The organism is Steroidobacter sp. (assembly GCF_036402275.1).
Taxonomy (GTDB): Bacteria; Pseudomonadota; Gammaproteobacteria; order Steroidobacterales; family Steroidobacteraceae; genus Steroidobacter.
In genome coordinates, this window is record NZ_DASWTF010000055.1 from 1 (window position 1) to 57,671 (window position 57,671).

Here is a 57,671-nt window from a genome sequence, read left to right on the forward strand (position 1 = left end):
GCAGCACGCCACTCGAGCGATCGGTGACTGGATCAACTTTTACAACAATCGACGACCTCACCAGTCGCTGGGGATGAAGACACCCGCTGAAGCTTACGCATTAGCGGCATAACCTGAGCAGGTTCGGCTGGGTCATTACAGAGATGCATTGGTGGAGTTGATCTTGAGTCCACGATTCGCAGGCGCATGCCTGACCTCGGCTCGCGCGAGCCAGGCGGTCCAGGTTGGAAAATCGCCGCCGGGCTGCAGAATGCCATCGTGAATCAATGTCGCTCGGGGAGCGATCGAGCGAGTGAACGTCGGGTCGGCGGCTATGGGGCGAAAGTTATTTCAGCCGCAAATACTTCCTCGCAAGCGCGCCAACAAAAGGAAATGACCTTGTTTTATCCAAACTCATTTCGAACGCCTGGCCATGAAATCGAGGATTAGGCGCGCAATCTCGTCGGTCTTCTCGTCGAGCGCAAAGTGGCCCGCGTCGAGCAAGTGAATTTCCGCGTCAGGCAAGTCTCTCTTAAACGCCGCGCCCCCCGCGGCGATGAAGGAAGGGTCATTGGCTCCCCATACAACCAGGGTCGGCGGCTGACGTTCGCGAAGCCAAGCCTGCCACCGCGGGTAGGCCGCGACATTGTTCCGATAGTCGTAGAGCAACGCCGACTGGATTGCGCGTTGGCCGGGTTTTGCAAGGTGCGCAAACTCGTTTATCCAAGTGTCCGGATTGTAGCGCTCCGGATGCGTTGTGCCCGCTGTATGACGCTGCATCGTGGCGTCGAAAGACAAGAAGGTGTCAAGAACCTCCGGATGTCCTTTCGGATCAGCCCAAAATTTAGCAATGCTGGGCCATTTCTTGCCCAAGCCTTCTCGATAAGCATTGCCGTTCTGCGTTATTAGCGCGTCCAATCGCTCTGGATGCGCCAGCATCATCCGGAAACCTACCGGAGCGCCGTAATCGTGAATGTACAGGCTGTAACGGTTGATCTTGAGGCGTACCAGCAGGTCATCCATCACCTGCGCGAGATGATCGAACGTATAGGCAAAAGCGGACGGTTCGGGTGCGTCGCTTTGACCGAAGCCCGGGTAATCCGGCGCGATGATGTGGTATCGAGTGGCCAGCAGCGGGATCAGCGCATCGTATTGGCGAGACGACGTCGGAAAACCATGCAGCAAGACGATTGTCGGCGCATCTCTCGGTCCGGCTTCGCGATAGAAAACCCCGACGCCGTCGATCTGCATCCTGTGATAGGTCGTAGTCGAATTGGAAGACGCCTGTGGAGCGGCCCACGCCGTGGCTGTGAAGCTGGCCAATAAGGTAGCAGCTGCCGCCACGCTAAATAACCAATTTTCTAGGCGAATGAGCAGGTGGCGAATCATGAAAAAATCCTCGCTCGAGCCAATGTCAGTTTTATCGCTGCGAGCGATCCAAAACAGCTTTTGGGGAACGCGGCACCCGGAAAAGGTCAGAAACGTGGTCATGGCTCTGTATTCGCCCGGGGAGCCTTGTCGGTTACATCACGGCGTCACTCCGATCTGCTTCGACCGATCGCCACGTGATCGATCTCGACGACTATCGGTGGCGGTCACACTGCCGCGGGTCTGACTAAGATTTTTGCGCATCACAAGTTTTTTTGCGGAAGACAGCGCTCGATTCGCCATGATGACGAATCTCACACCAACTGATTCAACGTCAGTTGGTGTGATCAGGAAAATCATCTAGTTGCGATGCGCGAGATCGGCAGTAAGCGCACTTAATTTTATAGAGAATTTTATAGAGACAGCGCTTGTTCCGCTGCGGCGAAAACGTAACTCGCGGAATTCAAAGCAGGAAAGTGGTGGGCCGTATAGGACTCGAACCTATAACCAACTGATTAAGAGTCAGCTGCTCTACCAATTGAGCTAACAGCCCACTGTTCCCGCATCGTGCGGCGCTTCGGCTGGATGCCTGCGCCGTCGTAGGAAGTGGGGTGGACGATGGGGCTCGAACCCACGACGACCGGAATCACAATCCGGGGCTCTACCAACTGAGCTACGTCCACCATTGTCCACACCACATCGACGTGGTTCCCGCCGTGCCGACCCTGCGAGGGGTCCCGGCCGTGGCGGGGCGCAGAGTATATACGAACTCTCCGCGAAGGCTAGACGTTTGAGCGACACCGAGCCACCAGAATGGCGCGCCCGGAGGGACTCGAACCCCCGACCACCGGCTTAGAAGGCCGATGCTCTATCCAGCTGAGCTACGGGCGCGTCGCGTCAGGCCGATTCCCACAGCCCGCCACCCAGGAAGGTGCGGATCCGGATGCCAGCGGGAAGTTGATGTGGTCGGGCAGCGCGATGAGCGCTGTCCCTGGACCAGCGGGCGCAGATGGTACGGATCCGGTTAGGGTAAGTCGAGAAGGTGGCAGTAAAAAGCGGACAACCTGGGAGGGCCGCGCCTGAAACTCTTTCGCTGACAAGGGTTTAACCCACCCGCTATTGTCGCAATCCCGTGAGCGCTGCTCTGCTCGTCGCCAGCGCCTGGCCCAGGACCATTCCGCGCCACACATCATTGTCGACGTGGAACGCGTTTGTGATCTGCTCGCGGATCGCCGCAGCTTCAGGTCCGTTTGGGTTGCCGTGCGCGTGCAGCCAATTGTCCGCGCGTAGTGCCTGGAGCACGAGCATCTCCGGCACCGTGCCGAACTCCAGCGCAATCGCAGTGACTCTCGCATGGGGCAGCAGGGTGGGCGTATAAGAAAGCCAGTCACCGCCAATCGCGGCGGAAGCGGATGCCGCCGCACCCACCGGGATGACTGAAATCCCGAACCACTCGCGAGCGCGAGCGAACTCCGCACTTCCTGCAGCGGCGGTCGTCATCAGTTCGCCGAAACCTGGCGGTCCGAGGCCCGTGTGAAAGTCGATGATGCCGATGTCCCGCGCGAGTTTCAGGCGCTCGGCAAGGATCTTCGTCAGCGTCAGGCGAGCCGCGGAGGGTGAAGTGCCGCCGTAGAAGAGTCCTTTGGGATGGTCATGCTGTCCCCCGCTCACTGCCGTGACGAAGCGGGACAGGTTGTGTTTCGCGATGAAGGCCTGCAGCACCTCGAGCGTCTGCTTCTGCACCTCCGCGGTCCATTGCGTCGGGCACAGTGCGTCGGCCAGTTCATCGTAGTCCGCGCGACGCTCGGGCTTGATTGCGAAATCCATCCAGTTGCGATTGAGATCGATGTTTTCGTGCGTGACACGCCGACGCCAGGCGAACCCATAAGGGTTGATCGCGTGCACGAGGATCGCCGAGGTGTCCGTGAACTTCCCTTCGAACTGCAGCTTCTTCCACTCGCCGCGTTGGAGCCAGTCGATCTGCGCCGCAGATCCTGCAAAACCCTCGATGCCGTGCGTCCCCGACACCGTCACGAATACCTTCTTCGCCTCGCGCGGCCCGATCCATGCGACGTCAGTTGTTAATTCCTCTCCACCTGGCCCCTTCGCCGGATAGGGATAGCTCGCGACCTCTGCGCCGGCGGACGTCGCAGCACTGCGAAACAACTCGCGCGCATCGGAATAATGTTTGCTGAAGGGCGATTCGCTCATATCAGCCTCCTTCAGCGCTCACTCTACCAATTCGGCGAACGGATGATTCATCCCATCGGCGCGTGCTCAGGGCAGATTTCTCACATAAGCCCTGAACACGTAGTTGTCTTGCGAAACAGTCCGAACGCTGAACAGGACTGCCGCGCTGTCGTCCGGCAGCAGTCTCAGAATGTTCGCCATCCCGATCGTCTCCGGGATCGCCGCCAGATCGCCGAGCCGCGGGAAGTTGGGGCCGCTGGTGAGATCGAACACGCCCAGTCGGTTATCGGAGTAATCGAACGCCACCGCGCGAGTGCCGTCGTAGGTTGGCATCGCATTGAGATGGTAGGGGCCCACACCCTGCAGCGAGCCGATGTACACCCCATCCTCGTAAACATCGGCGCCATGCATGAACCGCCGGCCATCGCCGCTGATGCCGAGGTAGTAAGGCAGGAAGTAGGTGTCAGGATCGCGGATCCCGACCTCCTGGAACGAGCGGGTGGCCACGTCGTAGATGTACAGCTCCTGCGGATCGGAGATCGTCGGGCTTTCCGCCCACAGCAACTTCTCTCGCGTGTCATTCAGCAGATGAATGGGATTGTGAACTGACGGGAACATCGGCGAGACGTTGGTGAATGCCGGGTAGTTCCACATCGTATGCCACTGATTGGTGTCCGCGACCACCATGCGGCCATCCGCAAAGCCGCTGATCATCTCGTATCGATCGTAGTAGCAGGACGGCCCGGTGTTGGTTTGCAAAACAGCCAACGTCACTGGATCCAGTTCGGTGACTGAGCAATCTTCCGCGGTGACATAGAGTCGCGTGCCGTCGACGTTCAGCGACGCGGCCAGCGGCGTGGGCACAGGAATCGGATCGCGTTGCCACTGCGTGCCGTCGTAGCGAATTCGATAGGCGTCGAAATGGTGTCCATAATTGAGATCCCAGGACACGATGTAGAACGCATCGCGTTCGGTGTCGTATTCGACCGATTCGATTCGTCCCAGCACATCGAATTCGCCGTCCGGATAGGTCGGCGCCTGGCGCACGACGAAACGTGCCGACGGGCGCTCGATGCCGAGATTGTTGCTAACGCGCAGCTCGTATTCTCCGACGGCCAATCCAGGCAACGTGATTTGGGCGCGATTCTCGACCGAGTTCGTGAAGCCCTGCACCTCGGTCCCATCGATCAGCAATGTGCCTCCGGCGGTCTGCTGAAGAGCACTGCCGTACAACGCCACGGACGCGGCGGTGCCTGAATACGCGACATAGGGAGTGACGTGCTCGACATGGGGGAGTTGCAGATTCAATGCAATCGTCACGGTGCGCGCCGTATAGCCCGTGGGTGTCACGGTGACTTGCGCTGAATGAGTGCCGTTGGCCAGGTGCGCCACTTGCGCTGGAACGATCCCGACGATCAGGCTGGCGCCAGAGCTCGTGTCGGCAGGGGCGGAGACGATGTTGAGCCAGGGAACATTCGTCGACGCGCTCAAGCCGATCGGCGCGCCGGAGAAATGAGTGCTGACATTGATCGGTGCGCTTCGTTGCGCGGCGGCCAACGTCGTGCTCGCATCGACGTTGATCGCGCTGTTGAAGCTGAATCCGATCAGATGTTCCGCCGTGATGCGCACGTTGTCGAACGTTTGGCCATAGGCGTCGGCGGCACGCAGTCGATATTCGTAAGTGCCGGGCCGATCAGGCACGAAATTCCAGCGCTGGCCAGCCATGGCCGTCGGCGCATTGCTGCCCGCCGGGGCGGAAATGAGCGCCCAGTTGAACGTGATCGGATCGTTCTCGGCATCGGTACTGGCGCCGCCGTCAAGCACGACGGTCGAACCTTCCGAAGTAAGCACGTCCGCGCCCGCACGCGCGACCGGGTCCGCATTCGGAGTCACTAACAGCGTCATTGTGTCGGTGCTGACGTAGGGCGGCAGATCGGTGACGCTCAACTGCATGAGATAGCTGCCGACCAGCGTGGGCGTGAAGCTCACTTGCGCAGTGCTGCCGATCACTTGCGTGGCCAGGGGACCGCCGACGATTCTCCATTCGTAAGTAAGCGGGTCGTTCTCCCAGTCGCTGCCGCTGCCTCTGATCGTTGCTGTCTGACCTTGGACGATGGTCATGTCCGGGCCGGCATTGGCGACCGCGCGATGATTGGTGAGGCCGAGTTGCGTTAGGCTGCCTACGTCCAGCGACCGCTCGGCCATGCCGTCGCCGTTCTCGTCGAGAGACAGCCGCAGCTGATTCGCGGGCATGAAAGTCACGGCGATCGATCCGGATTGCGCGCCTTGGAGGCGGAGCGTTCCGGACGTCGGCGTCAGCGAGTAACTGCTGAACGTGATGAACGGGTTGGTGCTTACTTCGACATAGCCGAACGTCGAGTGGTACATCCGGCCTTGCACCGACACCGACAGGCCTCCAGCCTGCGTCAGCGGAGTGCGCCTCTCGATCAGGTTCTCGAACCGATATTCCACGTTCTCAGGCCGATAGCGCGTCACGGTGTGGTACGTAATCGTGACGAGCTGTGACGTGCTGACGGAGTGAATGCTCCCGCCAATATCAATCGAGGCGCCGTCCTCCGTCGTCTCGGTATAGCCGTGGAAGCTGGCGATGAAATCGGTGGGCTCGTCGCGAGCCAGATCGTAGGCTGCGATGGTCATCAACATGACGCCATTGATCGTGACGCCAGATTCGATGCAGTCCGTGTATGTAAACCGAACCGTGCCGATGACGCTGTCGTTGGTTCGATCGTCGATCTCGATCGAGCCGCCGCCTTCGCACGATTCGGTGGTCACGGCTTGCATCATGCGCCGGCCGCCCTTGGATGCTTTGGCGACTGCGGTGGACAGTTTCGCTACGGCGCGTGGCTTCGTTACCTGCGCCGTCGATGACGGGCGATCGCCATACGCGAGCCCGAGTTCGTAGAGCAAGGCGCCCGCGATCACCGGCGAGTTTTGCGCATCGAGCGTCGCCGGGGTGGTTACGCCGCTGTATGTGATCTGATCAGGGAGCGGCGTATTGCCGCCGGTTCCACCTGGTGGATTGGTGGTGCCACCGCCGCCGCCCGGCGGATTGGTCGTCGGCGGTGGTGTGCCCCCACCGCCACCGGCCGGCGGGTTGGTGTTGTCACCACCGCTTCCGCCGCCGCCACCGCATGCGGCCAGCATCGTCGCCAGGAACACAGTCGCAACCAAACTCCGGCCGCTCACGCGACCCCGTCGATCCGTCATGACGATTCCCCAGGTTGTGTCCCGACGCCGTATTTATATTGTCGGCGGCGGGAGCTGCTGAGCCCCGCGTGTCAGCGAGCGGATCATACAGGGCACATCGAGAGATGTGCATGCGCTTCAACTTAAGCAGGTGTCGAGGTTGTTTACGGGCGCCTGCGACCGCCATCGGATACTTATGAGCAATCGCCGGTCGGTAAGCGTCGGGCGCGCGCCATTGTTCATGATCCTTCACCACCTCATGCGGATTGGAGACGATTATCTCGTCGACATCAGGCCTTAATCTCCCTGCGTCCTCAATCCAATCAGGAGATCATGAGATGAAGACCTGGCTCATCACGGGCGCCTCATCCGGCTTGGGGCGGATCATGACGGAGAAGCTGGTCGGTCGCGGGGATCGCGTCATCGCAACCGCGCGCCGCACCGACGCGCTGCCGTGTGGCTTATTCCGCCGATCGAAAGGAGGGCTGACATGATCAGGCCTGCCGTTGCAGCCGCTGCCCTCGCTCTCGCGAGCTCCGTCATGGCGCAGGCGCCGAACCATGTCGTCGGAACGTGGCGCCCGATATCCGCCACTCTGGAGGTCAGCGGCGTGAAGTCGCACCCTTATGGCCCAGAACCACAGGGCATGCTGGTCTTCACGAGCGACATGCATTTCGTGGAACTGCTCCGCGATCCTCGGCTGCCGCGCTTTGCGTCGAACGAGCGAGGTCAAGGAACAAACGATGAAAACAGGGCCGCGATGGCTGGAACTCTCGCGCTCTACGGCACCTACACGGTCGACGCGGCGGGTAACTTCAGCGGAAACACAGTTCAGGGCTCGAGCTTCCCGAACTGGATCGGCGATATCCGGACGACCAAGGAGTTGTCGATGGTCGTCGATGGCAACCGAATGACCGAACACTTCCAACGGCCAGGCGGCGCGAAAGTGGTGATCGTCTGGGAGCGAGTGATGTCCGCGCCGGCCCAACGTGACTAACGCTGGAAAACTACGTCATCAGGTAGCGGAGGGCCCCGCGGCCGACGCAAGGAGCTTTCGATTCGGCGCGCAATTGTCCTCCGGCGTCTCGTACACGGTGACCATCTCCACTCAGCCGTCCGATCCGACGCAGACTTGCGAGATATCGGCGGGGCAGGGTGTCATCGCCGGCAATGTTTCCAATGTCGCGATCACCTGCAACCGCGTTCCCTACACGGCGGCCGGCAGTAGATGTGCTCGAAGCTTTCGACGCACCACCGGACGTGACGAGTAAGCCCAGCACCGAAGTCGTGCGACTCACTGAGGCATGCGAGCGAGCAGGGCCTGTATATTCTCGCGGACGAAGGGCAGCAACGAAACACGAGGATCGGGTCCCTGTCGGGACAGGACGCCTTGTGCGTCTAATGAGGATCGCCGGCCGAATCCGACCGAGAAGTCGTACGCCTGTCCTGGCGGCGAGGTCGTGGCCGGTCATCTCTGTAGAGGTCACGCTGAATGTCACGGTCGCTTCCAATCGCTGTCGGCTCGATGCTTCTGATCGCTGAGCTCGCTTGCGCCGAGCAGCCCATCCAAGCGCAGCCCAAGTTGGCCGCGACCTCGGCGCCGCTGATCAAAGTGGACGGCCTGCTGTTCCGTGACTTGAATCGCAATGATCGGCTCGATGCATACGAGGATTGGCGCAAGATGCCGCGTGAGCGAGCCGCAGATCTGATCGCGCGGATGACGCTGGAAGAGAAGGCCGGCGCCATGATGCACGGAACGCCGCCTTCGACCGCCAAGGATCTGCGCGGCGATTGGGAATTCGAGCGTCTGGCCGGTCTCGTCCAGAAGAAGCACATCACCACCTATATCAGCCGCCTGTCGGCTGCACCCGCGCAGCTGGCCGGCGCAGCGAACAAGCTGCAAGCTCTCGCTGAAGATACGCGTCTGGGCATCCCCGCCGTCATCAGTTCCGATCCGCGCCACCATTTCGAATACACGGCAGGCGCCAGTGTCCAGGCGGCAGGGTTTTCCCAATGGCCGGAGACGACCGGCCTGGCTGCGATCGGCGATCCGACGCTGGTGCGCCGCTTCGGCGATATCGCGAGGCAGGAATATCTCGCGACCGGCTTGCGCATGGCGTTGTCGCCAATGGCGGATCTGGCGACCGAGCCGCGTTGGCCCCGTATCAACGGTACGTTCGGTGAAGATCCTCGGCTTGCGAAGCAACTCGTGCAAGCGTACATCGAAGGATTCCAGGACGGACCGGCTGGGCTCGGCCCGAACAGCGTCGCCGCAATCGTGAAGCATTGGGTCGGCTACGGCGCATCTGCCAACGGCTATGACGGCCACAATCCTTACGGTAAGGAGATTGTTTTATCTGGCGGACGGTTCGACGAGCACGTGCTGCCGTTCACAGGCGCTTTCGCAGCGAACGTTAGCGGGGTGATGCCGACATACAGCCTGCCCGCGGAAGGTGTGACGATCGGCGGCCGCCCGGCGGAGCGCGTCGGGGCGAGCTTCAGCAAGCAGATGCTGGCCGACCTGCTGCGCGGCGAGCACGGCTTTCAGGGCATGGTGCTCACGGATTGGTTGATCACGAACGACTGCTCGGCCGCGTGCATCGCCGGAACACAGAGCATCGCCCGCATGGGGATGCCATGGGGTGTCGAGTCACTCACCGTGAGCGAGCGTTTTGCCAAGGCCCTGGAAGCCGGCGTGGATCAGTTCGGCGGTGTGATGAATGTCGAAGTCATCGTTGATCTGGTGAAGCGTGGCAACGTGGCGGAGCAGCGGCTCGACGCATCGGTACGACGCATTCTGACGCCACGCTTCGAACAGGGCTTGTTCGAAAATCCATACAGCGATACCGAGCACGCGAGCAAGCTCGTCGGCAATGCTCACTTCCGTGCGGAAGCACTGGATGCGCAGCGACGCTCGCATGTGCTGCTCGAAAACAAGAACCGTATCCTGCCACTGAAGGACAGCGCGCGTAAGGTGTACTTGTTCGGCGTCTCGCCACGAGAGGCCGAGCGCCATGGGTTCACGGTGGTGGACCGGCCGGAACACGCGCAGATCGCGATCCTGCGCATGTCCGCGCCGTATGAAACACATCCGGCTTATTTTTTCGGCAGCCGTCATCACGAGGGCGACCTGTCGTTCTCCGAACGGCAGGAGGACTATCGGACGCTGCTGTCGATTCCCTCGAACGTGCCCGTCATTGCGTCCGTCTACCTCGATCGCCCGGCGATCCTGACGAATGTGCAAGGCCGCGTGGCCGCACTTCTGGGCAATTTCGGCGCATCGGACCAGGCGCTGTTCGAAGTGCTCACGGGCAAAGCTCGTCCCGAAGGCAGGTTGCCTTTCGAGCTACCCTCGTCGATGGCGGCGGTGCTGGCGCAAGCGCCGGACGCTGCGCACGATTCCAAGGCGCCGCTGTATCCCATCCGTTATGGATTGAGTTATTGAACTTGCGGCCCGCGCAGCGCGATCGCATCCTCATGACGCTCAGCCTCGATCTGAAATGCCACGTTCAGCGCGCTCAGCAGTGCATCGCTCTCGCCGATACGGAACACACCGGAGACGCGCACGGATGCAAGCGACGGATCGCCTAGCACGATGGGCGTGCCGCCGTAGCGATTGAATTCGCGCAGCGCCTCCGGCAGAGCGACATCCTGGAAGGCAACCCGACCCGAGCGCCAGGCATTGATGCGGGCCGCATCCGCGCGCTGAACCCGGGAGATGGCCGAGTCGTTGTAAGTGATCTCTTCGCCCTGGCCGAGCACGGCCGATCGGCCGTGCTCGCCGCGGATGGAATCCGGCGCGATCACTTCCACTTTTCCCGTGAGCACCGAGACGGTCACGTCGCTTCCCAAGGACAAGACGTTGAACTCAGTGCCTAGCGCTCGCGCTGTGCCCTTGGCCGCGCGAACTTCGAACGGACGGCTGGCGTCGTGCGTGACCGAGAAGGTTGCTTCTCCCTGCTCCAGCTCGATGGCCCGCACGTCCCGCTCGAACGTCACGTGCACACGCGTCGCAGTGTTGAGCGTCATTCGCGAATGATCCGGCAGGACGACCGTACGCTGCTCCCCGACGGCCGTCATGTAGACCTCGGCGCTGCTCGGCCACTGCCATACGGCGATGCAAACGGCAGCAACGAGCACGGCCGTCGCGGCCGACCAGCTGAAAACAACATTGGCCGCGGGTCGCGGCCGTGGCGTTGCCGCTCGCTGCGCCTCGGCGATCAGTCCCGAGATTTCCTCGTCGCTCGCCAGCTCGCCGGCGAGTTCCCACGCGAGCTCCTGCCGTTCGTAGTCCTCCTCGTGCGCCGGGTCGGACGCGAGCCAGCGCTGGAATCTCACATCGAGCCGAGGCGTCACAGGCTGCGCCCGCAACCGAACGAACCAATGCGCAGCGCTCTTACGCAACCAGGTGAATGGCCAATAGTCGCTCATGGTCGCTCTCTCAGTCGTGCAGCAAGAACTTGCATCGCTTCACTCATCTTACGTTCCACCGTGCGCGTGCTCACCCCCAGCAGCAGCGCGATCTGCGGATATGTCTTGCCGCGGAATCGGCTCAGCAAAAAAATCCTGCGCGTCATCGTCGGCAATTCCTTGATGCCCTCTTTGATCGATTCGATGGTGCTGTCCCACACCAGGTTGTGCTCGGGGCCGGCGCTCTCATCCGTGATCTCGATCGCATCGACGTCCAGGTGCGCACTGCTGTGCCTTGTCGTGCGACGGCGGTAGTGATCGCGGGCTAAGTTGGTCGCGATCTGAAACAAATACGTGCGGCTCACGGCCTCGAGCTGTGTCACATCCTCATGCTGGAGCAGGCGTGCATAGCTTTCCTGAACCAGCTCGGCCGCATCGTCCGGCGACGTGACCAGTCCTGTCAGATAACGAAACAACGAAGAGCGGTACTTCTGAAACAAGGCGGTGAAGTAAGCGCGCCCGTGATCGTCCATGCGGTCAGATTCGGCGGCCGCGCCAGTCTGCTCTACCGCAATCGGCCCGCCGTCCCGCGTATGAGTCTCTTCGGAAGACTGGATCATGACTTTGCGCCGGCCCAACGCTGGGCATCAGCATCCCCCTTAACACACTATAGACGCACCTCGGCTGCAGACCCGACAAAAAAACACCGATCGGCAACCGGCCCGGCGAGCCTGGCGAGCGCACGGTAGAGCGGTCAACGAGTCAGTCCTGTCGGGATGGCTGTGCTGGCGCGTCTTAGGACACTGCGGACAGTCAAGAAAGACGCAAAGCGCCTGGGAAAGGCGGAAAACGATTACTTTGGCAAGCTGCAGGGGAAAACGAATGCGATATCGGCAATCGGTCAGGTTGGCGAACAGGATCCGGCTGGCCTTGAATGGGGGAATAGTGGTACTCGGGGCGATGCTCGCCGCGCCGGCCGGCGCCGGCGATGTGAACTCCAGGGTGCCCGTCGAAATTCCGGAGCAGGATCTCGGCACGGCGTTGGCCAGCCTGGCGGCGCAAGCCGACCTGCAGATTCTGTTCCCGCCGGAGCTGGTGGGCAAGCTGCGTAACACGGCCCTGTCGGGCAGCTATTCGGGCACGGAGGCGTTACAGCAGCTGCTGGCCGGTTCGGACCTGGAATACGTGGTGAGCGGTCCGGATACCATCGTCATTCGTCAGCGAAGGGCAGCGGTACAACCAACGAGCTATGCCGCACCGGCCAATGCAGCCGAATCGCCCCGCAGCGCCGAGCCGTCCTCGGGGGGTTCCGGCCTCGAGGAGATCGTGGTCACGGCACAGAAGCGCGTCGAGCGGCTGCAAGATGTGCCGCTGGCTGTGACCGCGCTGTCCGGCGCAACGCTGAGCGAGGCCGGCGTGAACCAAACGACCGACCTGGTCGCTCTCACTCCGTCGCTGACCTTCGCTCAAGGCGCCACGCCAAACAACACCAATCTGCGCGTCCGTGGCATCGGCACGGCGCTGTTCGGGCAGGGCACCGAGCCCTCAGTATCCGTTGTGGTGGATGGCATCGTGCTGGCGCGATCATCCCAAGGCTTTTCCGATCTGGCCGATATCGAGCGCGTCGAAGTGCTGCGCGGCCCGCAAGGCACGCTGTTCGGCAAGAACTCGGTGGCCGGTCTGATCAACGTGGTCACGAAGCGGCCCACGGACGCTTTCGAAGCCAATGCCGATCTCACCGTGGCCGAGCAGGACGAGTATCGCGTCCGTGGCAGCGTGTCCGGCCCGATCAACGACACCATGGGCTATCGCCTCACCGGCTACTACAACGACGTGGGTGGCCACATTCGTAATGTGACGCTCGACAAGGACGTGAATGGCAGTGAAAGCTGGGGCGCGCGCGGCAAGTTCGAATGGGATCCGACGGATCGGCTGAATCTGCTGTTCATGGCAGACTATCGCGAGTCGCAGACGCTGTGCTGCTCCAGCCAGTATCTCAGCGTGGTGGACAATCCGTTGCTGGAGCAGGTGCTGCTGCCGGTGGTCGCCGGCTTCAACAACCGCGAGGAAGTCGAGAACGAGTTGACCTTCTTCGATACCGAGCAAAAGACATTCTCGGTGGAGGCCAATCTCGACCTCGACGCCGTGACCCTGACCTCGCTCACCGCGTATCAGGATTTCGCGTTGAGCAACAACCAGCCCATCGATCGCCTGAACACGCCCACGGCGCTGTGGTTGCCGGTGACCAACGGCGCGTTCGACATCAACGGCGGCGCCATCGACCTGCAACAGTTCTCCCAGGAGTTGCGCATCACCTCTCCTGGTCTGGAGCGGCTCAACTACGTTGCGGGCCTTTACTTCCTCGACATGGATCTGGAGCGCACCTTCCAGCGTCGCAGCGGCAACTGCGCGCCGGGCGGAACGCCGGCGCAGTTCGGGCTGCCCTGCGTGGTGCCGCAGTATCGCTCGCAAGCCGGCTTCAGATCCGAGACGGGAACGAAGAATGCCGCGGTGTTCGGCCAGGTGGATTTCGCGTTGCTCGGCAATCTCTCCGGATTGCTGGGGGCACGTTATCAATGGGAAGAGATTTCCTATGCCGGCACTCGCACCGACACACGCCTGGTGCCCGGAGATCTGCCGCTGGTGGGCTTCGCACCCTCATCCGGCAGCGGCAAGAGCGACGACACCGTGCTGACCGGCAAAGCCGGCTTGCAATACAAGTTCAGCGACGACGTGCAGACCTATCTCACCTGGTCCACCGGCTATAAGGGGCGCGGTTACGAAACAGAGTTTGCCGCCACCTTCGAGAACCAGACTCCGGTCGAGCCCGAGGAAGCCAAGGCATGGGAGCTGGGACTGAAGGCACAACTCTTCGAGGGGATGCTGGTGCTGAACACGGCCCTGTTCCACGCCAAGTACGACGATCTGCAGGTGCAGGCCAATCGGGGCGACCCGGATACCGGCCTGGTGAACTTCGTGACTACCAACGCGGGCAACTCGATCACGCAGGGGGCGGAAGTGGAGTTCACCTGGCGCCCGATCGGCGACTTCACCCTCAACGGCGGCGTGACTTATCTGGATACCAGCGTGGACGTTGACGGCCTGAACTGTTCGCTGTCGGATCGGGCCAGCGCGCCTGTCATCCCGGGCGATGCGCCGAACAACATTTGTTATCGGCCCACGCCGGGCGGCACTCCCATCCAGGACGTGAACGACGGCGTTCTGCCAAACGCACCCGAATGGCGGGGCACGCTGACGGCCCGTTATGACTTCCCACTGGGCGTCAGCGGTTGGGAGAGTTTCGTGCAGCTCACCGGTACGTCGCAATCGAAGTTCAACTTCGTGATTGAACAGGATCCGCTGCTGGAGCAGCCGAGCTACACGCTGGTGGATGCGTCCATCGGCTTCCGTGCGCCGGACAATCGCTACCGGATCACGCTGTTCGCCAAGAACATCTTCGATGAGCACTACGTCACGCTGATGGCGCGTGCGTCGACTTTGACCACGGCAACATTCAGTCCGAACAGCCTGACCGGTAACGTGCCCAAGGACGCGAACCGCTACTTTGGCGCCACCATCGGTGTGTCGTTCTGATCACCAGCAACTGAAGCTGGCGCACGACTGTCCCCTTGGGGCAGAGCGCACCCGCTCATGTCACACAGCCCCCGCGGTGCATGAGCGAGGTGCGCGGCTGAGCATACTGCCGCGAGGTGAACCATGTCCGCACGAGAGCTGCTCTCAAGACGAACATTTCTGAGCGCGAGCGCAACGGTCGCGGCATTCGCCGCGTTCGAGCGCAGCGGCGCAGCCAATGATCGAGCGCGCGCACGTCCGAACATCCTTTGGCTGGTCAGCGAGGACAACAATCCATTCATCGGCGCGTACGGCGATCGCCTCGCGCATACGCCCGCCATCGACGCGCTTGCGAAGCGAGGCGCGCTGTATGCAAACGCATTCAGCAGCTCGCCGGTATGCGCGCCGACGCGCTTCGGGATCATCACCGGGATGTACGCCGAGAGTTGCGGGCCGGCGCACCACATGCGCGCCAAGGGGCGAACGCCGGCGTTCCTGCAGGGCTTTCCCAAGTACCTGCGCGACGCCGGTTATTACTGCACGAACAACGTCAAGACCGACTACAACGCCGAGTTCGACATGCCAGCCATGTGGGATCAGTCGAGCCCGGATGCGCATTGGCGCAATCGTCCCAAGGACGCGCCGTTCTTCGCGGTGTTCAATTTCATGACCACGCACGAGTCGAGGATGTTCAAACAGACTCCGGGAAAAGTGCGGCCGAAGGATGTGCGCATTCCGGCGTACTTGCCGGATTCGCCCGAAGTGCGGCAAGACATCGCGAGCTATTACAACTTGATGGAACAAATGGATGGCGAGGTCGCCGCGCATCTCGCGGCACTAGAGTCGGCGGGGCTCGCCGAAGACACCATAGTGTTCTACTACTCCGACAATGGCGGAGTGTTGCCACGCTCCAAGCGCTATTGCTACGACGAGGGTCTGCGGGTCGGTCTCGTTGCGCGCTTCCCGCCGAAGTGGGCGCATCTGGCGCCGGCTGCCGCGGGCTCCACGATATCGACACCGGTCGGCCTCATCGATCTGGCGCCGACCGTGCTCACGATCGCGGGCCTCGATCCACCTGCTCACATGCAAGGTGTCTCGCTCGTGCGCGCCAAGCGTCAACGCTTGCCCTACGTATTCGGTCTGCGCAACCGCATGGACGAGCGCTACGACATGGTGCGAACGGTGCGGGATGAGCGCTATCGATATATTCGCAACTATGCACCGCACCGGCCGTATGGCCAGCACCAGGCTTTCGAGTGGCAGATGGGGGCGTATCGCGCGTGGCAGTCCGCGTATCTCGCTGGACGGCTGAATGAGGTTCAGGCGCGATTCTTCGGAGAGAAGCCGGCGGAGGAGTTTTACGATCTCAGCGAGGATCCGGATCAGGTCGAAAATCTGATCGACGTTCCGGCGCATCGCGAGCGGATCGCAGCGATGCGAGCTGCGCTGGATGCACACCTGCTGGATATCAACGACAACGGCTTCATTCCTGAAAGCTCGCCGCTCGAGGGTTACGACGCGAGCCGCGCGCCGGGTGCATATCCGCTGAAACGTGTCATGCAGGTCGCGGACTCGGCAATTCGGCGTGACCCAGCTCAGGCCGCGGAGTTCACCCAATTGCTCCGCGACTCCAACGAGGTCATCCGCTTTTGGGCGGCGCAGGGACTGCTGATGTTGACGGATCGAGCGGCGATCGCCAAACCCGCGCTCGAAGCGTGCTTGGAGAATGACAGCTCGCCGCAGGTGCGCATCATCGCCGCTGAGGCGTTGGCCAAGCTCGGCGCGCCTGAACGGTCGGTCCAATATCTAGGAGAGGTGCTGAGTGCGCATCCCGATGCGCGTGTGCGATTGCAGTCGCTGAATGCGTTGACCTTCATCGGAGAGCCCGCGCGCGCCGTCCTCCCCATCGTCGAGCGTGCAATCCAGTCGGCTGGCGATGAGTATATTCGCAGCGCCGCGCGCTATTTGAGCTTCATCCTGCGACGCACGTACACGCCGTCCTCGCCGGTGTACCAAGGTATGGGAGCTCGCACATGAAAGATGCTCCGGCGAAACACGGCACGCGCGCGCGAGGATCCATTGCCCTGTTGCGTTCATTGGCGCGGGAGCCGCTGCTTCATTTTGTGCTCGCCGGCTTCGCTCTATTCATCGGCGGCGAAGTGATCCGATCGCGCAACGAGGTCCACCACATTGTCGTTACGCAGCAGCGCGAAGCGCATCTTGCAAGTCGCTATCAGCTGCAGTTCGGCGCGAGGCCGGATGCGCCAACGCTGGCTCGCCTGGTCGAACGCGATGTCGAGGAGGAGATGCTGTTTCGCCAGGGGCTGGCGCTGGGGCTCGATCGAGACGACGAGATCGTGCGCCGTCGTATCGTGCAGAAAATGCGCTTTCTGCTGGAGGATCTCAGCGCGCCGCGCGAGCCCAGCGATGCCGAGCTCAACGCCTACTATCAGGCGCATGCAGAGAAATATGCAGCTCCGACGCGTATCACATTCAGTCATCTCTACTTCTCGCGCGATGCAGGCGACCACGACGCGCGCGAACGGGCTGCACAGGCTCTCGGTCTCTTGTCGAGCGGCAAGGCGCAGGTGAGCGATCTCGGCGATCCATTCCCCGACCGCTATCACTTCTCCGGATACGAGGCCGAGCAGGTCTATCGACTGTTCGGGCGCACGGAATTTTCCTCGGCGACACTGTCGGCGCCGCTCGATCGCTGGCTGGGGCCGTACCAATCCGTCTACGGCTGGCATTTGGTGCGGGTGGATGCCCGGACCGAAGCGCAGCACCTGGAGCTTGTGACCGTGCGGGATCGCGTGCGCACCGACTATCTACTCGATGCGCAGGCTCGCACCAACGCAGCCGCGCTCGAGACGCTGGCGGGCGAGTTCACAGTGGTTCGCGAACGGTCATGATGCTTCCGGGCAAACTGCTGCGCGCACTCGGTTCGTTGTTGCTCATCGGCGTGTTGACCATGCCCCATGCGTCGGCGCACGAGGTGCGCCCGGCGTTCCTGGAAATCATTCAGTCCGCAGGCGACAGTTACCGCGTCGTGTGGAAGCAGCCGACGCAGGGCGATCAGGCCTTGCGCCTGATCCCGCACATCTCCAACGGCTGGCTCGAACGCGCCCCTGAGGATCAGTATGCTGCTGCCGGCTTCCTGGTTCGCACTTGGAACATCCGCGCCGGCGCCGGCGAAACGCTCGACGGCAGCACGATTGCAGTCGAGGGATTGCGGCACACGATCACGGACGTGCTGGTGCGGATCCAGTTGCTCGATCATCGAAAGATGGAAGTCATGCTGCGGCCCGAGAATCCCGAAGTCCGCGTCATGTCGCAGGCACGAGCCGCGACGATGCCGGTGTTCTTCGTCCATGGAATCGAACACATTCTCGCGGGCGTGGATCACCTGGTGTTCGTTCTCGGCCTGCTCCTGATCGTGCGTGACCGATGGATGCTGCTGAAGGCGATCACAGCGTTCACGGTGGCCCACAGCATCACACTGGCGGCTTCCATGGTCGCCAATGTGAGTCTGCCGGGCGCACTGGTGGAAACGCTCATCGCGCTCTCCATCCTGTTTCTCGGACTCGAAGTTTTGCGCGCACATCGCGTCGATTCGACGCTGACCATCCGGCATCCGTGGGCAGTCGCGTTTTTCTTCGGCCTGTTCCATGGCATGGGATTCGCGGGCGGGCTGGCAGCGCTCGGCTTCGCGGCGAACGACCTGTTTGCCGCGCTGGTGTTCTTCAATCTTGGTGTGGAAGCGGGGCAGCTCGCGTTCATAACGGTGGTGCTCGTGATCGCGCGATCGTTGTCGGCGCTACGACTCACTGGGCCCATGCTGCGGACCACCGTGCCGGCCTATGTAGTGGGCATCGCCGGAGCGTATTGGAGCTTCCAGACCGCCACTGCACTTCTAGGTATTCGATGATGAACAGGAATCTTGCGCTCGGGAATCTCGGTGCCGCCGTCGTCTTGGCGTCGATCTTCACCGTCGCCACCGCTGCGGAAAACAACAGCCGGGTCGCGCCCGACCAACGGCGAGTGCTGTACGGTGAATTGCATTTGCATACATCGCTTTCGGTCGATGCGTGGGGATACAGCACCAAACTCCTGCCGGCGGACGCGTATAGATTCGGGCGTGGCGAGACGGTCATGGTGCCGGCCACGCAGGTGGCGAAAGCGCAGGGACTGGCAGCGGAGAAGGACGTGGCGGCCAAGCGTGCCTGGCCACTGGATTTCATGGCGGTGACCGATCATTCGGAGAGCGTCGGCACGCTGAGCCCGCTGGAGAATCCAAACAGTTCGTTCGCGACCAGCGATGTCGGCAAACAGATACTCGCCAATCCCGCGCTGGCGCAGCGCCTGAAAATACAGGCGCGCAAGGACCGCAACGCACTGCCACCGGAAATGAGAGATGCGACGGTGATGAGCCGCGCCTGGGATCTTACGGTGAAGGCGGCGAACGATCATTACGCGCCGGGCAAGTTCACCACGTTCATCGGCTATGAGTGGTCGGCGCTGCCCGATGGCAAGAATCTGCATCGCAATGTCATTTTCAACGCGGATCGCGCGCCGCTGCCGTTCACGGCCGACGAGTCGAGTCGTCCGGAGGATTTGTGGTCGTATCTGGAGAGCGTGCGTGCGCGAGGCACGGATGTGATCGCGATTCCCCACAATGCCAACGCGTCGGGCGGGCTCATGTTCGATTGGAACATGAGCGACGGCAAACCCATCGACGAGGCCTATGCGCTGCGTCGTGCCCTGAACGAGCCGCTGGCGGAGATCGTACAGATCAAGGGCTCCTCGGACACGTTGCCGGTGCTCTCGCCCAACGACGAGTTCGCGAGCTTCGAGATTTTCGACAAGCTACTGGGTCCCGCCGGCATACCGGGCACGCCGCCCGGCAGCTACATTCGCGATGCATTCGGCCGCGGCCTGGTAATACAGTCGCGCACCGGCGCCAATCCATTCAAATATGGTCTGGTCGGCTCGTCGGATATTCACAACGGCTTGAGCACCAGCGATGAGAGCGCATCCGCAGGTGGGCAGTCCGGTATCGATCCGGCAACGATGCTGCCGCGGGGAGAGCAGGCACGTAGATCGCTCGGCATGCGTGAGCCGGATGCGGCCAATGCTCAGGCGCCGACACACGCCTCCGAAGTCCAGCGAATGGCCATCGTCGAACGAAGCTCCGGCGGATTGACGGGCGTATGGGCGGAAGAGAATACGAGGGATTCGATCTTCGCCGCGCTCAAGCGCAAAGAAACATTTGCCACGTCGGGTCCGCGCATCCGCGTGCGCATGTTTGCGGGCTGGAAATTCGATCGTGACATGCTGAACCACAAGCAGTGGGTCAGACAGGCGTACGCGCATGGTGTGCCGATGGGCGCGGATTTGCCGGTCAAGCCGGCAAGCGCGTCGGCGCCCCGGTTCCTCGTTCAAGCGGCGAAGGACCCGGAGGGTGCCAATCTGGATCGCATTCAGATCATCAAGGTCTGGCTCGAGGGCTCGCAGCACCGGGAGAAGATTTTCGACGTGGCCCTATCGGGCGGCCGCAAGATCGATCCAGCGACTCGCCGTGCGCCGCCAGTGGGTTCCACCGTGGACCTGCAGACCGGTGAATACCAGAACCGGATTGGCGCGCCTGTGCTGGAATCCGTGTGGACCGACCCAGAGTTCGATGCCGGCAAGCCTGCTGTCTATTACGCGCGGGTGCTCGAGATTCCAACGCCTCGGTGGAGCACGCTGCTGGCGGTCAAGAACGACTTGCCGATTCCCTCAGACGTGCCGCCGTCGATACAGGAGCGGGCATGGTCATCGCCGATCTGGTTCAGTCCTTGACGCGATCGGCCGTTGCCGACCGATCTGGCATGCGGCGCTTGCCGGGAGGGGAGTTTGCGATGGGTTCGGATGTTTTCTATCCGGAAGAACGTCCGCGCCGGCGAGTGCGTGTGGATGCGTTCTGGGTCGACGAAACGCCGGTCACCAATCGCGCGTTTGCGCAATTCGTCGCGGCAACAGGATATCGAACGATCGCGGAGACGGCGCCGGATCCGGCCGACTATCCCGGCATCCCCACCGAGATGGCGCAGGCGGGTTCGCTCGTGTTCGAACAGCCACGCGAGCGCGTGCACCTCGACGATATCGGTCGATGGTGGAAGTTTCGATTCGGTGCGAACTGGTTCCAGCCGCTGGGCGAGGGCAGTTCCATCGCTGGGCTCGAAGATCATCCCGTCGTCCACATCGCGTACGCGGATGCGGAGGCGTACGCCGCGTGGGCGGGTAAGTCTCTGCCGACTGAAGCGCAATGGGAATATGCCGCGCGAGCAGGTCTAGACACCGAGTTCGCATGGGGCGAGGAACTCGAGCCCGGCGGCAGCGTGCTGGCGAACTACTGGCAAGGCGATTTTCCCCACGAGCGCCGTCCGGTCCGTGACTGGGAGCGAACGTCGCCCGTGCGAAGCTTTCCGGCCAATGGATTCGGTCTCTACGACATGATCGGCAACGTCTGGGAATGGACGAGCGATTGGTATGCGTTGCCGTCCTCGCACAAGAGCGCGGGCCACTGCTGCATCCCCGTGAACCCACGCGGCGGCGCCGAGCAGCACAGCTACGATCCGAGCACGCCGGCATTTCGAATTGGCCGCAAAGTGATCAAAGGCGGCTCTCACTTGTGCGCGCCCAATTATTGCCAACGTTATCGGCCGGCGGCGCGCTCCCCGCAAGCCATCGATACTTCGACGAGTCACGTCGGCTTTCGCTGCATCGTGCGCGAGGCCGCCCCTTAGGCTGGAGACAACCCGTGATAGACAGAGTTTTTCCCGCAGCCCTTTGTGCTTCGCCCGCGGCCGAGCATGGAGCACGGCACGCAATTCGTTTGGCGGCATGCGGGCTCCTGCTTGCTGTCGCGGCTGCGTTCACATCCGTTGCCGCGAAGTCCGAACCCGCGCCGAAACAACCCAACATCGTGTTCGTGCTGGTGGACGACTTGCGCTATGACGCCATGGGTTTCCTCACACCCGGACTGAAGACCCCCAACATCGACTTCCTGGCCAGGAACGGCGTGTACTTTCCCAACGCGGTGGTGACATCCGCGCTGTGCTCGCCGAGCCGCGCGACCATTCTCACCGGGCAGACGGCACGCAATCACGGGGTGATCGACAACAACAACTCCAGCGAGAAAGGCCTGGTGTTCTTTCCAACCTTCCTGCAATCGGCCGGCTATCAGACCGCATTCATCGGCAAGTGGCACATGGGCGACGCCACGGACGCGCCGCGACCCGGCTTCGACCATTGGGTGAGCTTTCGCGGTCAGGGCAGTTACTTTCCTACCGATGGCTTGCCGTCCGAGCAAATCGCCGCGGGACGCAAGCACATGCTCAACGTAAATGGCCGAGCGGTGGAACAGCATGGATACATTACCGATGAACTGACCGACTACGCGATGCAGTGGTTGGAGCGTGGCCGCGATTCGACCAAGCCGTTCTTTCTGTATCTGTCGCACAAGGCGGTTCACTCCGACGCCAAGCCGCCGTCGCGATACGCCGAGCAGTACGCCCATCTGCAGATCAAGCTGCCGGCCAGCATGGCGAATACCGAACAGAACAATCGCGGCAAGCCGATGTGGGTGCTCAATCAGCGCAACAGCTGGCACGGCGCGGATTTCCCGTATCACACGAATCAACCGCTCAGCGAATACGTGCGCGAGTACTACCGCACCTTGAGTCCAGTGGATGACGGCCTCGGGCGCATTCTCGGCTACCTGCGCAAGAACAAGCTGGAGAAGAACACGCTCGTGGTGTTCTACAGCGACAATGGCTTCTTGATCGGCGATCACGGGTTGATCGACAAGCGCAACGCGTACGAGCCCTCGGTACGCGTGCCGATGGTGGCCTATTCGCCGGGTCTGCTGCCAAAAGGTGTCGTGAATCCCGCGCGCGTGCGCAACCTGGACCTGGCGCCGACATTTCTCGATGTCGCTCGCGTTGCCCCACCAGCACATTTCGAGGGCAAGAGCATCCTGCCGATCGCGTCCGGAAAAGTCCCGGCCGAAACGTGGGCCGAGGAGTTCGTCTACGAGTACTACTGGGAGTGGACGTTCCCGCATACGCCAACCACGTTCGCGATCCAGCGCGGCAATCTCAAATACATTCAGTATCACGGCGTCTGGGATATCGAAGAGCTCTACGATCTCGCGGCGGATCCCGAAGAAATGAACAATCTCAGCGACGATCCGGCGATGCTGAGCGCCAAGATGGAGTTGCGACATCGACTTCACGCCGCGCTCGCCAACCGCGACGGCAAGCATGTAGTGCCATTTACCGAGCGGTTCAGCAGCGGCGTCGTGTCCCGCGACAAGGACGGACCGGGCGCGGCGCCGTTTCCGCCCCGATGGCTGAAGGCGCCGAACGATCCGAGCCGCATGAACGGTTTGTTCCCGGATTCGCCGAGGAAGCTCGAGGCCGAAGCGTCCGGGAAGCCGTATCGACCGACGATGACCACGGACCCCGAGGCGCGTTGACTGAGGGAAGCCTGACAACGAGGGGATGAGCCTATGATGCGGGAGTTGAAGCGCGATCAAGCCCAGCGCTTCCGCGAGCGGCGACTCCGGCGCCTTCTGCCTGCGCGTATGCACGCACGCCATAGGCACCGCCGACGCTGAGCTTCCCGGCGCTATCGAGATTCCTGTCGGCCCACGCTGTCAGCGCTCACTGTTGATCGACAGGGCTGACAGTGTCGCCGGCAATCAGCGTGGGCAAGCTTCGTAGCCCGGGATGACTTCTCAGTCGCAATAATGCCCGATAAGACCGTGGCGCCCCCGCAAAACCGCAGGTCAAGCACTCCACGCGCGGATCGAGATTCTCCTGGGGTGCAGGCAATATTTTGCGGCTAGGGGTGACCAATCGACCCCAAGTCACTCTTATTGGGGTAACCATCGAAGGAGACTGTCTTGGCGGATTCCAACGCTCAATCCCTGGTCGCGGGGCTTGTGGCGAGTCACGGGCTGCAACTGCGCCGATTTTTGCTCGCGCGCGTGCGGAACGTGGCGGATGTGCCGGATTTCATCCAGGAGGTGTACCTGCGGATGCTTCGCGTGCCCAATGCGGAGTCCATCCGCTCGCCGGAGGCGTATCTGTTCACGGTCGCTCAGCACGTGGTCCAGCAGCAGGCATTGCAGTCGGGTCCTTCGGGCAGTCCCGCGCAGCTCATGCGCATGCTCGATCCATCGCCCTCGACTCACGATGCCAATCCGGAGCTGGATGCCAGCGCTCAGCAATGCCTGGAACGACTGCAAAAGGCATTGGACGGTTTGCATCCCAGGGCAAGGGCCGCCTTCATCCTGAGTCGTCGCGACGGCCTCAACTTCGACCAGATCGCTGAGCGCCTGGGCGTGTCGCGGCCCATGGCCAAGAAGTATCTGACCAAAGCATTGATGCGCTTTCGCCAAAGTCTGGCGGAGCAGGATTAGGTCGCCGCCATGGAGAGCCGTGCCCGAGGCAAGTTCAACGCGCAGATTTACGAGCAGGCGTGCGACTGGTTCGGCGAATGCCGTTCCGGCGGGTTGGACGCCGCCGCCCGGCGTGATTTCGACCGATGGCTGCGCCAATCACCGGATCACATTGCCGCCTATCTGGAAGTCGCCGCTCTCTATCAAGAGGCTCGTGCCGCCATTCCGGAGACTGAGAATGTCGAGGCGCTGATCGCGGCAGCGGCTCGACATCACGATAACGTGGTAGAGCTTGCGCCTGACACACCCACGCGACAGGTTCCAACCTCGCTGCCGTCGCCGCGCAAGCGCACGTTCGCCGTCACCGCTTCGCTTGCGATCGCTGCGGCAGTGCTGGTGATCGTATCGCAGATGTCCTGGCCGCAGACCTATGCGACGGGCATCGGCGAGCAGCGGTCGATCGTGCTCGCGGACGGATCGACGGTGGATTTGAACTCGCGTTCCAAGATCAGGATTCGATTCTCGTCTCAACAACGCGGCATCGAGCTGATCGACGGCCAGGCGTTGTTCAAGGTCGCCAGGGATCATGCTCGGCCATTCGTGGTTGAGAGCGGAGGCACTCGCGTTCGCGCCGTCGGCACGCAGTTCGACGTCTATCGCAAACGACAGGGCACCATCGTCACCGTCGTCGAAGGTCGCGTCGCCGTGCTCACCGAGCGTGGCGACGGCGATGCGACCGTTGTCGAACCGCAAACTGGCGCGCTCGGGCCGGGCTTGCTGGTGTCGGCTGGCGAGCAGGTGAAGGTCAACGAGAGCACCGCGCAGCGCTTGCCCCATCCAAATATCGACGGCGCCACCGCCTGGCGGCAGCGTGAGCTGGTGTTCGATACCGCTTCGTTGTTCGAAGTGGCGGAGGAGTTCAACCGTTACAACACTCGCCGATTGGTCATCGACAAGGACGAGCAGTACGACTTCCATATCAGCGGCGTGTTCTCCTCGACCGACCCCTCGTCGCTGATTCGTTTCCTGCAAGCACGGCGCGATCTGCGGGTCATCGAGACGGAAACGGAGATCCGCGTCGGAAAAAATAACTGACGGGCCGGGGTATCCGATGTTCGCTCCCGCACTCTTCTAACGCATGAGCCCACGTCAACTGACGCTGGGTACTACAAGCCTCTTCAGGGGCAGGGGAGTTCTCATGCGTTTGAGCGTGCTGGCGGCGGCGATATCACTTTCGGTCGGCCTGTCGACGGCGGCGGACGTGCAGGCCGCGATCAAGAAACGAACCTTCATTCCTGCGCAGGGACTCGGTCCGGCGCTGCGGGCCTTCGCCAAAGATCACAAGTTGCAGATCATCTATGTTTCCGAGGAAGTGGCGAAGCTGCACACGCGGGGTGTGGTCGGCGATGTGACCAGTGACGAAGCACTGCGAGCGCTGCTGCAGGGAACGGAGCTCGAATATCGGTACCTCGATGAGCGAACGGTCACCGTTTTCTTGGCAACTGAGGCGGAGTCGACGCAATCGACGAGCGCGCTGGAAGCCTCTGAAGGCCTGCGTCTGTCGCAGGCAAGCAATGTTTCATCGTCGACCGAATCGACGCTGGCGCTGGAGGAAGTGATTGTCACCGCGACCAAGCGTCCCGAGGCGGTACGAAGAATCTCGGGCTCCGTCAGCGCTCTGACGGGCAATGAGTTGGAGAAAGTGGGCGCACAGAGCATGGCGGACTACATCTCCCGCACGCCCGGTGTCATCTTCAATGGCAGCGCGCCCGGAAATTCCACCGTCACCATCCGTGGTATCTCCACGACCACGCGCATCGACCAGGGACAGGGAACGACCGGCTACTTCCTCGACGACGTCCCGCTCACCGATCCGTTCTTCTCCATCGCCATTCCCGACATCGACGCCTTCGATGTCAACAACGTTTCGGTACTGCGGGGGCCGCAGGGCACGTTGTTCGGATCCGCATCGCTGGGTGGCGCGATCAACTACCAGACGGCCAAGCCGGATGCCTCTAAATGGGACGCGCGCGTGCAAGGCAGCTATGCAGGTGTCACTGACGGCGGCGACAGTCAGTCCGGCAAAGTCATGATCAATGCGCCGATTGTGACCGACAAGCTGGCGGTGCGCGGCGTCTATGTCTATCGCGACGATGCCGGCTTCCTCGACAATGTCGGCACGGCACGCGACGATGTGGATCGCGTGCTGGTTCGCGGCGGGCGGGTGCAAGCGCTTTGGGCGCCGACTGATCGAACCAAGGTCAACTATTTATTTCTGAATCAGACCTTGGAGAACGACGATGTGGGCTATCAAGAGCCCGAGACCGTGGGGAATCTGCAAAAGAGCACGGTGGTGCCGGAACGCAGCGAGTATGAAACCACCATCCATAACTTGCGTGTCGATCAGGAATTCGACTTCGGTACGTTGACGGTTTCCGCGGCTCACCATGAGAAGCGGGCGGAGAGCACAGAGGACGCCACGGCGGATCTCGAGTCGCTGCTGCCGGGCGTGTCGCCGATAACCATCAGCGCGCCCTCGACCAGTCGCGGTAAGACGTTTGAAATCCGGCTGGCGTCGCCGACCGGGAGATCCTTCGAGTATCTCATCGGCGCAATGCGCGACGATACGCACATGGACATCCGCAACCTGGCGGGTGGCCCGGGAACCGCGGCGGTCATCGAAGAGCTATTCGCTCCGTTGCTCGGCCCGGGCATCGGTGAGATCTCGGCGCCCGGCGATATCTTTCTGAACGCCCGCATCCCGGTGCATGGCGAGGAGAATGCACTGTTCGGTGAGGCGACCTATCACTTCAACGATGCGTGGAAGGTGACGCTTGGCGGTCGCGGGTTCGATACGAAGGTCGAGAATGCGACAGAGTCCAGCGGGTTCTTCACGCTGCTGACCACCGGCGAACTGCAGACTTCGCAATCCGGTACGCAGAAGGAACGCGGGTTCACGCCGAAGGCTTCAATCACGTGGACGCCGAGCGATGACTTCATGGCGTACGTCCTCGCGAGCAAAGGTTTTCGCTACGGCGGACCGAACATCATCGTATCCGAGCCGGGGTTTACGGTCCCGCCGGAGTTCGATTCAGATTCACTGTTCAATTACGAGTTGGGCGTGCGCTCGGATCTGTTCGGGCAGCGCGTGCGCCTGGATGGCACCGTGTTCTTCATCGATTGGCGGGATATCCAGCTGCGCCAGCAGACCCCACTGCGGCTGAACTATGCGAGCAATGCCGGCAAGGCGGAGAGCTACGGCTTGGAGGGCACGGCGACGATCATGATTGCGCGGGATTTGGTGTTCACGACCAATCTCACCTATCTGAATGCCGAGCTGGTGGAAGATTTCAATCCCGGCGGCGGTCAGCAGATCGTGCCCGCGGGTTCCACGCTGCCCGGCGCCTCGGAATGGCAGGTGTCTAGCACGCTCAGTTATGAGATGTCGGAACTGCCGCTGGCGCCGTCCTTCGTGCTTTCCCATCGCTATCTCTCGGAAGCCCCCGGCATATTCGGTGCCGGCGCGGAGCAGGGCGATTTCAGCGTGGTTGATGCGCGCGTCGCGTTGAGGTTCAACCAGTTCAGCATCACTGCTTTCGTCAACAACTTGACCAACAGTGACGGCGTCACGACTGCTCTGGACGATCCGCTTCAACAATACTTGATCCGGCCTCGCACGATCGGTGTGACGCTCGATTACCGGCTCTAGTCCGATCTCCCATCCGCGCAATTCAACCGACCGGTGCAAACGCGCCGGTCGGGATTCGTTCGAGGAAAATCAATGCGCCATTTCAGAAGACTCTTGCTTGCTGTCCTGCTCGGTGCCGTCGCGACGGGGGTAACTGCCGCGGCGTGGGCCCAGAACACACCGGCGACTACTGTCATTCACGCGGGCCATCTGATTGCCGAGCCGGGCAAGCCGCCGCTGACGAATCGCTCGGTGATCGTCGAGGACGGTAGAGTCGTTGCGGTCAAGGAAGGCTTCGTTGGCGGCGACAATATCATCGACTTGAAGGACAAGTGGGTCATGCCGGGCCTCATCGATATGCACACTCATCTGACCGGCGTGCTCGACCTGGCGGCACCGACAGAGCCGCAAATTGCAATGGCCTACCTGCGTCCGCCGGCGGAGACGCTGCTGAGCATGTTGCCCAGAGTGAGGACGCTGTTGATGAGCGGGTTCACGACGATCCGCTCGCTCGCCGATCAGTCGAGCACAACGTATGCGCTTCGAGATGCCATCAACAAGGGCATCGTCGTGGGCCCGCGCATGTTCGTTTCGGAGCCGCAGATCTCTGTCGATGGCGGCGACCTGGATGCATCGCGCTGGGGCGTTCGCAAGGATCTCGAGCAATACGTGTCCAATCGCGGTAACTGCACGGGCGTCACCGAGTGCATCAAAGTCGTCCGTCAAGAAGTGCGTCGGGGTGCCGATGTGATCAAGCTGCGGCAGTCTGGTTTGCCTGTCGAAGATCCGCAGGTTCAGATGGTCGAGTCCCAGGCTGAAGTGCAGGCCATCATAGATACCGCGCATCAGTTGGATCGCAAAGTGGCGGCGCATGTCAGCGGGACGCCGGCTTATCTGCATACGGTCATCGCGGCTGGCGCGGACACGATCGAACACGGTCCGGTCGACGATGCGGCGATTGCCTTGATGAAGAAGCACGGCACTTCGTACACGCCGACGTTGCTCGCGGCAAAGATGATCGACTATCGCTTCCAGGAAGGATTGGAGGGGGTCGGCAAGGCGTATCGCGCGGGCGTGCCCATCATCTTCGGCACGGACATCGGCATCTTTGGCGTCGAGCAGAGCCATCTGGAGTTTGGCTTGCTCGCACAGGCCGGTATGCCGCCGGAGCAGGTGCTGCGCGCGGCGACAGTGAACGCAGCCAGTGCATTAGGTCGCGGCGACAGCCTGGGCGTGATCGCGCCCGGCAAGTTCGCGGACATCATCGCGATGAAGCGCGATCCCTTTACGAAGATCGACGCGCTCGGCGACGCCGGCGAGATCTCGTTCGTGATGAAGGAAGGGCAAGTATTCAAGGATGCTTGGTAATGTGGCCGCATCGTCCGCTGCGATTTCCGTTTTCCGCAAGAGCCCTTCGAAGGCAGCGTTCCGGTCACGGCCATAGCCATCTCTCGGCACGTCGCTGCTGTATGCTCGTTGCCGCGGCCAGCATTGCGTCGCTGCTTCCGGCGGCTTCGCCCGGCGCGTCGCTACCTATCAGCCCGGCCTCGATTGATCGAACAGTCGCGCGCACGATGGAGGCATTCGAGGTGCCGGGCGTGGCGGTTGGCATCGTCAAGGACGGCAAGTTGGTGTTCGCCAAAGGTTACGGGGTGCGTGAGTTGGGCAAGCCCGAGTCGGTGGGCCCGCGCACACTGTTTCAGATCGGCTCGAACACGAAGGCATTCACAGTAGCGGCGCTGGCAATGCTGGTCGATGCGGGCAAGTTTCGGTGGGACGATCGTGTCATCGACTACTTGCCGCAGTTTCGTCTGTACGACGCCTACGTCACCCGAGAGTTCACTATTCGAGATCTGCTCAGCCACCGCAGTGGTCTCGGTACGGGTGCGGGCGATCTGATGTTCTTCCCGGAGACGGACTTCACACGCGAGGAGCTGATTGAAGGGTTGCGTCACCTGAAGCCAGCGACATCGTTCCGGACCGAATACGACTACGACAATGTTCTGTACGTGGTTGCCGGCGAAGTGGTTGCGGCCATCAGCGGCGAGTCTTGGGAGGACTTCATCGCAAATCGGCTCCTGGCGCCCTTGGGTATGTCGCCATGCGCGCCGACCTACGAGCGTGTCATCGACAGAAGCGATATGGCATCGCCACACGCCCACGTCGACGGCCATCTCAAAACCATCCCCGTCGAGAAACTGCAGTTGAGCGCAGCGGCCGGCGCTATCAATTGCAGCATCGATGGCATGGCGAGGTGGCTGCAGGCGCAGCTCGCGCAAGGCAAGGCAACCAACGGTCGAAGCATATTCAGCGCCGAACGCGGCGCCGAGATGTGGTCTATGAACACTATCAAGCCGATTCAACCGGAGCTGGCGGCACTTACGCGAACCCATTTTGCCGGCTATGCGTTGGGCTGGGAGGTGCGCGACTCGTTCGGTCGAAAGATTGTCTCGCACACCGGCGGCGTGCCGGGCTCCGTAACCTGGATCACTCTGGTGCCGGAGCTGCAGCTAGGCGTGATGGTATTCACCAATCAGCAAAGCGACATCGCCATGGAAGTCGTGGGCAATCAGATCCTCGACGCCTATCTGCAAGCGCCAACACGCGATTGGGTAGCAATCGGCGTTGCATTCGATGCACGCCGGGCCGCGCACGCGAAAGCTATCGAGGACGAAGCACGCAAAGTGAGCGCAAGCGCGAGTCCGCCGGCGCTATCTCTTGAAGCATATGCCGGTTGTTACATCGATGCCTGGCGTGGCGCGGCTACAGTCAGGCGTGAAGGCGACAACCTCATTCTGAAATTCGGCCGAACGGATCGACTGGAAGGAGTGCTGCATCCGTTCCGGGGCAATGTTTTCATCGTTCGATGGAACGACCGCAGCCTCGATGCGGACGCGTACGTGCGCTTCGGTCAGGGCTTTGGCCGCGACATCGAGCGCATGAGCATGCAGGCGGTCTCGCCAGCGACGGACTTTAGTTTCGATTTCCAGGACCTGGACTTTCGCAAGGTCGAGTCGTGCTCGGGGCTGAAACAATGAATGGCGCCGAGGCCACGCTCAAAGCACTGGCCGACGCGGGCGTCGACGCCTGCTTCACCAATCCCGGCACCAGCGAAATGCAGATGGTCGCGGCGTTCGACCGCGAACCGCGCATTCGACCGGTGCTTTGCTTGTTTGAAGGCGTTGCCACGGGCGCGGCCGATGGCTACGGGCGCATCGCCGGAAAGCCGGCGACGACACTGCTGCATCTGGGCCCGGGATTGGCCAACGGAGGCGCCAATCTTCACAACGCTCGCCGTGCGCACACGCCGATGGTGAATATTGTCGGCGATCACGCGATTTCGCATCAAAAGCTCGATGCGCCGTTGCAGTCGGACATCGTGAGTCTGGCTCGGCCGTATTCGTCATGGATCAGATCGGCGGCGACGCCCGACGCTGCCTCTCGCCTGGCGCGCGAAGCTGTGGCAGCGAGTCTCGCGCCGCCGGGTGCGATATCGACATTGGTCCTGCCTGCCGATTGCTGCTGGAACGAAACGACCAAGCAGCATATGAGCGATGAAGTGGTGGCACGCGCGCCGACCTTGCACACGTCTCAGGAACACATCGAGGCGGCGGCCCGAGCGTTGCGCTCGGCGCGCAAACCTGTGGTGTTACTGGGCGGCTCGGGATGCACGGAACGAGGCTTGATGGCGGCCGCTCGTCTGCATGCGTCGGGCGTTCGCATCATGATGGACACGTTTGTGAGTCGACTGCCGCGTGGAGCAGGGCGATTCGCGGCCGAGCGGCTGCCGTACTTCGCCGAGATGGCGCTGGTGAAGCTGCATGACACCGATTTGATGCTGTTGGCGGGGGCGCGAAGTCCGGTAGCGTTCTTCGCTTATCCCGACAAGCCAAGCACGCTGGTGCCTGCGTACTGTGAGGTGCAGACCCTCGCGGCACTACATGAGGACGTGACTACGGCGCTTGAGTCGCTTGCGCATGCTGTGGGTGCCAAGTCGGCCTCAGCTACCGCATCGTATGCGATGCCGGGTGCTTGTTCCGGAGCACTCACACCGGCAACGGCAGGAGTTTCGCTAACTCGCTGGATGCCGGCAGGATCCATTGTTTGCGATGACGCGGTCACAGCGGGATTGTCGGTTTTCGAGGCAACGATTCCGGCGCAACCGCATGATTGGTTGATGTTGACCGGCGGCGGCCATTGGCGCGGGCATGCCCATGGCAATCGGTGCGGCCGTGGCAGCGCCCGGCCGCAAAGTCATCAGCCTCAATGGCGATGGTGCCGGAGCGTTCACGTTACAGAGTCTCTGGACCATGGCGCGTGAGCAACTCGACATTGTGACCGTGGTGTTTGCCAATCACGCGTATCGCATTCTGGATATCGAGTTGATGCGGACACGGGCAGGTGTGCCAGGGCCTGCAGCGGCGAAGCTCGTGGCGCTCGACAATCCTCGGATGGATTGGGTATCGCTCGCCAAGGGGTTCGGCGTTTCGGCTGTGCGCTGTACTACTTCGGAGGACTTCGACGGCGCGCTCGCCAAAGCTATCGCGTCGCCGGGGCCGCAGTTCATCGAAGCGGTTTGGAACAGCGCATGAGCATACAACGCTGGCTCGCGCGCAAGTCCGTGGAAGCTCTGCAGCGAGAGTCCACATCGCACGGGCTTAACAGAACGCTTGGCCCGACCAATCTGCTGCTCATGGGCATTGGCTGCATCATCGGTGCGGGTGTCTATGTCATGACCGGCGCGGCGGCGGCGAGTTTCGCGGGACCCGCCGTCACGATTTCATTCGTGCTTGCGGGCGGCGCGTGCGCGCTGACCGCTTTGTGCTACGCCGAGCTGGCGTCGACGATGCCGGTCGCGGGATCGTCCTACACATATTGTTACGCGACGTTGGGAGAAGGGGCGGCGTGGTTATTGGGTTGGTTGTTATTGCTCGAGTACGGGCTGGCGAGTGCGATTCTCGCGGTCGGTTTTAGCGGCTACTTCGCCAGTCTGCTCTCGGAATTCGGCGCGACCGTGCCGTCGATCCGCGTGAATTTGATCGCGGTGTTCGTCGTCGCCATGGCGATTTTGGTACTGATTCGCGGCGTCCGTGAATCCGCGGTAGCCAACAATGTCATCGTCGCGGTGAAGCTGATTGTGCTGCTGGCGTTCATTATCGTGGGGGCGTCGGCGATTGATCCTGAGCATTGGACACCTTTCGTTCCGCCGCACCAGGGCGGCTTCGCGTATGGATGGCAGGGTGTGTTTCGGGCGGCTTCAATGCTGTTTTTTGCGTTTCTTGGTTTCGAAACCGTGGCAACTGCAGCTTCAGAAGCCCGCAATCCGCAGCGGGACATCCCGATCGGCATTCTTGGCGCGCTCGCGGCCTGCACTCTCATCTACGTGGTCTTCTCCGCAGTGTTGACTGGCATCGTTCCATATCGAGAGCTGGGCGTTGCCGATCCGGTCGCCGTAGCTGCCGATCGCATGGGGTCACCGCATTTCGCGACGCTGATCAAGATCGGTGCGCTCATGGGACTTGCCTCCGTGTTACTCGTCGTGACGTATGGCCAGTCGCGGGTGGCGTTCACGATGGCGCGCGACGGCCTGTTGCCGCCGATGTTTTGCAAGTTGCACCCTCGGTTCCGAACTCCGCATCTCGGCACACTGATGCTCGGTGCGATATCCATGATCGCCGCAGCGCTGTTGCCGATCTCAGTGCTCGGTGACTTGGTCAGCTTGGGAACGGCGTTGGCGTTTTCCATCGTTTGTCTCGCGGTGATGTGGTTGCGCACGTTGCGTCCGGATCTGCCGCGTCCGTTCAGCGTGCCGTTCGGAGGATTGGGCGGATCTGGATCGGCTACGTGCCGGTCGCAGCTATCCTGTTGTGCTGGACCATGATTGTCCCAGTGGCGCTCGATCTCATCCATCAGGCGCGCCAGGGCAGTCCGGAGCCGCTGGTCGTACTTCTTATATATGTATTGGTCGGCGTCGCGATCTATCTGAGAGGCCCGAATGTCAGGTCCAATGGCGCTTGAGGTCGAGCCGTTTCGTTCGATCGGCATCAGTCGTCTCGCGCAACGACTGCAAAGCGAAGGACGATCGATTATTCACATGGAGTTCGGACAGCCGTCGACCGGCGCGCCGCAAGCGGCCATTGCTGCCGCCCATGTCGTTCTGGATCGAGATGGCATGGGCTATTGGGAGAGTTCCGCGCTCAAGGCCCGCTTGGCCCGCCACTATCTCGAGACCTATGGCGTCACGGTCGATCCCGAACAATTCATTCTGACGTGCGGCGCGTCTCCGGCGCTCGTGCTGGCGCTGATCTCTCAGTTTGCCGCCGGTGCCCGCGTGGCTCTGGCTCGCCCGGGCTATGTCGCTTATCGAAATACCCTTCGGGCGCTCCATATGATTCCTGTCGAGATTCCGTGCGGCCCCGAGGTGAGATACCAACTGACGGCGGCCAGTCTGGCGGCGCTCGATCCGCCGCCGGACGCTGTCATCATCGCGAGCCCCGCGAACCCCACCGGCACCATCATCGTGGCCGAGGAGTTGCAAGCCATCGCTCGGGTTTGCAACGAGCGCTGCATCAGAATCATTTCCGACGAGATTTATCACGGCTTGAGCTATGTGGGCCCGGCGCGCTCGATGCTCGAGTTCGAGGCGGATGCATTGATCGTCAATAGCTTCTCAAAATACTTCAGCATGGTGGGTTGGCGGCTTGGCTGGTTGTTGGTGCCGCTCGCGAACCTGGCGCGGGCGCGCGCTTATTACGGAAACCTGTTTCTGACCGCTCCGTCCTTGAGTCAGCATGCAGCGCTCGCGGCGCTCGACTGCATGCAGGAACTGAAGGGTCACGTCCGTGTGTACGCACGCAACCGCGAATTGCTGTTGAACGCGCTGCCGGCGCTTGGACTGGATGCGATCGCGCCGCCTGATGGGGCGTTCTATATATACGCCGACGTGCGGCGTTTCACCGACGACAGTTCGGTTCTGCAAAGAGATGTTGCTCGCGAGCGGCGTGGCAACCGCGCCGGGCATCGACTTCGATCCGGTCGATGGTCGCCACTTCATACGCGTGAGTTTCGCGATCTCCACCGTGGAAGTTCTGGAGGCGTTGCGGCGGTTGACGGCTTGGCTCAACGACGTCAAATCATGAGTGCCTGCCTGGTGCCGCGAGCGTAACGGTCAGGCGCACGGCGGCCACGATCGACCCAGGCAATGGGCTACTCGTGTTCGATCTGGATTTCGGCGATGAGATCACCAACGAACCGGGCGTGGATCGCACGCGCGACAGGTTCAATTCGGGTTAAGTTATTGTTTTATAAAGTGAACTGGTCGGGGCAGTATGGCTTACATGCTGGGGTCACGCCCAATTGCATGCTCGGCGCGAGCCCCAACCGCTATCGACACTCGAACTTGCGTCATGAGGCTCGGGTCCCCCTGGGCATGCGTGGATTACAGGCTCAGGCCAAGTACCTGCACTCTCTTGTGGATAAAAATAATGGTGCGGCATCAGACGCCGAGGCGATTGCCACTGAACTTAACTTCGCCGGCCTGCCTTTACTCTTTCCGAAGCCGCCTGCAACAAGGGACAATGGGAATCCGGAAACCTCGAGTGCGCGCTGCTGACCCCGACAGTCGCGAGTCATCGAAGTGCGAGGGCCGGAAGGGGGCGGCACGTACCTCAGCTAGCGAGCGCGGTGAATCATCGAATGGTACAAGTCACTAATACAACTTTGAGAACTGACTAACTGCAGAAGTGATGTGGGCAGATTACGCGGACCGAATGCGCAAACGGCCACAATTGGATTGGCGATTGTGATTGGTGATCGCGCAACGAGGTGTTGCATGATTCAGATCGAGCAAGACGATATTTCGCGGCCTCAAGTTCTCGCGTTGCTCGAGGAGCATTTGCGAAGCATGTACGAGCTGTCACCGCCGGAAAAAGTGTTCGCTTTCGACGCTTCGAAACTCAACGCGCCGGACGTCACGTTCTGGACAGCCTGGCAGGACGGTGTGCTCCTGGGTTGTGCCGCGCTCAAGGAGCTGTCATCGACGGAAGGAGAGATCAAGTCCATGCGCACGCCGAGCGCGAGGCGGAGGACTGGTGCCGGTAAGGCGCTGTTGAACCACATCATCGACGAGGCACGCACCCGGGCATATCAAGCGCTTTATCTCGAAACGGGGTGTCATCGGGCATTCTTGCCTGCTCAGAGTTTATACCGCAGCGCTGGGTTTGCCATCTGCGGGCCGTTTGGGGGATACCGTGAGAACGGCAACAGCGTGTTCATGTCGCTAAAGCTGGCGTGATCTGCCTGCGTTGACGGGCAGGGAGAGCCTGGGCTATTCTTTATTCGTCGAATTACGAATGACGACCACTTGAGTTCCAACTCCGCACAATGCAGAGCTCCGAAGCGATCGTCCTCCCGCCGGGCCTTGGACGAGGAATCGCTTGCAGTCTTATGCAAGGCGTTGGCGCATCCCGCGCGCGTGAAGTTGCTCAACTATCTAGCCGACTATGGCACCTGCTACTTCGGCAAGCTGACTGACATATTGCCTCTGGCGCCTTCGACAATCTCTCAGCACGTGACCGTGTTGAAGGAGGCCGGCTTGATTCTTGGGTCTGACGACAACACGCGCACTTGCTACTGCGTCAACGCGGAGCGTCTCGAGGAGTTGAAAGAGATGATCGCGGCACTCTGAATTTCTGAGGCGAGTATTCGTAATTCGACGAAATACGATGGAGTAACGGTGATGCAACCCGATGGCTCTGATGTACCTGTGCCGGTCAGCGATGGCAGCTCGTTATCCGCGGCAGCGACTCAATGTTGCGGCGGTCCCGCCAAGAACAATGGCGGAGCATGTTGTGTCAAGGATGAGGAGGCGAAAGCTTCGGGAAGCCAGGGGTGCAGGTGTTCAGCAAGCGAAGCCGCTCCCGTAGCGATGGCCAGTTGCTGTACTGGCGTGGCTACGAAGCTTCCAAACATCGTGCAGGAGCACTTCAGAATGCCAGGTCTTGCACAGTTGCAGCCACGAGAAGTGCAGCACGCTCCGCGGATCCTGGTGCTCTACGGATCCACGCGCCAGCGTTCGTTCAGCCGCTTTCTTGCGGAGGAGGCGGGCCGGCTGCTCGGGGCTTTTGGAGCAGAGGTGCGCTTCTTCAATCCTTCGGGCCTCCCACTGCCTGACGACGCTCCGGACACTCATCCAAAGGTTCAGGAGCTTCGGCAACTCGCAGGCTGGTGCGAGGGCATGGTGTGGAGCTCTCCAGAGAGGCACGGAGCGATGTCCGGGATCATGAAAGCCCAGATCGATTGGATCCCGCTGAACACTGGAGCAGTGCGACCAACGCAGGGTAAGACGCTCGCTGTCATGCAGGTCTCGGGTGGATCTCAGTCGTTCAATGCGGTTAATCAAATGCGCGTGCTTGGCCGATGGATGCGCATGATCACAATTCCAAACCAATCGTCGGTGCCGAAGGCATTTCAAGAGTTCGATGAGTTCGGCCGCATGAAGCCGTCTGCTCTGTACGAACGAGTTGTGGACGTTACCGAGGAGCTGATGAAGTTCACCTTGTTGACGAGAGGCGTGTCCAACTATCTCGTCGACCGGTATAGCGAGCGGAAGGAGAGTGCTGCGGAATTGGCAAAGCGCGTGCAGCTAAATCATGCAGTCACAGGAGTCGGGCGATGAAAGGCAGACCGAACAATATCCACGCCAAGCAGCTTACAAGACGCTCCTTTGTCGGAGTTGGTTCACTCGCAATCGCGGCGATCCCTGCAACTGTCACCGCAGAAGAGATGCGCACGCTGGGCGCTGCCAGGCGAGAGTACGGCGAGCGGTCGCAGTTCGAGCGCGCCGCCCGGCTGTTCCCGTCTGCATCGTCCACGCCGATGACCGGGGCGAGTCGTTCGCCCCTCCAGGATCAGTTTGGAATCATTACGCCGTCAGCCCTGCATTTTGAAAGGCACCATTCCGGTGTCCCGACCATCGACCCGGCGACGCACGAGCTTGCCATTCATGGCCTCGTGGAGCGCCCGCAACGATTTACGATGAGCTTGTTGAAACGGCTCCCATCGGTGTCTCGCATTCATTTCATCGAGTGCGGCGGTAATGCGGGACGAGAGCATCGAGGCAATCCAGGTGCGACGGTCCAGCAAAGTCATGGTCTCGTCAGCTGCAGCGAATGGACCGGGGTTCGATTGAGCAGATTGCTGGCGGAAGTGGGACTCAAGCCCAGCGCTCGATGGATCCTCGCCGAGGGCGCGGATGCGTCTCGACACGCTCGAAGCATTCCGCTGGCGAAAGCGTTGGATGATGTTCTGGTCGCCTACGGTCAAAACGGCGAAGCGCTTCGACCGGAGCAGGGCTATCCATTGCGGCTGTTGGTGCCGGGATGGGAAGGCAACGTCAGTGTCAAATGGCTGCATCGGCTGCACGTTATCGATCAACCCATGATGACGCGCGACGAAGCCGCGAGCTACACGGATCTGATGCCCGATGGCAAGGCTCGATCCTTCAGCTTCGAGATGGAGTCGAACTCGGTGATTACCTCGCCGTCCGGAGGTCAGCAGCTCGAGGGGCGAGGTTGGATAGAGATATCCGGCTTGGCGTGGTCTGGCCGCGGGCGCATAGAGCAAGTCGATGTTTCGACTGATGGCGGGCGCACGTGGGGCCAGGCGGAGCTACAAGCTCCAGTGCTGAGCAAGGCCTTCACGCGGTTCCGCTTGCCTTGGAGATGGGATGGACAAGAGGCGGTATTGGTCTCTCGGTCCAGAGACGAGACGGGCTATATCCAGCCTACCCGTGAAGCGATCGTGGCCGCGCGCGGCACGAAGGAAGGGCCAGATGGCTTCAATCACTACAACGGAATGAAGCCTTGGAGGCTTACTCGCGAGGGAATGGTGACCCATGTTTAGTATGCGCTCGGGTTTGTTCTTGCTTGTGGCAACAGTGGCCGCTGCTGATCCAGCACTACATTCGTCGAGCGACGGCGCAGTTCCATACAACTTGGGTAAACCGTTGACCAACGATCAGATCGCCGCAATCGACATTTCGGTGCTGCCGAATGGCGAAGGGCTGCCCGACGGTAAGGGCTCAGGGCGCGAGGGCGCAAAGGTTTATGCAACGCATTGCGCGGCCTGCCACGGGGATCAGGGTGAAGGACGAGGAGATTTCGTTGCTCTGGTCGGTGGTCGAGGCACGCTGTCATCCAATCAGCCTGTGCTCACAGTGGGCAGCTACTGGCCGACGGCAACCACCGTGTTTGATTACATCCGCCGCGCGATGCCGTACAACACGCCTGGTGTGCTCACCACGAATGAAGTCTATGCCGTCACGGCCTGGATCCTGGAGAAGAATCAAATTGTCGCGCCAGGAACGGTGTTGGATCGCCACGCTCTCCTAAAAGTCAGCATGCCGAACGAAGAGGGATTCGTGCCTGATCCGCGTCCCGACTTAGCGCGCTAAACATCTTGCGACAGCAACGTGCCTGGCGAGAGTACGCAGCATTGCCGGCATGCTACGTCGCGAGGATGACCATTTGGTTAAAGCTCTATGACCCTCGGCAGGCTGGTCTCGTCCAGAATAATTCCATAAAATTGGAATTATGAAATCCGATGACGCGGTCCTGGCACTCAGTGCTTTGGCGCAGGAGTCGCGCCTTGCGGTGTTTCGACTCCTGGTCAAGCGCGGGCCCGATGGCTATTCCCCTGGCGATTTGATCGAGAAGCTCAGCATTCCTGCGTCAACGCTCTCGTTTCATCTGAGCGAGCTGCAAGCGGCCGACCTGATCGGCTCCCGTCGGGAAGGCCGCTTTCTCTATTACAGCGCCAATTTTGACCGCATGAGGGGATTGATCGATTTCCTCACCGAGAAGTGCTGTAGCTTGTCGGATGTTGAGTGCGACAGCGCCTGCGTCCCTGTTCCAGCATCTCGTCGGCGCCGCGCGTGAGCGCGAAAAGGTGAATCCTAATATGCGTATCGATCCGGCCCGACCATCCGACCTGCCTGCAATCCGCTCATTATTGGAGATCGAGGGATTGCCCGCCCGCGACCTCGAAGAGTCCGCGCTCGAATGGTTTTTGGTGGCTCGCAGCGAGGAGCGTGTGCTCGCGGCCGTGGGATTGGAAATCTACGGGCGCGTAGCGCTGCTCCGGTCGCTCGTGGTTGATCCTCAGCTGCGCGGCCGAGGATTGGGTATTCAGATGACCGAAGCGGCTGAGGTCCTAGCCCATCGAGCGGGTGTCGAGTCGATCTACCTGCTGACCACCACTGCCGATGCGTTTTTCCGCCAACGCGGCTATCGGTTCGCTTCTCGGCCGGAGACACCCGCGGCGATCCAATCCACGACACAGTTCAGTGCGCTGTGTCCGTCCACTGCAAGCTTGATGGTGAAGCCATGACGCAGCCTCCGTACCACGTGCTCTTCCTGTGCACGGGCAACTCCGCCAGGAGCATTCTTGCCGAAGTACTCATCAATCGCTGGGGCGCTGGAAAATTTGTGGGGTACAGCGCGGGCAGCTTCCCGAAGGGCGAAGTCAACCCGCTGACGCTTCGATTCCTGGAGCAGGTTGGGCTACCAACGGCAGGGCTACGGAGTAAGAGCTGGGATGAATTCGCGCGCCCAGGTGCCCCGGCGCTTGACTTCGTGTTCACGGTTTGTGATCAGGCCGCGGGGGAAGTGTGTCCCGTGTGGCCCGGCCGACCGATAACCGCGCATTGGGGAGTGCAGGATCCGGCGGCGGCCGAAGGCACCGATGAGGAAAAGCTTGCGGTGTTCAACATGGTCTTTCGCGAGCTCGAAAGTCGCATCAAGATCTTCTGCAGCTTGCCGCTTGCGTCACTCGATCGCGTCCGCATCAAGGAAGATGTGGAGAAGATCGGCCGAACGACCGCGGATTGAGTCCATATCCGTCCACGTTTCATCTCTCCTGCCCGCACTGCGCCGTGGGTAAATCCCCCTGGTGAATCGTATGGCTGAAGCACTCACCCGCAAGCTCTCGTTTCTGGATCGCTATCTGACGCTCTGGATATTCGTCGCGATGGCAGTCGGCGTCGCGATCGGTCATTGGTTCGAGAGTGCGCCCGCGCTCATTCAGCGGTTCGATGTTGGAACCACCAACGTGCCCATCGCAATCGGCCTCATCCTCATGATGTTCCGCCGTTGGCGAAGGTTCGTTACGAGTTGCTCGGCCGGGTGTTCGCCGACACGAAGATCCTGCGCCTTTCTCTTCTGCAAAACTGGATTATCGGTCCTGCCCTGATGTTCGTGCTGGCAGTGCTTTTCCTGCACGACTTCCCAGAGTACATGGCCGGCTTGATTCTCGTTGGCATCGCACGGTGCATCGCGATGGTGCTTGTGTGGAACCAGCTTGCGAAAGGAAGCAGCGAGTACGGCGCGGCACTCGTCGCGCTGAACAGCGTGTTTCAGATCCTGACATTCAGCCTATATGCTTGGGTGTTCATGACCGTGCTGCCGGACTGGCTTGGCCTGCACAGCACGGCGGTCGATGTCAGCATGGGAGACATCTTCAAGAGTGTCCTGATCTATCTGGGCATTCCTTTTGCGGCGGGATTCCTGAGCCGCCGCATCCTGGTCGCGCTGAAAGGGGAGAACTGGTACACGAGCATCTTCCTGCCGCGTGTTTCTCCGATCACGTTGGTTGCACTGTTGTTCACCATCGTCGTGATGTTTGCTCTGAAGGGCGACACCATTGTCCAGATCCCGCTGGACGTGCTCAGAATAGCTGTGCCGCTGATGCTCTATTTCGCGCTGATGTTTCTGCTCAGCTTCTTCATGGCTTACCGTCTTGGCGCCGACTATGAACGCAGTGCCACGGTGGCGTTCACGGCGGCGGGGAACAACTTCGAACTCGCCATCGCCGTCGCAATCGCCGTGTTCGGCATTGGCTCGAAAGTGGCCTTTGCTGCAGTGATCGGTCCCTTGGTTGAAGTGCCCGCGCTGATTGGGCTCGTCCACCTCGCGCTCTATTTTCAGCGGCGGTTCTATCGGGGCGCCCGGCAAACGCCCGGACGCAGGTTGGCATCCTCGGCATCGGTTGGGCCGAGTCCCGAATAAGCACATCTGCTCTAGAGGTAAGTTGCGTTCATTGCCGCTTCGGCACACAAATAGGGCCGGGGCAACTGTCGGCAATCCGTGCTACTCATGTTTCCAAACCTTCAGTGCTGAAACGAGCAAGACCGCTGCAAGCACTGGTAGTAATAGGACGCTTGGCGCGAAGCCGAGCACGAGACCACCGACAAATGCGCCTGCCACGGATCCGACTGCCATCATCATCACGAATGAGCGGTTTCGGTGAAGGACGTGGAAGCTGGCATCGCGGCTGTACCTCGCAAACCCAATCAGCATGGTCGGCATAAGTCTTCAGTGGACGCAGATAGTTCCGGAGAAGTGATCCACTCCGCCGCCGGCAAGCCTCCGCCCTGACCTTGAAAGGCTACCGTCGTCATCCCGCGGCGATTCGGGATGCGTCCTGAGCACGGCGGCACGGCCCGGCGTGCAACCCGGCTGAGCATAGAACGACGTGAACTGCATGCCCTCGGCGGCTAGGCGATCGAGATTCGGTGTGGGCATGCCGCGATGCTGTCGCCGAGCTCGCGTCAGTGGTGGGGGAGTTTGGTGCCGAGCCGTTCCCCCGTCGAGCAGCGCATTCGGTTCGCAATGTTCGCTGGCGCACCGAGAGGCGAGCGCCGTTAAGTCACAGTACCGGCAGGTGTCACATGGAGAAGCGTATGAAACACGAGCCAGCGGTGCCAAGCGACGAACCAGAGTGGGGTGTTGCGTTACCGTCGAAGTCGGATCAACCCACGGCGGCTGACCGCCGCTCCGACAAGATTCGATGCTGGCGGCGACGGGCGCTGTTGAAGCGCGGTGCGCGGCTGCACATGACGATGGTCGCGAATGCGCAATCAAATTCGTTAGCGTCGTTGGCCATGCTGGATGAAGCGGGCACAGTGGTCAGCTGGTACGGCAGTCCAGATGGACGCGATTACGACTCCCAGGAAGTCATCGACCGTCATCTGTCGTTGTTCTATTCCTCGGAGGAGGTTTCCAGACGACAGCCAGATCGTGACTTGCGTGCCGCCGTCATCGAAGGCCGAATCACTCGACAGGCGTGGCGCCGCAGGCCCGACGGCAGCGCATTCTGGGGCACTATCGACATCGAACCGGTCGTGCTTCGGGACGGGCGCGTGCAGGGGTTCAGCTATGTAGCGAGCGCTCCAGACCAGGTTGAACACAGCCTTCGATGAAGAAAGGACTGGGTGAACTACCCGCATATCGATGGACGTAGTCAGTATCACACGTGAGGCGGACGCTCGGAGATCTGCTGCAATAATTTAGCGAATTCAGTATCCGTTTGCATTGGTGGCCGGGAGTTGATGCTCTCCAGAACTCTCCGCGCAAGGATCGAGGAACTGTTTTGGAGGTCCAGCCCCGCCAATTCCAGTAGCTGGTCGATGCGGTGATCGGAATCGTCTGACGGCATGTCTGCAGCTCATTTGCTTCGCGTCCCCACGATGTGGGGCGCTCTGCGAAGTCTCAATCTGTCAATGCGCTGCGATGTGTATTGGTTCGAAACAGCCCGCGGACAAATATATTTACCTATCTAAAGGTGACCGAAGCGCGCACACTGGGGGCCGGTTCATATCTTGGAGAAACTCTTGCGCTTTTGGGCGATTAGTCGGCTCGTTGCTGGATGTACGGCATTATTACTCGTTGAAATTACAGCCAGCGCCCAGGCGCAAAGCTCTCTTTCCTCAATTCCGGAGCATGCCCGTCCGAGAGTCTATGGCAGCGGGTGGGAGTGTGCGCGCGGCTATCGAGAGACGGAGGGACGTTGTATCGCGGTGGTCGTCCCGGCGAACGCATATTTAGATGCGCGGGGGACGTCTTGGCGCTCCAATCGCGGATTCCTCAATGACAATCAGCGATGCACGCCCGTACGAGTGCCGCAGAACGGTTATGCCGTGGACTCCAGCTACGATCAGGGCTGGCGCTGCAATCGCGAGCAACGGAGCTCGGTCTCGGCACGGCGGTCGATTATCGATTCGTCAGGCAGTTCAAGCTCAGCCGCGACGAGTGATCGTCAGTACGCGTGGAGCCGGGTGCGGCGATGGTAAGGGTGACCCGCGTGCCCATGCCAATGTCTCTACCTCCCACCTCGAGCGTTCCGCGCAATTGAGCTGCGAAAGTTCGGATCAGCTTCAACCCCGTGCCTTCGGCGCCGTTGGGCGAGGCTAAGCCATGACCGGTGTCTTCGATGCGAAGTAATAACGCGTTCTCGCGCGTGCGCTGGAGCGCCACAACGATCAGGCCCGCGGATTCATTCGCAAATGCATGCTTGTATGCGTTGGTTACAGCCTCATTTGCGAGCAGCACCAAAGCTACCGCGTCCTGGGCGGGCAGTTTTATCTGATCGCATTCGATCTGCAACGTCACGTGCGGGTGCGTGCGGCCAGAGGATTGTCCTAGCGCGCTCCCCAGCGACTGCAATAATTGCGGCATGAATATGCTCTGAGTGCTGTTGGCGTTCGCGTACAGCAGTTCGTGAACCCTTGAAAGGAGATGCAGGCGGGCAGCGTTATCCAGCAAAGCATCGCGCACCTGCGCCAATGAGCTTGCTCGCGCCTGCATGGCCAACAAATTCGAGGCTATCTGCAGCGTGTTCTTGGTGCGGTGGTGCGCTTCGTCGATCAACGCGTCTTTGAACCGGAGTGCTTGCCGATTTGCGATCTCCGTCTGTTCGAACAGCGCGCGCTCTTCGTGCCGATCGTGGGTCAGCAGATTCTGCTGCGCCCGTTGGTGTGCGCGGGCGTGGTCGCGAGCTTGTTCCTGCAGCCGCAACGCCAGCGTCAGCTGTGCCGACAGTTGTTCCGCGATACGCACGTCGTCCCTGTTGAAGAGCGCCTGGCTGTCGTGATGCGCAACCCAGAGCGTGCCCAGCGGCTTGCGCCCGCCGTCGTACAGTGGAATGGTCAGGATCTCGGCGATCGACGGTAGTTTATCGGCCAACTGGTCGAACACGCGCTGGGGCCGTGAGATAAGAATGGCGATCCCAGTATCTAAACAGAGGCCGCAAGGACTACCTTCGCGAGGCGTGTCGGTAGCCTCGTGCGCGGACAGTGCTCCCCGAACGGCTTCCCAGCGCACAGTTGCTGCACCGGTTTGATCCAGATGCAGGAGGCTCAGCCCTGCGCTGCCGGCGCCGCAAAGATCCTGCGCAATGTCGAGCACCTGTCGCACGGTTGCACCTGGGTTTTCGGCAAGGGACTCGGATAACTTGCAGATTGCCGCTGACTCGGCGTGCAGATTCGGAGGAGACGTCCGTGGCGGTAATGCGTGTGCCGGAACGTAGCAGTCGGGATAACGATTGCGTCGTTCCGCGGTGGTCGGGTTGATCATGGATAGTGCTCCGGCGTGCGAACAGTCCATTGGGTATGCGGCAGCGTCCCGTCCAGCCAGCAGGGCGGTCATCCGGATCCCGTCGCGACATGCGCGGTGCTGTCGGTGAAGATCAGTTCGACTCGACGGTTCGATTGTCGGCCTGCAGCGCTGTCATTGCTCGCGATGGGGAAGTCGAGGAGGCTCACGCCAATGGCCAACGCCGTACTCTTTCGATGCACGCGTGTTGCAACAATCAAGTGCGAGTAAACATTTCCGAGAACAGCCGAGGCGGGGCGCATTGCAGTTATCTCTGTTTTGGCGAGGGCTGCCGGATCGGCAGTTCATGTGTTGCCGGTGAGACTGCGCTGCCGCGCCGGGAATCTCGGTGCGCTGACGCACATAGCGTGGATGTGCGATGTTGGTACTGCCGGCCAGGCTTGGAATATTCGTTCGGGTGTGCGCTAGCGTACATCGCGATGACGGCGGTGCGCGTATCTTTGACGTGACGCTGCAACATCCTCCAGCCGTTCTACGAGGGCCATTGGTTTCTTTCAAACAAAGTGCGGGCGAGAACCGTCTGCTGGCGACATTGGGCCGGCTGGAGCGGCAGCGCTTGACTGCGGACTTCGAGCGGGTCGAGCTGTGTTCCGCAGATGTTATCTGCGGGTCGTGCGAGCGGATAAGGCACGTGTATTTCCCGACCGATGGCATCATCTCCTTGGTAACCACGCTGCGCGACGGATCGCGTCTGGAGGTCGGCAGCATCGGTCACGAGGGCATGCTGGGTTCGTCGCTCATCCTGGGCGTCGACACATCCGCGCAGCATGCGATAGTTCAGCGGTCTGGTACGGCGTGGCGGCTCGGCGCGGCCGTGTTTCAGCGGCATTTGCGTAAGAGCTTCGCTCTGCGCCGGCTGCTGAACTGTTACATGTACGTGCTGATGGGACAATTGGCCCAGACGACGGCTTGTTCGCACTATCACCAAGTGCGAGCGCGTCTGGCACGGCGGCTGCTCATGAACCGTGATCAGGTGCGCGGCAATCAGTTTCATGTCACCCAGGAATTCCTGGCACACATGCTCGGCGTGCGGCGGGTCGGGGTCACGAATGCCGCGAACGCGTTGCGAGAAGAAGGTTTGATCGATTACCGACGTGGTGCCATCACTATCCTGGACGGGGCTGCGCTCGAACTGGCGTCGTGCGCATGTTATCGAGGAGCAAACGAAATGTATGAGCGTGCTTTGGGCTCATTGTCCTCGCCGAGGCCTCGTCGCGCCGACCAGGCAGCAACTCGGCGGACGGCGCACAAGCTCAGTAACTGAGCGTGCGATTCGTATTAGCGCCGAGACTGGCGCCTTCATTTTCCCAAGTCCTCACCGCAGCTCTTTGCTGCCGATCGTCCGGCCCGGGCTGGTCGGCGGGCTTACGGTCCGCGGCGGAACTGCTTTCGGTTTCGCTCCGAGCGTTGCACATGGCATTGATCCATGGGTTCTGGCGCCAGCCGGCGTAGCGCCGGCCCGGTGTAACCCAGCGGGTTCCAATTGTAGAGTCGGCGTTGCCGCTCGCGGTCAGTCGAGTTGGAGCGATGCCTCGTCTCATCAGATACGTCCTGACAGCATCGGCGCGGCGAGTGGACAAGGCTTGATCGTATCGATACCTGCCCGCACCCGCATAACCATCGATCGCTACGTTGCGTGCCGGATGCTGCTCGAGAAACTCGGCCAAGGCATCGAGCCGACGATGACCCGGGATGCTCAATCCAATGGCATTCGTGTTGGCTTCGGTCTGGGAGTCTGCGGCGCTGACTGGCCCACATACCGCGAGCAATACCGCGCCTGCCACAGCGAGGGCGACAACAGGCAAACGGCGATCGGGCGAGGGACTCTTGTTCGAAAGCGCAACTGTGCGCTGGAATCTCGCTGCCGTCGGTGCGGTACCTAACCGAGCGCTGCCGGCTCTGCAGTATTCGCCACTGCGCAGACACAGGATTGCATCCGGTTCCATCTGCATCCAAGATGGTCCGGATTCGCAACAGCCCCCCGCTACGGTTACACCCCGCACCGCGCTTCGGCGCGTGCCCAGTAAGCATGAACGAAAGCCGGCTCTCGGACCTGGCCAGGTTGCCGCCAGAGCCTGTGGATCGGCTGACCCATCCGTTCGGCAGGTTCCTGCGCATCGAGACGCTCGGCGGCGTTGTTTTGTTGGTTGCCGCGCTCATTGCGTTCGTGCTTTCCAACTCTCCCTGGGCGCACACCTTCGCTGGATTTTGGGAGTCGCCGGTCGGGCTGCGCCTTGGCCCGATCGAGTTCGTACGCTCGCTACGAGAGTGGATCAACGATGCCCTGATGACGGGGTTCTTCTTCCTGGTTGCGGTCGAGCTCAAGCGCGAGCTGGTGCTGGGCGAGTTGAGCAATGCGCGCATAGCGGCCTTGTCGATCGCCGGTGCGCTGGGCGGCATGATCATGCCTGCCACGCTGTATCTGCTGCTGCAAGCCGGCCAGGCCGGCGGCGCGGGGTGGGGCACTGTGATGGCGACCGATACCGCGTTCGTCATCGGCTGTCTTGCGCTGCTGGGCCGACGCGTCCCCCCGGTCTTGGGCGTGTTCATGCTCTCGCTGGCGATTGTCGACGACATTGGAGCAATACTCGTCGTGGCCGTTGGTTACAGCGACCAGATCGCCTGGTTGCCAGTCGCATTCGCCGTCGTATGTATCGCAGGCATAGCTGCCCTGGCGTGGGTAGGAGTGCGCAGCATGCCGGCGTATTTTGTGATGGGCGTGCTCGTCTGGCTCGCCATCGATGCCTCGGGCATTCATGCCACGATTGCGGGAGTCATTCTCGGGCTGCTGACACCGGCTCGCCGATGGGTGAGTGATGAACGGCTGTACGCGATACTCGATGAGGTGGTCGCGCATCCGGATACCGCGGCGGATAGCGGCGATACCAAGGATCGGGAGACGCTGCGGCTGGCGGCCACCGCCGCCCGCGAAACGCTGCCTCCAGTCGAACGCATCGAGATTGCTCTGCATCCCTGGGTGAGCTTCGTCGTCATGCCGGTGTTTGCACTCGCGAACGCCGGCTTGCCGATCGCTTTCACCGATCTGGAGAGGTCGCTCACGACAACCATCTTTTTCGCGTTCGTCGTTGGCAAGCCAGCAGGAATACTGACGTTTTGCTGGCTGGCCGTTCGCACGGGAATCGCAGCACGTCCGCCCGGACTGAGCTGGGGACTACTGGCGGGCGGCAGCGTGCTTGGCGGCATCGGATTCACGATGGCGCTCTTCATCGCCGGTCGCGCGTTCGACCAACATCTGATCGATAGCGCCAAGGCGGGGATTTTCGCGGCATCGATCGTCTCGGGCGCACTCGGTCTTGCGCTGTTGGCGTGGGTGTCGCGCAGAAATTCGAGATGCTGAGCAGGCATGTACTGCGATCGCGCCGTCGAGAGCGCAATGTTCGCTAGCGCACTGATTGACAGATGCCCGTCAGCGCACAGTACCGACAGGTTCTCATATGGAGGGGCACATGAAATTCAGGCAGGCAATGCCAAGCGACGACCGGCAGAACGTTGTCGCGAGCTCTACCGACAGCAATCCCGATCTGATCACGGCGGGCGCGAGGCAGGGCTCCGATCCGAAGCTCGAAGGCGCCAGCGACTCGCCGTCAGGTTGGTCATCGTTATCGATATCGAAGTGGGACCAAGACGAGCCCGTTGACACCCGCTCCGAGAAGATTCGCTTGTGGCGGCGACGAGCGTTGTCGAAGCGCGGGGCACGACTGCACACGCAGATGAGCGCGGATGGGCAGTCGAGTTCTTTGGCCATGCTGGACGAGACGGGAGTCGTGGTCTGCTGGTACGGCAGCCCGGACGGGCGCGATTACACCTCCGAGGAAGTCGTGGACCGTCATTTGTCACAGTTCTATGTCTCCGAGGACATTGGAAAGCGACAGCCGTATCGTGATTTGCGTGCAGCGGTTATCGATGGCCGCATCACGCGACGAGCGTGGCGGCGCCGGCGGGACGGAAGCGCGTTCTTGGGCTTTTTCGACATTCAACCGGTAGTGCTTCGAGACGGACGAGTGCAGGGGTTCAGGTACGTGGCGAGCGCTCCAGCGTGAATACCGAGAGCGCCGGTCTGTCAGCAAAGCTCGTGACCCTCCGGCTGTTTCTGTGGAATTTGTCGGAGGGTCGCTCTGTAAACGGGGTCCACTAGGCGCTGCGGCCCATCTTCAACGCGGCGTTTGCCAGACGTCACTGCTGTAAAGCTTTATCGTATACGGTGCTTCACGATTCGCTGCTGCGTCGACGTGAATGTGTGTACGATAGCGCACAGATCCGGTAGCGCGGAGTCCAAATCGCTAGTGCTCTCCCGATGACGGCAGCTCACGATCCTCGTCAGAACTATCTGCTGGCCGCGTTGCCGGCGGAGGATTTGGAGCGCGTGAGCAAAAATCTGAAACTCGTCGAGCTGCCGCTCGGCGAAGCTCTATATGAATCCGGCAGTCGTCAGCGGGCGGTGTACTTTCCGACGACGGCGATCGTTTCGCTGCTTTATACGTTGGCGGACGGTTCCTCAGTGGAAATTGCCGTTGTCGGCAACGAAGGGGTCATCGGCGTGTCGCTCTTCATGGGCGGCGAAACTACGCCGAGCCGGGCGGTGGTGCAGAGCGCTGGCTACGGCTATCGATGGTCCGGAAAATTTCTCAAACAAGAATTCACGCTCGGTGGACCGATGCAGCATCTGCTGCTGAGGTACACGCAGGCGCTGCTGACGCAGATGGCGCAGACCGCGGTGTGTAACCGGCATCACTCGCTCGATCAGCAACTGTGCCGTTGGCTGTTGCTGAGTCTGGATCGTCTGGTCGGCAATGAGCTGGTTATGACGCAGGAATTGATCGCCAACATGTTGGGCGTGCGTCGTGAAGGCGTGACGGAGGCGGCAGGCAATCTGCAAAGCGCCGGACTGATCAAATACAGCCGTGGCCGCATCAAGGTGCTCGACCGCGCGGGCCTGGAGGCACGGACCTGCGAATGCTATGCCGTGGTCAAGAAGGAATTCGATCGCCTGCTGCCGGCCATTACTCACTATTGATTCAAGTGGCTGTCCGCGCGCCGGCTCGCTTCGAGCTTGCGAATGTGCGCGTAGCCGACAAGCTCCTTGGCCCGCTCGTCCCAAAAGCGGAACTTGAGCGATTGCAGGCTCGACAGCAGCGACAGCGACGTGACCGCCGCGAACCTCGGATCGCTTTCGTGGCACTTCTGCAGGTTGTAATTGGGAATGCGCGGGCTGAGATGGTGAATGTGATGAAAGCCGATGTTCCCTGAGATCCATTGCAGCACCTTCGGCAGCTTGTAGTAGGAACTGCCGCGCAGCGCGGCTGCCGTGTAGTCCCATTTGTCGTTGCGTTCCCAGTAGACGCCTTCGAACTGATGCTGGACATAGAAGAGCCACAGGCCGGTCGCGCCAGCCACGGTCATGGCGATCGATTGGATGAGCAAGTAAGAGGCCAGGCCGAATATCGAGCTCAGCAGCGTCGTGCTGATCAGCAGTGTCGCGTTCAACCACCACACGGAGTGGCGTTGTCGCCGTTGCGCGTTCGCGGACGCAAAGCGCTGCTTGATCACGAAGACGAACAGCGGCGCGAGCACGAACAAGATCAGTGGATTACGCGTTAGCCGGTACTGAAGACGTCGCTGGCGCGATGCGCTCAGATATTCCTGGACCGTCATGGTCCATACATCGCCGGTTCCGCGTCGATCGAGATTGCCGGCGCTGCCGTGATGAATGGCGTGCTCCCAGCGCCAGTGCTGGTAGGGGCTGAACGTCAAGGCGCCAGCTATGAAACCGACAATGTCGTTCGCGCGCCGGGAGCGAAAGTAGGAGCCGTGCGTGCAGTCATGGAAGATGATGAAAATGCGCACCAGCAACACGCCCGATAGAACTGCAAGCGGCACAGTGAGCCACAGCGAGGCCTCCAGTACCCAGTACATCGCGAACCACAAAAGAAAGTACGGCAGGAATGTGTTCGAGAGCTGCCATAGCGCGCGCTTCGTGGAAGCGGTCTGATGTGCCACGAGCACGTCTTTCAAGTCGGCCGTATGCGAGCCCTCGCTTTCGCTGATGTGACTCGCGACTGCTCCAGGCGCATGTGCGCTTGCAGGGTGTTCCGATGCGACAGTAGTGGGCATTATCGGCTCTCGGAGAGATCCCGCACGAAAAGGGTCAGCGTAGAGAGGGTGGCTGCTTCGTCCTGTTCGCGGGCGAGCAGCACTGCTTTGTACGCCTGGTAGCGTGTCACTGCCTCGCTCGAGAGCGTGGAGACGGCAAGCGCGTCGATGTGAGCAAGCGGCAACGGGGTGTCTGCCGCACGTTCCGCCGGGGGTTCAGCGCCATGAGTTGGCGATGCGTCTTTCGGGGCGGCCCGGTCATCGGGTCCATTTCTTTCTTCGCAGTTCATGTCCTTGTGCTCGCAATGTTTCACTGAACGTGGCGATTGAGAATGCGCCGGCGCCGCGTTGCCATCGGTGCGGTGGCGCACATATACCGCATCGTTCGAGCGGGTTATCGCGTCAATGGCCATGTCATCATGACGAGCGGCACACCCAGCACGATGACAAGTAAAGACAGCGGTGCACCGAGGCGTGCGTAGTCACTAAACTTGTATCCACCCGGTCCCATCACGAGCGTGTTGCATTGGTGCCCTATCGGTGTGAGGAAGTCACAAGCGGCTCCCACAGCAACGGCCATGAGGAATGCATCGGGCTGAAAGCCAAGACGGCTAGCGAAGCTCACGGCGATCGGCGCCATTACCAACACGGTCGCGGCATTGTTCAAGAACGGGGTCAGCGCCATGGCTGCCGCCATGATCAAGGCGAGCGCTGCGTAGGGAGACAGTGAATGAGCGATGTTGGAGAGCCCGGTCGCGATGAGATCCGCGCCTCCCGTCGTACGAATCGCCTCACTCACGGGGATCAGAGCGCCGAGCATCACGAGCAATGGCCACTGGACGGTCGCATAAGCCTCTCGCAATGAGAGCGAGCCAAACAACACCACGAGCAATGCGGCGCCAAAGAACGCCAGCGCGACCGGCAATAGACCGGTGCCCGCCAACAACATCGCGCCCGCCAGAACTGCAATCGGGATCACACCGCGACGGACACTGCCGAGCCTGATCTCGCGGGTTGCCAGCGGCAGGCAGCCCAGGTCGCGCAACAGCGCGGGCATACCGCCGAGCGAACCTTGCAGGACGATGATGTCTCCCGCACGAAGCCTGATATCACGCAGCCGCTCGGTGAAGCGCTGGCCACTGCGACTCACCGCGAGCAGGTTTACTTTGAATCTCGCATGCAAAGCCAGACTTCCGACAGCCTGATCGATGAGCAGCGAGTCAGGACCGATCACCGCTTCGACAGCGCCGATCTCCTCATTGGCCTTGTCGCTCCTCGTGCTGCGTTCCTCGCCTTCCAGTTCGAGGCCCAACCGCGCGACCGCTTGCTGTAGAGCTGCCGGCTCCCCTTGCAGCAGCACGATATCGTTCTCTCGCATCACCATATCGGGCAGCGGCGATGTTTTCAGGCCGTCGCGAACGACAGTGGTCACGGCGACCTCCGGGCCTGCGGATCCACGCAGGTCGGCCATTGTCTTGCCGGCAATCGCTGACTCGGCCCGTACACGGCCCTCAGTGAGATAGTCATGAATATCCATGGCTTCGGCCAACGTCGGTGCTCCTGCGCGATCGAGCGGCAGCAGTCGGTATGCGATTGCGAGAAATGCGATCCCGGCGGCGGCGAGCCCGACACCGACGGGTGCGAAGTCGAACATCGCGAACGGCGCGCCCGTGATTTCGGAACGCAAGCGCGAAACGATGATGTTCGGCGAGGTGCCGATCAGGGTTGCGAGTCCGCCGAGCAATGAGCCGAATGCCATGGGCATCAGAAACACCGATGGCGAGGTTTTGGAGCGCTTGGCCATCTGGAAAGCCACTGGAAGCATCATTGCAAGTGCGCCGATGTTTTTTACGAATGCAGACAGCACGGTCACGGTGGTGACCAGCAGAACGAGCTGCGCACGCGTCGAGGTGATCTTCGGAGCGAATGGATGCAGGACGGCTTCAATGACGCCGGAGCGCGCCACTGCCGCACTGACCAGCAAGGCGCTGCCCACGATGATCACGATATCGTCGCCAAAGCCGCTGAAAGCAGCCTCGACGGGCACCACGCCGACGACTACGGAAGCGAGTAGGGCGAGACCGGCGACAAGGTCATATCTCAGGCGTCCCCAGACGAATAGCGCCATCATGCCCGTGAGGATCGCGAAGGCGAGCATCTGGTCCAACGTCATGGTTTTCTTCCGCGACCGCGCCAGGTCCGGCGTTTGCGTTCGGCAACCAGCGCAGCGAATGCTGAGTCAATCACTTGTCTGGGGGAAAGTTCCTGCCAGGAGCGCTGTACGTGCACCAGGCCTCACACAACTCGAACGCGTGGACTATGTTCGTTGGCGCACGGACGCCGTATGACATTGATTACACACTGCAGGTTGTTGTCAGGATCACTGAAGCGCCGCATGCGTCAATGATTGAAGGGGTGAACACGTGAGCAAGGGGCAGGACCGAAAGAAAGATCAGAAGAAAAAGCCGGCCAGGACTTTCGACGAGAAGCGTGCGGCGAAGAAAGTCAAAAGGGCGGAGCGAGCGGCGGCACGCCGCTTCATATAACAAATGCGTGCTGGGTCAGGGGAGTCAAGTCCTGCAGTCGGAGCGCCGGCGGCGCTCCGACTGGTTGTCGCTGCTGTGTTTACAGCGGGCGCCGAGTCGAATTCGTCGGAATAGCCGGCCGATCACTGTTGGTCGCTGCGCGCCCGTCATCGACTTCATCGGCACTGGTCTCGCTCGCGTCGCTGGAGCCCCGAGTCACCTCGCCACTGAATTCCGGCCGGACGACTCTTGCAGAGGCGCGCGAGTCCTTGGGAACACTGGCTTCACTCGTGGAGCTCACGTCGGTTGCGCCGGCTTCTTCGAGCGCTCGCTTGGCACGCGACCGTTCGTCGCCATTCTCCGTGTGCGCCGAAATCAGAATATTGCCTGCCCGAACCTTCCCTTCGTACTGCTTGGCCTCCAGCTCAGGAATGCCCAGTCCGATCAGGGCGCCGATGAGGCCACCCGTTGCTCCGCCAACGGCTGCGCCGCTGAGGGCGCCCATGATGGGACCGGCCGCTATCAGAGGCCCCACGCCGGGAATTGCCAGCGCGCCGATGCCCGCGAGCAGACCCAAGGCGCCGCCGACGCCCATACCCGCGAGTCCGCCTGTCGTCGCGCCCTCGGGCGCTTTGGTGTTCTTTTCATGGGCAAAGTCGCGCGTGCCTGCCTTGTCCGGAAAAAGAACCGAGATGTCTGATGTCTGAATCCCCAACGACTGAAGCCGGGTGACAATGGATTCGGCCTGCTCAGGGGTGCTGGCAATGCCATAGACTGCGTTCTTCATACAAGATTCCTCGATGTTAAAAAATTCAGGGGCGCTTCGAGCTCAGCGCGCAATGGAAATTTCGTTGCGTACCTGCTTGCCTGTCGCCGCTTTCATCGCCAGCGCTTCGACGCGCTTCTTCTCGTCGGCGCTCTCAACCGGGCCGCGCAGGGTTACGACATCTCCGTCGGTAACGATCTTGATGTTGTGCGCTGACGTTGATAGCGACTTGTCGTCCAGCACGGCTCTGCGAATGCCGGCGGTCACTTCAATCGCGTCCTTATCGCTCGATTGATCGACCGGCGTCTTCGCATCCGTGTTCCGGTCTGTCGCGTTCGCCCGGGTGTTGTCCGCCGCTTCGCGCTTACTTGCCGGCTCGGTCGTCTGCGCATTCACCGCGGTGACTGTGAGTAGTCCGGCAAGTAGCGCGGTCGAAAATGCAAATGGTTTGAACATGGAGAGGTCCTCGCGGATGGCTGAGATCGAGATGACCGCATGGAGAACCTCCCGTGTGGCGAACTAACGGCCGGCAGGAGGTGAAGTTCCTGTTGCGCACTCGGTCCGGCGGCGAGGCGCCGATGTTTGTTCCTCGAGTAATGGCCTCGGCAGCCCATCTGTTTCGCTGTAGTAGCCTGCCCGAGCTGCACGCTCAGGACTTCGGCGGCGGAGAGTCGCAGGCCTTGCGCGCGGCCTGCTGTCGCTGCCTTTCTTCGTTTCTCTTCTTCTGCATGTCTTCGCGACGCTTTTTTTTGATGCCTATAGTTTGGGGTTTTGTTCAAGAGCGCACATGAAAAATTGTCGAGAGACGTCCCGCGCGGCCATGTGGCCGCGTTCACGGGGATCTCTCGAGTGGCGTGTCACGTCCCAGTATGGCGCACACCTGACCACCTGCTCCTCACGGTAATTGCTACGCAGACTCGGCTGACTGTCGCTCAGCTGCACGAGGAGCAGCGGGGCAGAGTTGCAGGGTCTGTACCGCCCGCAGGCGGCGCTCCAACGTAGCGAGCTCCGCTGCGAGATCCAGGAGTCGTTATCTCGGTCTCTTGCCCATGCGGCGCTGATTCAAACGCTCGACCATCGCTTCGACTTGCGAGAGTACGTCTACGTGCTTGCCTGCTCGCAGTCCTGCGATGGTATTCGCACCTTGGGAAATCACATACCGATGCCACATTGAATCGCCGCCATCCGGCGCGGGTGCGCGAACGATCTCATCGACGCGGAAAGGCTGTTCGATCGACAATGTGTCAAGCTTGATCATGGATTAGGCTCCGCACTTCGCCTATCAGCGAGAGCCCGGGACTGGAGTCCCGGGCCATCCCGAATCACCAGCGTCGCTGGCTGCCGCCGCGAGGTTTGTCCTGCGCCTCATTGACCTTGAGTGCGCGGCCGCCCATGTCCTGGCCGTTCAAGCCCTGAATGGCGCGTGTTGCGTCGGTGCGAGGCATTTCGACAAATCCGAATCCGCGAGGTTGCCCGGTGTCGCGATCATTGATCAATGCAACCGACTCGACCACGCCATGTTGTGAAAACAGCGTGCGTAAGCTGTCTTCCGTGACGGAGAAGGGCAGATTGCCAACATATATCTTGCTCATTCGTAACTCTCCAAAAGAATGCGTTCGATCGAATCGAAGGAACGTTAGTAGACATGGCAGCGCCAATGAAGCTGCCTGCAAGGTTCGAGAACGATTCGATTTAGATCGAGTGGTCGGGAAGCGCCGAACGGCGGTGACCAGACTAAGATAAAGAGAAAGGTTACGAGCCGAAGTCACTATACATGCTGATTGACGCGCGCGCTCGATTTTCTTCCGAGGCCCGTGCTTACTGCGAATCTCTCAGCGCGATCGTGAATGCTCCGCGGCGGGCAAATTCGCTGAAGCTCTGCAATTGTGCATGCAACGATTGCTCGGCGATCGTCCCGCTCGCGCCCTGCAGTTGGACGTGCGTTCGAAGCATGCCTGCGATGAACGGCGACCGTCTCGCTCGGTGCAGCGCAGCCGCCCATCGCGCGCCGTCATCGGCTTCGACACGCTTGCTGTCCTGACTGTCGCCGGGCTGATAATCATGCTTGATCGGGTTGAGTCGCGCGCGCTCGCCATGCTGGGGCAGGTAGGTGGTTCCTGTGGCGTGCCACCCGAACGTCCGTCCGAGATCGCGGATGAAATTCCAGTCCGCCAGGGAGCAGATGAATTGTTCATCGCCGCTCGTTCTGGACAGTTCCACGACAATGCCCGCTTGCAGTGTCTCCTGCTGGTTCGTGCGCTGCTGCGACCTCATGTCGTCACTACGCCGGTATGGCGAGACCTGCCGTGTGCCGTGGTCCTGCTTGAAGTGGGCGGGCGAGATGTTGTACCGGCACCCGCACGACTCGCGTCACGTGCGAATACCCCAGCAGCTCGTCGTCGCTCAGCAGGATGCTCTGCATGATGGGCACTCCCCAGAATATTTCTCCGGCGGGGCGGCGTCGCCAACTGCGCTGCGTATCCACACCATACTTAGCCGCGATCGTTAGGTGGCGCGCGGGAACGTGTAATGCGACATCATCGGGTAAATAGAACTGCGACACATGCCGACTCAGGGCGCCTGGATCATAGGGGCGAGCACGTGGCAAGTCGTCGTGCCACGAAATCACGATGTCGTGCCGCCAGCACACGGTGGCGCCAGTCCTCGCAGACCTGCGGAGCGATGTTTGCATTCGAGATAAACGCCCCAATGCGGTCTGAAAATGTTCATGAAGTCTCCGGCAGTCTGATGAAGGAAATTGGATGCGCGCGAGGAGAAGGCAGGTTGAGCCACGTCTCGAGCGATACGTAGCGCTGCGCGGGTGCCGGAGATTCTTCGCCACCGGATGCGGACGATTCCGCAATCTCGAAGTAGTGTGCGCCCTGGCGGACAAAATAGATACAGATAAATGAATAATCGCGCCGTAGGCGGCCGGCTACGCCATGCAGAGGGCGTTTTC

At 61.1% G+C, this 57,671-nt stretch carries 46 protein-coding genes, 3 tRNA genes and 5 pseudogenes; 35 read left to right on the top strand and 19 right to left on the bottom strand.

Annotated elements, in window-relative coordinates:
* Positions 1 to 112: integrase core domain-containing protein (locus tag VGD45_RS33115; RefSeq protein ID WP_349263410.1), on the top strand; the 112-nt coding region annotated here is incomplete at its 5' end.
* A 281-nt stretch (positions 113 to 393) separates the two neighbouring features.
* On the opposite strand, the gene VGD45_RS33120 is transcribed toward VGD45_RS33115, so the two are convergent.
* From VGD45_RS33120 to VGD45_RS33145, 6 genes are all read right to left on the bottom strand, one after another.
* Entirely contained in the window at positions 394 to 1,368 is a 975-nt protein-coding gene (locus VGD45_RS33120) for an alpha/beta fold hydrolase (RefSeq protein WP_414717625.1), read from the bottom strand.
* Between the two features lie 456 nt (positions 1,369 to 1,824).
* Positions 1,825 to 1,900: transfer RNA gene (locus VGD45_RS33125), tRNA-Lys, on the bottom strand.
* 54 nt (positions 1,901 to 1,954) lie between these two features.
* Positions 1,955 to 2,030, bottom strand: a tRNA-His gene (locus VGD45_RS33130).
* Between the two features lie 131 nt (positions 2,031 to 2,161).
* Positions 2,162 to 2,238, bottom strand: a tRNA-Arg gene (locus VGD45_RS33135).
* A gap of 225 nt (positions 2,239 to 2,463) precedes the next feature.
* Complete coding sequence (locus tag VGD45_RS33140; RefSeq protein WP_331159698.1) at positions 2,464 to 3,558, bottom strand: M14 family metallopeptidase; 1,095 nt, start codon at positions 3,556 to 3,558, stop codon at positions 2,464 to 2,466.
* A 66-nt stretch (positions 3,559 to 3,624) separates the two neighbouring features.
* Complete coding sequence (locus VGD45_RS33145) at positions 3,625 to 6,765, bottom strand: PKD domain-containing protein (RefSeq protein ID WP_331159699.1); 3,141 nt, start codon at positions 6,763 to 6,765, stop codon at positions 3,625 to 3,627.
* A 317-nt stretch (positions 6,766 to 7,082) separates the two neighbouring features.
* Between VGD45_RS33145 and VGD45_RS33150 the strand changes: the two are divergent.
* The 4 genes and pseudogenes from VGD45_RS33150 to VGD45_RS33165 all read left to right on the top strand — a co-directional run.
* Positions 7,083 to 7,196, top strand: a pseudogene (locus tag VGD45_RS33150) (short-chain dehydrogenase/reductase); the annotation flags it as partial.
* A gap of 89 nt (positions 7,197 to 7,285) precedes the next feature.
* Positions 7,286 to 7,741, top strand: coding sequence for a lipocalin-like domain-containing protein (locus VGD45_RS33155; RefSeq protein ID WP_331159701.1), 456 nt, complete (start codon positions 7,286 to 7,288; stop codon positions 7,739 to 7,741).
* Positions 7,742 to 7,814: 73 nt separating this feature from the next.
* Complete coding sequence (locus VGD45_RS33160) at positions 7,815 to 8,015, top strand: hypothetical protein (protein ID WP_331159702.1); 201 nt, start codon at positions 7,815 to 7,817, stop codon at positions 8,013 to 8,015.
* 254 nt (positions 8,016 to 8,269) lie between these two features.
* On the top strand, positions 8,270 to 10,189 hold the full coding sequence (locus tag VGD45_RS33165) for a glycoside hydrolase family 3 protein (protein ID WP_331159703.1): 1,920 nt from the start codon (positions 8,270 to 8,272) through the stop codon (positions 10,187 to 10,189).
* On the opposite strand, the gene VGD45_RS33170 is transcribed toward VGD45_RS33165, so the two are convergent.
* The gene (locus VGD45_RS33170; RefSeq protein ID WP_331159704.1) at positions 10,183 to 11,175 is read right to left on the bottom strand and encodes a FecR family protein; all 993 of its coding nucleotides are present in this window, start codon (positions 11,173 to 11,175) and stop codon (positions 10,183 to 10,185) included. The genes VGD45_RS33165 and VGD45_RS33170 overlap by 7 nt on opposite strands.
* On the bottom strand, positions 11,172 to 11,774 hold the full coding sequence (locus tag VGD45_RS33175) for an RNA polymerase sigma factor (protein ID WP_331159705.1): 603 nt from the start codon (positions 11,772 to 11,774) through the stop codon (positions 11,172 to 11,174). The genes VGD45_RS33170 and VGD45_RS33175 overlap by 4 nt, the downstream gene beginning before the upstream one ends.
* A gap of 262 nt (positions 11,775 to 12,036) precedes the next feature.
* On the opposite strand from VGD45_RS33175, the gene VGD45_RS33180 reads away from it, so the two are divergent.
* The 25 genes and pseudogenes from VGD45_RS33180 (at position 12,037) to arsB (ending at position 41,926) form a co-directional block, all read left to right on the top strand.
* Positions 12,037 to 14,748: a TonB-dependent receptor gene (locus VGD45_RS33180; protein WP_331159706.1), complete on the top strand. Its 2,712-nt coding sequence runs from the start codon at positions 12,037 to 12,039 to the stop codon at positions 14,746 to 14,748.
* Between the two features lie 123 nt (positions 14,749 to 14,871).
* Positions 14,872 to 16,764, top strand: coding sequence for a sulfatase-like hydrolase/transferase (locus VGD45_RS33185; protein ID WP_331159707.1), 1,893 nt, complete (start codon positions 14,872 to 14,874; stop codon positions 16,762 to 16,764).
* Positions 16,761 to 17,639 carry a peptidyl-prolyl cis-trans isomerase gene (locus VGD45_RS33190; RefSeq protein ID WP_331159708.1) on the top strand — a complete coding sequence of 293 codons (879 nt, stop codon included), beginning with the start codon at positions 16,761 to 16,763 and terminating at the stop codon, positions 17,637 to 17,639. Before VGD45_RS33185 ends, VGD45_RS33190 begins: the two co-directional genes overlap by 4 nt.
* On the top strand, positions 17,636 to 18,655 hold the full coding sequence (locus VGD45_RS33195) for a HupE/UreJ family protein (protein WP_331159709.1): 1,020 nt from the start codon (positions 17,636 to 17,638) through the stop codon (positions 18,653 to 18,655). Before VGD45_RS33190 ends, VGD45_RS33195 begins: the two co-directional genes overlap by 4 nt.
* Positions 18,652 to 20,568 (top strand): DUF3604 domain-containing protein, encoded by a 1,917-nt coding sequence (locus VGD45_RS33200; protein ID WP_331159710.1) that lies wholly within the window; start codon positions 18,652 to 18,654, stop codon positions 20,566 to 20,568. The genes VGD45_RS33195 and VGD45_RS33200 overlap by 4 nt, the downstream gene beginning before the upstream one ends.
* Before the next feature lie 29 nt (positions 20,569 to 20,597).
* Positions 20,598 to 21,515 carry an SUMF1/EgtB/PvdO family nonheme iron enzyme gene (locus VGD45_RS33205; RefSeq protein WP_331159865.1) on the top strand — a complete coding sequence of 306 codons (918 nt, stop codon included), beginning with the start codon at positions 20,598 to 20,600 and terminating at the stop codon, positions 21,513 to 21,515.
* 83 nt (positions 21,516 to 21,598) lie between these two features.
* Entirely contained in the window at positions 21,599 to 23,248 is a 1,650-nt protein-coding gene (locus VGD45_RS33210) for a sulfatase family protein (RefSeq protein ID WP_414717626.1), read from the top strand.
* A gap of 429 nt (positions 23,249 to 23,677) precedes the next feature.
* On the top strand, positions 23,678 to 24,196 hold the full coding sequence (locus VGD45_RS33215) for an RNA polymerase sigma factor (RefSeq protein WP_331159712.1): 519 nt from the start codon (positions 23,678 to 23,680) through the stop codon (positions 24,194 to 24,196).
* Positions 24,197 to 24,205: 9 nt separating this feature from the next.
* The gene (locus VGD45_RS33220) at positions 24,206 to 25,270 is read left to right on the top strand and encodes a FecR family protein (RefSeq protein ID WP_331159713.1); all 1,065 of its coding nucleotides are present in this window, start codon (positions 24,206 to 24,208) and stop codon (positions 25,268 to 25,270) included.
* 103 nt (positions 25,271 to 25,373) lie between these two features.
* Complete coding sequence (locus tag VGD45_RS33225) at positions 25,374 to 27,884, top strand: TonB-dependent receptor (protein ID WP_331159714.1); 2,511 nt, start codon at positions 25,374 to 25,376, stop codon at positions 27,882 to 27,884.
* 72 nt (positions 27,885 to 27,956) lie between these two features.
* A complete protein-coding gene (locus tag VGD45_RS33230; RefSeq protein WP_331159715.1) occupies positions 27,957 to 29,231 on the top strand; it encodes an amidohydrolase family protein in 1,275 nt (424 codons plus the stop codon).
* A gap of 101 nt (positions 29,232 to 29,332) precedes the next feature.
* Positions 29,333 to 30,901, top strand: a complete 1,569-nt coding sequence (locus tag VGD45_RS33235; protein ID WP_331159716.1) for a serine hydrolase — start codon at positions 29,333 to 29,335, stop codon at positions 30,899 to 30,901.
* Complete coding sequence (locus VGD45_RS33240) at positions 30,898 to 32,184, top strand: acetolactate synthase large subunit (protein ID WP_331159717.1); 1,287 nt, start codon at positions 30,898 to 30,900, stop codon at positions 32,182 to 32,184. The genes VGD45_RS33235 and VGD45_RS33240 overlap by 4 nt, the downstream gene beginning before the upstream one ends.
* On the top strand, positions 32,078 to 32,455 hold the full coding sequence (locus tag VGD45_RS33245) for a thiamine pyrophosphate-dependent enzyme (RefSeq protein ID WP_331159718.1): 378 nt from the start codon (positions 32,078 to 32,080) through the stop codon (positions 32,453 to 32,455). The genes VGD45_RS33240 and VGD45_RS33245 overlap by 107 nt, the downstream gene beginning before the upstream one ends.
* Complete coding sequence (locus VGD45_RS33250; RefSeq protein ID WP_331159719.1) at positions 32,452 to 33,744, top strand: amino acid permease; 1,293 nt, start codon at positions 32,452 to 32,454, stop codon at positions 33,742 to 33,744. Before VGD45_RS33245 ends, VGD45_RS33250 begins: the two co-directional genes overlap by 4 nt.
* A gap of 126 nt (positions 33,745 to 33,870) precedes the next feature.
* Positions 33,871 to 35,002, top strand: a pseudogene (locus VGD45_RS33255) (aminotransferase class I/II-fold pyridoxal phosphate-dependent enzyme).
* A 692-nt stretch (positions 35,003 to 35,694) separates the two neighbouring features.
* Positions 35,695 to 36,156 carry a GNAT family N-acetyltransferase gene (locus VGD45_RS33260; protein ID WP_331159721.1) on the top strand — a complete coding sequence of 154 codons (462 nt, stop codon included), beginning with the start codon at positions 35,695 to 35,697 and terminating at the stop codon, positions 36,154 to 36,156.
* 126 nt (positions 36,157 to 36,282) lie between these two features.
* Entirely contained in the window at positions 36,283 to 36,549 is a 267-nt protein-coding gene (locus VGD45_RS33265) for a metalloregulator ArsR/SmtB family transcription factor (RefSeq protein WP_331159722.1), read from the top strand.
* 240 nt (positions 36,550 to 36,789) lie between these two features.
* Positions 36,790 to 37,539, top strand: coding sequence for an arsenical resistance protein ArsH (gene arsH, locus VGD45_RS33270; protein ID WP_349263413.1), 750 nt, complete (start codon positions 36,790 to 36,792; stop codon positions 37,537 to 37,539).
* Positions 37,536 to 38,765: a sulfite dehydrogenase gene (gene soxC / locus VGD45_RS33275; RefSeq protein ID WP_331159724.1), complete on the top strand. Its 1,230-nt coding sequence runs from the start codon at positions 37,536 to 37,538 to the stop codon at positions 38,763 to 38,765. The genes arsH and soxC overlap by 4 nt, the downstream gene beginning before the upstream one ends.
* Before the next feature lie 103 nt (positions 38,766 to 38,868).
* On the top strand, positions 38,869 to 39,315 hold the full coding sequence (locus VGD45_RS33280; protein WP_331159725.1) for a cytochrome c: 447 nt from the start codon (positions 38,869 to 38,871) through the stop codon (positions 39,313 to 39,315).
* 139 nt (positions 39,316 to 39,454) lie between these two features.
* Positions 39,455 to 39,799 (top strand): metalloregulator ArsR/SmtB family transcription factor, encoded by a 345-nt coding sequence (locus tag VGD45_RS33285; protein ID WP_331159726.1) that lies wholly within the window; start codon positions 39,455 to 39,457, stop codon positions 39,797 to 39,799.
* A gap of 22 nt (positions 39,800 to 39,821) precedes the next feature.
* The gene (arsN2, locus tag VGD45_RS33290; RefSeq protein WP_331159727.1) at positions 39,822 to 40,250 is read left to right on the top strand and encodes an arsenic resistance N-acetyltransferase ArsN2; all 429 of its coding nucleotides are present in this window, start codon (positions 39,822 to 39,824) and stop codon (positions 40,248 to 40,250) included.
* Positions 40,247 to 40,750, top strand: a complete 504-nt coding sequence (locus VGD45_RS33295; protein ID WP_331159728.1) for an arsenate reductase ArsC — start codon at positions 40,247 to 40,249, stop codon at positions 40,748 to 40,750. Before arsN2 ends, VGD45_RS33295 begins: the two co-directional genes overlap by 4 nt.
* Before the next feature lie 70 nt (positions 40,751 to 40,820).
* A pseudogene (gene arsB, locus VGD45_RS33300) lies at positions 40,821 to 41,926 on the top strand (ACR3 family arsenite efflux transporter).
* Between the two features lie 338 nt (positions 41,927 to 42,264).
* Here arsB and VGD45_RS34250 read toward each other — a convergent pair.
* Positions 42,265 to 42,472: pseudogene (locus VGD45_RS34250) on the bottom strand (sulfatase-like hydrolase/transferase); the annotation flags it as partial.
* Positions 42,473 to 42,600: 128 nt separating this feature from the next.
* On the opposite strand from VGD45_RS34250, the gene VGD45_RS33305 reads away from it, so the two are divergent.
* Entirely contained in the window at positions 42,601 to 43,119 is a 519-nt protein-coding gene (locus tag VGD45_RS33305) for a PAS domain-containing protein (RefSeq protein WP_331159730.1), read from the top strand.
* 790 nt (positions 43,120 to 43,909) lie between these two features.
* Here VGD45_RS33305 and VGD45_RS33310 read toward each other — a convergent pair.
* Positions 43,910 to 45,343 carry a sensor histidine kinase gene (locus VGD45_RS33310; RefSeq protein WP_331159731.1) on the bottom strand — a complete coding sequence of 478 codons (1,434 nt, stop codon included), beginning with the start codon at positions 45,341 to 45,343 and terminating at the stop codon, positions 43,910 to 43,912.
* A gap of 499 nt (positions 45,344 to 45,842) precedes the next feature.
* On the opposite strand from VGD45_RS33310, the gene VGD45_RS33315 reads away from it, so the two are divergent.
* Positions 45,843 to 46,574: a Crp/Fnr family transcriptional regulator gene (locus VGD45_RS33315; protein ID WP_331159732.1), complete on the top strand. Its 732-nt coding sequence runs from the start codon at positions 45,843 to 45,845 to the stop codon at positions 46,572 to 46,574.
* Here VGD45_RS33315 and VGD45_RS34480 read toward each other — a convergent pair.
* On the bottom strand, positions 46,564 to 47,262 hold the full coding sequence (locus tag VGD45_RS34480) for an OmpA family protein (protein ID WP_414717624.1): 699 nt from the start codon (positions 47,260 to 47,262) through the stop codon (positions 46,564 to 46,566). The two genes, VGD45_RS33315 and VGD45_RS34480, sit on opposite strands and share 11 nt — an antisense overlap.
* A gap of 77 nt (positions 47,263 to 47,339) precedes the next feature.
* Here VGD45_RS34480 and nhaA point away from each other — a divergent pair, with 77 nt between their 5' ends.
* The 3 genes from nhaA to VGD45_RS33330 all read left to right on the top strand — a co-directional run bounded on the left by nhaA (position 47,340) and on the right by VGD45_RS33330 (position 50,345).
* Positions 47,340 to 48,668, top strand: a complete 1,329-nt coding sequence (gene nhaA, locus VGD45_RS33320; RefSeq protein WP_331159733.1) for a Na+/H+ antiporter NhaA — start codon at positions 47,340 to 47,342, stop codon at positions 48,666 to 48,668.
* A 109-nt stretch (positions 48,669 to 48,777) separates the two neighbouring features.
* On the top strand, positions 48,778 to 49,371 hold the full coding sequence (locus VGD45_RS33325) for a hypothetical protein (RefSeq protein WP_331159734.1): 594 nt from the start codon (positions 48,778 to 48,780) through the stop codon (positions 49,369 to 49,371).
* 254 nt (positions 49,372 to 49,625) lie between these two features.
* Positions 49,626 to 50,345: a Crp/Fnr family transcriptional regulator gene (locus tag VGD45_RS33330; RefSeq protein ID WP_331159735.1), complete on the top strand. Its 720-nt coding sequence runs from the start codon at positions 49,626 to 49,628 to the stop codon at positions 50,343 to 50,345.
* Here the strand turns inward: VGD45_RS33330 and VGD45_RS33335 are convergent.
* From VGD45_RS33335 to VGD45_RS33370, 8 genes and pseudogenes are all read right to left on the bottom strand, one after another.
* Positions 50,339 to 51,442, bottom strand: coding sequence for a fatty acid desaturase (locus tag VGD45_RS33335; protein ID WP_331159736.1), 1,104 nt, complete (start codon positions 51,440 to 51,442; stop codon positions 50,339 to 50,341). The two genes, VGD45_RS33330 and VGD45_RS33335, sit on opposite strands and share 7 nt — an antisense overlap.
* A complete protein-coding gene (locus VGD45_RS33340) occupies positions 51,442 to 51,834 on the bottom strand; it encodes a hypothetical protein (protein ID WP_331159737.1) in 393 nt (130 codons plus the stop codon). The genes VGD45_RS33335 and VGD45_RS33340 overlap by 1 nt, the downstream gene beginning before the upstream one ends.
* On the bottom strand, positions 51,816 to 53,594 hold the full coding sequence (locus VGD45_RS33345; RefSeq protein ID WP_331159738.1) for an SLC13 family permease: 1,779 nt from the start codon (positions 53,592 to 53,594) through the stop codon (positions 51,816 to 51,818). Before VGD45_RS33345 ends, VGD45_RS33340 begins: the two co-directional genes overlap by 19 nt.
* Positions 53,595 to 54,220: 626 nt before the next feature.
* Positions 54,221 to 54,733, bottom strand: a pseudogene (locus tag VGD45_RS33350) (hypothetical protein); the annotation flags it as partial.
* A 42-nt stretch (positions 54,734 to 54,775) separates the two neighbouring features.
* Positions 54,776 to 55,168, bottom strand: a complete 393-nt coding sequence (locus VGD45_RS33355) for a BON domain-containing protein (protein WP_331159740.1) — start codon at positions 55,166 to 55,168, stop codon at positions 54,776 to 54,778.
* Positions 55,169 to 55,742: 574 nt separating this feature from the next.
* Entirely contained in the window at positions 55,743 to 55,970 is a 228-nt protein-coding gene (locus tag VGD45_RS33360) for a hypothetical protein (RefSeq protein WP_331159741.1), read from the bottom strand.
* A gap of 64 nt (positions 55,971 to 56,034) precedes the next feature.
* Positions 56,035 to 56,304 (bottom strand): RNA-binding protein, encoded by a 270-nt coding sequence (locus VGD45_RS33365; protein ID WP_331159742.1) that lies wholly within the window; start codon positions 56,302 to 56,304, stop codon positions 56,035 to 56,037.
* A gap of 226 nt (positions 56,305 to 56,530) precedes the next feature.
* On the bottom strand, positions 56,531 to 56,986 hold the full coding sequence (locus VGD45_RS33370; protein WP_331159743.1) for a hypothetical protein: 456 nt from the start codon (positions 56,984 to 56,986) through the stop codon (positions 56,531 to 56,533).
* Between the last annotated feature and the right edge of the window lie 685 nt (positions 56,987 to 57,671).

Excerpts from the sequence above, each read along its gene's own strand:
- VGD45_RS33120 (WP_414717625.1), bottom strand. The coding sequence starts at position 1,368 with ATGATTCGCCACCTGCTCATTCGCCTAGAAAATTGGTTATTTAGCGTG.
- VGD45_RS33140 (WP_331159698.1), bottom strand. The coding sequence starts at position 3,558 with ATGAGCGAATCGCCCTTCAGCAAACATTATTCCGATGCGCGCGAGTTG.
- VGD45_RS33145 (WP_331159699.1), bottom strand. The coding sequence starts at position 6,765 with ATGACGGATCGACGGGGTCGCGTGAGCGGCCGGAGTTTGGTTGCGACT.
- VGD45_RS33155 (WP_331159701.1), top strand. The coding sequence starts at position 7,286 with ATGGCGCAGGCGCCGAACCATGTCGTCGGAACGTGGCGCCCGATATCC.
- VGD45_RS33165 (WP_331159703.1), top strand. The coding sequence starts at position 8,270 with ATGCTTCTGATCGCTGAGCTCGCTTGCGCCGAGCAGCCCATCCAAGCG.
- VGD45_RS33170 (WP_331159704.1), bottom strand. The coding sequence starts at position 11,175 with ATGAGCGACTATTGGCCATTCACCTGGTTGCGTAAGAGCGCTGCGCAT.
- VGD45_RS33175 (WP_331159705.1), bottom strand. The coding sequence starts at position 11,774 with ATGATCCAGTCTTCCGAAGAGACTCATACGCGGGACGGCGGGCCGATT.
- VGD45_RS33180 (WP_331159706.1), top strand. The coding sequence starts at position 12,037 with ATGCGATATCGGCAATCGGTCAGGTTGGCGAACAGGATCCGGCTGGCC.
- VGD45_RS33185 (WP_331159707.1), top strand. The coding sequence starts at position 14,872 with ATGTCCGCACGAGAGCTGCTCTCAAGACGAACATTTCTGAGCGCGAGC.
- VGD45_RS33190 (WP_331159708.1), top strand. The coding sequence starts at position 16,761 with ATGAAAGATGCTCCGGCGAAACACGGCACGCGCGCGCGAGGATCCATT.
- VGD45_RS33195 (WP_331159709.1), top strand. The coding sequence starts at position 17,636 with ATGATGCTTCCGGGCAAACTGCTGCGCGCACTCGGTTCGTTGTTGCTC.
- VGD45_RS33200 (WP_331159710.1), top strand. The coding sequence starts at position 18,652 with ATGATGAACAGGAATCTTGCGCTCGGGAATCTCGGTGCCGCCGTCGTC.
- VGD45_RS33205 (WP_331159865.1), top strand. The coding sequence starts at position 20,598 with ATGCGGCGCTTGCCGGGAGGGGAGTTTGCGATGGGTTCGGATGTTTTC.
- VGD45_RS33220 (WP_331159713.1), top strand. The coding sequence starts at position 24,206 with ATGGAGAGCCGTGCCCGAGGCAAGTTCAACGCGCAGATTTACGAGCAG.
- VGD45_RS33225 (WP_331159714.1), top strand. The coding sequence starts at position 25,374 with ATGCGTTTGAGCGTGCTGGCGGCGGCGATATCACTTTCGGTCGGCCTG.
- VGD45_RS33230 (WP_331159715.1), top strand. The coding sequence starts at position 27,957 with ATGCGCCATTTCAGAAGACTCTTGCTTGCTGTCCTGCTCGGTGCCGTC.
- VGD45_RS33235 (WP_331159716.1), top strand. The coding sequence starts at position 29,333 with ATGCTCGTTGCCGCGGCCAGCATTGCGTCGCTGCTTCCGGCGGCTTCG.
- VGD45_RS33240 (WP_331159717.1), top strand. The coding sequence starts at position 30,898 with ATGAATGGCGCCGAGGCCACGCTCAAAGCACTGGCCGACGCGGGCGTC.
- VGD45_RS33245 (WP_331159718.1), top strand. The coding sequence starts at position 32,078 with ATGGCAATCGGTGCGGCCGTGGCAGCGCCCGGCCGCAAAGTCATCAGC.
- VGD45_RS33250 (WP_331159719.1), top strand. The coding sequence starts at position 32,452 with ATGAGCATACAACGCTGGCTCGCGCGCAAGTCCGTGGAAGCTCTGCAG.
- VGD45_RS33260 (WP_331159721.1), top strand. The coding sequence starts at position 35,695 with ATGATTCAGATCGAGCAAGACGATATTTCGCGGCCTCAAGTTCTCGCG.
- arsH (WP_349263413.1), top strand. The coding sequence starts at position 36,790 with ATGGCCAGTTGCTGTACTGGCGTGGCTACGAAGCTTCCAAACATCGTG.
- soxC (WP_331159724.1), top strand. The coding sequence starts at position 37,536 with ATGAAAGGCAGACCGAACAATATCCACGCCAAGCAGCTTACAAGACGC.
- VGD45_RS33285 (WP_331159726.1), top strand. The coding sequence starts at position 39,455 with ATGAAATCCGATGACGCGGTCCTGGCACTCAGTGCTTTGGCGCAGGAG.
- arsN2 (WP_331159727.1), top strand. The coding sequence starts at position 39,822 with ATGCGTATCGATCCGGCCCGACCATCCGACCTGCCTGCAATCCGCTCA.
- VGD45_RS33295 (WP_331159728.1), top strand. The coding sequence starts at position 40,247 with ATGACGCAGCCTCCGTACCACGTGCTCTTCCTGTGCACGGGCAACTCC.
- VGD45_RS33305 (WP_331159730.1), top strand. The coding sequence starts at position 42,601 with ATGAAACACGAGCCAGCGGTGCCAAGCGACGAACCAGAGTGGGGTGTT.
- VGD45_RS33310 (WP_331159731.1), bottom strand. The coding sequence starts at position 45,343 with ATGACCGCCCTGCTGGCTGGACGGGACGCTGCCGCATACCCAATGGAC.
- VGD45_RS34480 (WP_414717624.1), bottom strand. The coding sequence starts at position 47,262 with ATGCAGATGGAACCGGATGCAATCCTGTGTCTGCGCAGTGGCGAATAC.
- nhaA (WP_331159733.1), top strand. The coding sequence starts at position 47,340 with ATGAACGAAAGCCGGCTCTCGGACCTGGCCAGGTTGCCGCCAGAGCCT.
- VGD45_RS33325 (WP_331159734.1), top strand. The coding sequence starts at position 48,778 with ATGAAATTCAGGCAGGCAATGCCAAGCGACGACCGGCAGAACGTTGTC.
- VGD45_RS33330 (WP_331159735.1), top strand. The coding sequence starts at position 49,626 with ATGACGGCAGCTCACGATCCTCGTCAGAACTATCTGCTGGCCGCGTTG.
- VGD45_RS33335 (WP_331159736.1), bottom strand. The coding sequence starts at position 51,442 with ATGCCCACTACTGTCGCATCGGAACACCCTGCAAGCGCACATGCGCCT.
- VGD45_RS33340 (WP_331159737.1), bottom strand. The coding sequence starts at position 51,834 with ATGGCCATTGACGCGATAACCCGCTCGAACGATGCGGTATATGTGCGC.
- VGD45_RS33345 (WP_331159738.1), bottom strand. The coding sequence starts at position 53,594 with ATGACGTTGGACCAGATGCTCGCCTTCGCGATCCTCACGGGCATGATG.
- VGD45_RS33355 (WP_331159740.1), bottom strand. The coding sequence starts at position 55,168 with ATGTTCAAACCATTTGCATTTTCGACCGCGCTACTTGCCGGACTACTC.
- VGD45_RS33360 (WP_331159741.1), bottom strand. The coding sequence starts at position 55,970 with ATGATCAAGCTTGACACATTGTCGATCGAACAGCCTTTCCGCGTCGAT.
- VGD45_RS33365 (WP_331159742.1), bottom strand. The coding sequence starts at position 56,304 with ATGAGCAAGATATATGTTGGCAATCTGCCCTTCTCCGTCACGGAAGAC.
- VGD45_RS33370 (WP_331159743.1), bottom strand. The coding sequence starts at position 56,986 with ATGAGGTCGCAGCAGCGCACGAACCAGCAGGAGACACTGCAAGCGGGC.